The organism is Stenotrophomonas sp. YJH_SMC_73, assembly GCF_059370155.1.
Genome location: NZ_JCAFTJ010000005.1, coordinates 55,216 through 112,199 on the forward strand (window position 1 = coordinate 55,216; position 56,984 = coordinate 112,199).

A 56,984-nucleotide genomic window follows, 5' to 3' on the forward strand; every position below is an offset into this window, starting at 1 on the left:
TGGTCGACCACGCGCGAGGTTGTGCGCGTTGTTGCGGGTGCCATCGAAGAACAGGCCGATCCGCAGCAAGCCGACATCTTCGTCCGTGTCCTGCGATGGTGCCATGTGCATTCCCCGTCGTGGCTGCGTCACGGTAGCGCGAAAGCGGTGTATTGGCGAAGTGTAGTGACGCTTTTGACCTGACTGAACGCAGATGCGGTCGATCACAAATCCTGACTTTCATTCCACTCGCCTATTGAATTCACACGAGCCGCGCAGGCCATATGGCCAAACCCGGCAAACCGGGTCGTGCTGCATCAACGCTGTTCACATCATTCAAGGAGCGACGCAATGTTGTCCAGATCGATTGGCAAAGCGGCAGGTGGCCTGGTGTTGGGTTTGTCGGTGGCGGCGGCCGCGCATGCGGCACCGTTGTTCGAGCCGGTGACGGTCATCAGCCGCGCATCGGCAAACAGTGAGCCCGCGCTGGGCAAGCTGCTGGCCACCCCGTCCACCGCGACGGTACAGGAAGTGCGCGTTGATGCAGCCGCGACTGCACAGCCGCAGCTGGAATTCGAACTGCTCGGCCAGCGCGTGCAGGCCGTGCGCAGCAAGGTTGAAGCGCTGCCCGATGGCGGCAGCATCTGGTATGGCCAGTTCCGTTCGCCCTCGGACAAGCTGACCGCGGCCACCTCCAACGGCCAGGACGACCCCGGCAATTCGCTGATCCTGGTGCGCTCGGGCGATACCATCACCGGCTCGATCCGCAAGGATGGAAAGCTGTACCGCCTGCGCCCGCTGGGCAACCGCCACGTGCTTGTGGAAGTGGACGAGTCGCGGATGCCGGCCGACCATCCGGCCGATTACAACCAGCTGCCGAAGATCCCGATGGGCAACAACGATCGCCTCGGCATCGCGCAGGCGTCGTCCGGCACGCCGGCCACCATCCGCGTGCTGGTGGTGGCGACCAATGCCGCCGTCGCCGCCTATGGCGGCAACATGCAGTCACTGGTGCAGCTGGCCGTGGCCGAATCGAACCAGGGCTATGTCAACAGCAACGTCGGCATCACCATGGAACTGGCCCGCTACGAAACCACCAGTTACACCGAATCGGGCAGCTTCGATACCGACCTGGCGCGTTTCCGTGGCACCAGCGATGGCTACATGGACAGCATCCACACCAGCCGGAATACCTACACGGCTGATGTGGGCGTGCTGCTGATCAACAACACCGCCTACTGCGGCCTGGCCTCGGGCATCGGCTCGACGGCGTCGACCGCGTTCGCGGCCGTGTACTGGGATTGCGCGACCGGCTATTACTCGTTCGCGCACGAGATCGGCCATCTGCAGAGTGCGCGGCATGACATCGCCACCGACTCGAGCACCTCGCCCTATGCCTATGGCCACGGCTACCGCTACGAGCCGGCCACCGGCACCGGCTGGCGCACGATCATGGCCTACAACTGCACCCGCAGCTGCCCGCGCCTGAACTACTGGTCCAACCCCAACATCAGCTACAACGGCATCCCGATGGGCAACGCCAGCACCGCCGACAACCAGCGCGTGCTGGTCAACACCAAGGCCACCATCGCGGCCTTCCGCTGACACTGTCCAGGCGCCGACCAAGGCCGGCGTCTACCCGGGCGCATGCACCCTGCTCTGGTAGATGCCAACCTTGGTTGGCACCTTGCGATCCGTTATTCGCGCGCGAGCGTATCCAGCGTCCAGCCGCTGGCATCCACGCGCAGCACCGAACCCTGTTCGTACCAGTCACCCAGCACGATGCGGGTGCGCTCGCGACCACCGGCCTGCAGCGTGTGGATCGCCGGCCGATGGGTATGGCCATGGATCATGGTGTCCACGCCATGGCGCACGAAGGTGGCATCGACTTCGGCAGGGGCCACGTCGGTCACCGACTCGAACTGCGCACGATCGTCCTGCTTCATCTCGGACTGGCGCGCCTGGCTGGCTTCGCGCGCCTTCTGCGCGAACGCGATGCGTGCGGCCAGCGGCTGCGACAGGAACTGCGCCTGAAATACCGGGTCGCGCGTCTGTGCACGGAACTGCTGGTAGGGAATGTCATCGGTGCACAGCAGGTCACCGTGCTGCAGCAGCACCGCGCGGCCGTACAGTTCGATCATGCACGGGTCGGGCAGGATGCGCAGGCCGGCACGGCGCGCGTAGTCCTCACCGAGCAGGAAGTCGCGGTTGCCGCGGATGAAGTACACCGGCACGCCGCTGTCGGACAGCACCTTCAACGCATCGGCCACCGCATCGGCGGCGGGCGAGGGCGTGTCGTCGCCGATCCAGGCCTCGAACAGGTCGCCGAGGATGTACAGCGCATCGGCGCCGGGCGCCTGCTCGCGCAGGAAGCGCAGGAACAGGTCGGTGATCTCCGGACGGCTGGGGTCCAGGTGCAGGTCGGAAATGAACAGCGTGGTCATGCCCGCATTCTAGGCCATCAATGATGATGGTGGCGCCGCCGGTATTGTGGGGGTCAGATCTCTTTTCCGAAGGAAAAGGATCTGACCCCGGGGCTATACCGGCAGCGGCAGCCAGGTCAGGCTGGCCGAAGCCAGCACGATGGCGATGGCGGTGGCTGCCAGCACATCGGAAGGATAGTGCAGGCCCAGGACCACCCGCGACAGTGCAACGCCACAGGTGAACGGCACCAGCAGCGGCGCCAGCCACGGGTAGTAGGCCAGTGCCACGATGGTGAACGACACCGCATGCAGGGTGTGTCCGGAGGGGAAACTGAACTCGTCCAGCGGCGCCACCCAGGCGCGGATGCGCAGGTCGGCCGCGTAGGGCCGCGGGCGCCGGGTCCAGCGCTTGAGGACCTTGTACAGCAGCAGCGCGGCCAGGCCCGTGGCGGCCATGTGCACCGAGGCGCGCAGGCCGTCGAAGCCGTCCAGCACCACCAGCGCGGCCATCAGTACGTACCAGAACACGCCATCGCCGAGCCGGCTGATGACCGCGAACAGGCGACGCACGCGGCGCCGCCGGCAGTAGTGGTTTGCGCGCCGGCACCAGCGTGCTTCGCGCCCGGCCAGCAGCTCAAGCGGCGTAGTGCGCATGGCCGTTCCTCCGCGACTGTGCCAGTTCGGCCAGCAGTGCATCGAACTCGGCCACCACCTGTTGTGGATGCAGGCGCTTCATCGCGCGTGCGGCATTGCCGCCCAGTTCGCGGCGCTGCGCGTCATCGGCGGCCAGTCGCACGGCGGCCTCGATGAACTGATCGTCGCTGTCCACGGCTGCGCCGTTCTCGCCATTGCGCAGGTACTCGCGCGCGGCGCCGTAGTCGAAGGCCACGGTGGCCACACCGCTGGCCATGCTTTCCAGGGTCACGTTGCCGAACGTCTCGCTGCGGCTGGGGAACAGGAACAGATCGCCGCTGGCGAAGTGCCGGGCCAGCGCATCGCCGCGCTGGATGCCACAGAAGATGAAGTCGGGGTTTTCATGTGCCAGCTTCTCGCGGGCCGGGCCATCTCCGACCCACACGAAGCGTGCCTTGGGCCGGATCTGCTGCAGCCGGCGGAATGCCTTCACTGCCAGGCCGAGGTTCTTTTCAGCAGCGATGCGGCCGACATAGATCGCCACCAGGCCGTTGCCATCCACGCCCCATTCCTCGCGCAGCGCGGGATCGCGCCGTCCCGGATCGAACTGCTGGCTGTCCACCGCGCGGGCCAGCAGGCGCACGCGCTCGAAGCCCTGTTCGCCGAGGAACTGCTGCAGCTCGCGGGTCGGCACCAGGGTGGCATCGGCCTGGTTGTGGAAACGGCGCATCCAGCGCATGGCTGCGGCCTGCAGCCACGCCACGCCGTAGTCGGGCAGGTACTCGTCGAAGCGGGTGTGGAAGCCGCTGGCGACCGGAATGCCGAGGCGGCGCGCAGTGCGCAGTGCCGACCAGCCGAGCGGACCTTCGGTGGCGATGTAGACCGCATCCGGGCGTTGTTTCTGCCAATGGCGGCCCAGCCGGATCGGCGCCGGCAGTCCGAAACGCAGGCCGGGGTAGCGGGGCAGGGCGGCGCCGGGAACCAGCAAGGTGCCGGGTGCCGAATCCAGCGCTTCGCTGGACTGGCGGGGGCGGACCAGGTCGATCTCGTGCCCGGCTGCGCGCAGACCTTGTTCCAGCCCCTGCACGGTGAGGGCGACGCCGTTCACTTCCGGTGGATAGGTCTCGGTGACGATGGCATAGCGCATGGCGGGCCTCCGGGTTTCCGGCATGCTCGGGCCTGGCGATGTAGCCGACATGACCGCTTTGCGACCATCAGATGACGGTGGCGCCGGCCAGCGCCTGGGCGCGGCGGCCAATAAAAAACCACGGCCCCGAAGGGCCGTGGTTGTCGTGCTTCACGTGACAGCGCGATGGATCAGAAGCGCTGCTGGTACTTCATGTAGACGAAGCGGCCGATATCGTAGCCACCGTAGTACGAGAAGGCCGAGTTCGGCTTGGTGTACATGATCGGGCCGGTCTTCTCGAACACGTTGTTGGCACCGACCGAGACGGTGGCATCCCACGGCAGCGAGTAGCGGAACTGCACGTCGTGGAAGGTGACCGAACCACGCTCGTTGTAGTTGCGGGCACCCTTGTACCACGGGGCGTACACGCCCGGATCGGAGCACTCGTCCGGATAGGCGCGGATGTCCACGCACTGCTCCTTCACGCCGGAGTAGTAACGCGCGGTCCAGCTGACGCCGAAGTTGCCCAGGTCCCAGCCCAGCACCAGGTTCGAACGGACGCGGAAGTTGCTGCCGATGCCGTTGGAGACGGTCGGCACCACCGTGCTGTCGTTGGTCGAGCGGAACTCGCTCTTGCTGACATAGGTGGTGGCCCAGCCGGCGTTGAACTTGCCGACGCTGGTATCCAGGCGGTAGTTCAGGTCCAGGTCGTAGCCTTCGGTTTCCATGAAGCCGGCATTGCGGCTGCCGAACTGCAGGGTATCGACGATGCCGGCGGTCGGGCCGGTCGACTTGTCACGGGTGAAGCGCTGGCAACGTGCGTCGATGCCCTGCTCGTAGCAGTCGATCAGGATCTGGGTCGGGCTGTCGGCAACGATGGTGTTGTCGATGCGGATCTTCCACCAGTCCAGCGAGGCGTTGAAGTTCTTGATGAAGCTCGGACTCCAGACCAGGCCCAGCGTCTTGCTGGTCGAGGTTTCCGGGGTCAGGTCCGGGTTGGAGCCGGACACGAACGGCACCGGCGTCGCGTCGACCGAGGTGGCGACCGGCTGGTTGCCCTGGCGCAACTGGCGGAACGTCGCGGCGTTGGCAATGTCACGGGCGCAGCGGGCACGCACCTCGGCGCTGGTGCGCGAGGAGCCGAACTGCACGTCGCACGGATCGCTGAACTGGGCGAAGGTCTGCGAGCCGCCACCGTACAGATCGCTGATGGTCGGGGCGCGGAAGCCTTCAGCCCAGGTACCACGGACCAGCAGCTGGTCGAACGGCTTCCACTTGAAGCCGAACTTGCTGTTGAGCGTGTTGCCGAAGGTGTCGTAGTCCGAGAAGCGGGTGGCGCCGTTGAAGGTCAGTTCCTTGGCACCCGGCAGGTCCGCCAGCACCGGCACGTTGATTTCCAGGTACGCCTCGTTGACCTTGTAGCCGCCACCGGTCGGGCCTGCGGCCAGGTTGGTGGTGGCGCCGGCCTGCGCCAGCGGATCCGGACGGTACTCACCGGTCTCCTTGCGGCTTTCCACACCGAACGCGAAGCCCAGGTCGCCGGCCGGCAGGGTCACGATGGAACCGGCGATGTTGGCGAAGAAGTTCTTGCTGGTGGTCTTGCCGGTGGTGACTTCCGGCGGGAACAGCCAGGCCTGCAGGTCGGCGTTGCCATCGATGCCGTTCGGATCGATCGTGCCGTACGGCACCAGCGGGTTCCACGGCTTGCACACGTCATAGGAGATCGGCGCGGCAGCGGTGCCGCACTGGACCTTGCCGGTGGCCGCATTGTAGAACGACGGGCCGACGCCGCCGGCGACGCGCGCCTTGTGCAGGTTGCCGGTGGCAATGGTTTCCAGCTCGTTGCGGTTGTACTGGTAGCCCGCTTCCCAATCGAAGTAGCGGCTGCCGATCTCGAACGAACCGTCGAACGACGCCACTGCGCGGTAGGTCTTCAGCTCGCTGGTGGTCACGCGCGGCACTTCCCAGGTGCGGCGGTTCCAGGCCACGGCGGTCGGGGTGGCGTAGCCGTGCTGGCGGCCGAACGGGTTGAAGTAGCTGTCGATCGACATCGAGCCCACGCCAGCGGTGCTGGACTGCAGCGGGTAGCCGGCGATCTGGCGCACGGCCTTGCGCTTGTTGTAGCCCAGCTCGGTGCGGAAGTTGACGTTGTCGGTGATCTTGAAGCGGCCGTCGAAGTACACCGAATCGCGCTTGAGCGGGAAGTTCAGGTGCATCTGCTCGTTGGCGTTGCTGACGTCGCCGGTGAACGCCGACGGATCGGTGATGTGGTAGTTGGCCGGGTTGGTCGGGTCAGCACCGCGGTTGAGCGAGTAGTTGCAGCCGCTGGCAGTGGTGCAGCCCGGGCGACCCTTCAGGCCGGTGAACTGGCCCCACTGGCTGATGGTGGTCCAGTTGGTCAGGTTGTCGGCATGGCGGTCGGTCAGGCCGTACGCGCTGAAGCCACGGTCCTTGGCCCACACCGCCTTCTCTTCGGCATGTTCGGCCGCGACGGTCAGCGAGATGCGGTCATTGCTCCAGCCCGCCACCACGTCGAAGCGGTCACGCGCGCCGTCGCCCTGGCTGAACTGGCCGTGGTAGACGTTGGCGGTCACACCGGTGACATTGGAACGGGTGATGATGTTCACCACGCCGGACATGGCATCGGAACCGTAGATGGCCGACGCGCCGTCCTTCAGCACTTCGATGCGCTCCACCGCCGAGACCGGAATCGTGGAGATGTCCTGGTAACCGGAGGTGCTGATGCCCAGGCGCTTGCCGTTGATCAGCACCAGCGTGCGCTGGGTGCCCAGGTTGCGCATGTCGATATACGAACCACCCGCGTTCTCACCGGCGGTCAGCGCGTTGGCGCGGCTGATCGCCGGGCTGCCCATCGCAGTGACGTTCTGCAGGATGTCGGCTACCGAGCTGAAGCCCTGCTGCTCGATGGCCGTACGGGTGATCGCGAACACCGGCTGGGCGGTTTCCACGTCCACCTGGCGGATGCGCGAGCCGGTGATCTCGATGCGGTCGAGGTTGGTGGGAGTGGCGCTGCTGCCGTCCTGGGCAAACGCGGGCACGGCGGCCAGCGCTGCGGTGGTAGCCAGGGCGTAGCGGATGGCCTGCCCCAGTGCGGTGGTGCGTGAAGTCATGGCGAGCTCTCTCTCTCAGGTCGTGCAAAGGACGCCAAAGTGGGCGTCGAAGGAGCCAGCAGGGTCGATGACCGAGCCGGTGACCCGATAGTAGTCTCGTTAGTTAATGCTCTGTAAAGGGTTCGTATCCATTTATGTCACAGCGGACCGCCGCCCTTCACAAAACGTGAACAAAAGCAGGCGCTTACGTGATGGTCGGGACGCCCCGTACCCCGCCGCTGTGTTGCGAAGCAGCACAAAAAACCGCCAGACTGCGCAAAGTGGGGGTGCGAAGTGCGTCACTCCTGCTGTCCTGTGGACAACAGGCGACGGCGTATTCAGGCTACGAACGGACGGAACTGGATGCCCAGCCCGGCGATCCCGTCGGTCTCGCCGATCAGGTCGGCGCGCAGCAGCGGACGGGCATCGATGAATGCCTGCGGCACGATCAGCGACAGCCGGTTGTCGTCGGCGGTCAGTTCCAGCGCCGGCAGCGGGTCGTCCTCATGCGCGCGGTTGAGCAGCACCGCCAGCCGCAGCAGGGCCGCCAACCGGCGCGCGGTCAGCAGCAGTCGCTCGGGCAGGGCGTCGAAGGCGGTCTTGGCCACGCTGCGGCGATGGCTGCGCACCAGCGCGGCCAGCATCTGCTGTTCCTGGCGGGAGAATCCGGCGATGTCCGAGTGCTCCAGCACGTAGCTGCCATGCACGTGGTAGCCGCTGTGGGCAATCATCAGGCCCAGTTCGTGCAGGCGTGCGGCCCAGCCGAGCATGCGCGCATCATCGGCATCGAGCTTCCAGCGTTCCTGCACCTGCTCCAGCAGTGACAGAGCGGTGTCCTGCACGCGGTCGGCCTGTACCGTATCGATACCGTAGCGCTGGCTGAGCGCGGCCACCGATTCATCGCGCAGGTCGTTCTCGCCGGCACGGCCGACGATGTCGTAGAGGATGCCCTCGCGCATCGCGGCCTTGCTGACCAGCAGCTTCTGCAGGCCAAGTGCCTGGAACGCCGCTTCCAGCACCAGGATGCCGCCGGCGATGATCGGGCGGCGGTCGCTGGACAGGCCCGGCAACTGGATGTCGTCGATCTTCTTGGCCTTCAGCAGCTCATCGCGCAGTTGCGGCAGGGCCTCGGCGGTGATCGCGCCCTTGCTCAGCTTCATCGTCGCGCAGATCTCGCTGATCGCCTTGTGCGTGCCCGAAGAACCCAGCGCCTCCTGCCAGCCCAGCGCGCGGTACTTACTGGCGAAGGGCTGGAACTCGCGGCCGATCTCGGCCAGCGCGTCCTTCCAGCGCTTCTTGCTGAGCTTGCCGCCGGGGAAGAAGCGCCGGGTGCTGGCGATGCAACCGGCCTGCAGGCTTTCGCGCTCCAGGGTCTGCATGCCCATGCCGATGATGAATTCAGTGGAGCCGCCACCGATGTCGATCACCAGCCGGCGCTGGCCGGGCTTGGGGGGTTGCGCGTGGGCCACGCCCAGATAGATCAGGCGGGCTTCTTCGCGGCCGCTGACCACTTCGATGGCGTGTCCCAGTGCAGTTTCGGCCGGGACCAGGAACGACTGGGGAGAACGCAGCTGGCGCACCGTGTTGGTGGCCAGCGCGCGCACCCGATGCGGCGGCACATTGCGGATGCGCTGGCCGAAACGGGCCAGGCATTCCAGCGCGCGCTGCCGTGCGGCGGAAGACAGTCCGCCTTTGCCATCCAGCCCGTCGGCCATGCGCACCGTCTCGCGCAGGCGGTCGATCACCCGCAGCTGGCCGAGCGTGTAGCGCGCGATGACCATGTGGAAACTGTTGGAGCCAAGGTCGATGGCGGCCAGCAGGTCGCCATCCTGCAATGCGGGCGGAGTCGTGGAGGTATGCGGCATGGGCGAATGTTAGCCGAAGCGGCGGTGTGCTCGTCACCGCGCGGCCTTCACATTCTGGAAGGAGGCGTGCAGCAGGATTGCAAGGGGTCAGATCCCTCTCCCGCAGGAAAGGGATCTGACCCCGGGCGACCGCTGATCGAATCCCGACCAGCGGTCGGGATCCACCGGGGCAGGACTACAGCCCCTGCATCAATGCCATCTGCGCAGAATGCGGGGCTTCGTCGTGCGCCGGCGCACGCTTGTGGTAGAGGCCGTCGGCGTCCAGTTCCCAGGCGTTGAGGTTGTCGTCCAGGTAGTTCTGCAGGACCTCGCGGTACACCCGCTTGGCCAGTTCCGGATCGAGGATCGGGAAGCAGGTCTCGACCCGGCGCAGCAGGTTGCGTTCCAGCCAGTCGGCGCTGGCGCAGTACATCTCCGGCGCGCCGTCGTTGCCGAACCAGTAGACGCGGCTGTGCTCCAGGAAGCGGCCGACGATCGAGCGCACGCGGATGTTGTCCGAGACACCCGGAACGCCCGGACGCAGGGTGCAGGCGCCACGGATGATCAGGTCGATCTGCACGCCGGCCTGCGACGCGGCGTACAGCGCGCGCACCACCTGCGGTTCGTTCAACGCGTTCATCTTGGCGATGATCCGCGCTGGGCGGCCGGCGGCGGCGATGCGCGTCTCGCGCTCGATACGGCCGAGGATGCCGGTGTGCAGGGTGAAGGGCGACTGCAGCAGGCGCTTGAGCTTCATCTTCGAGGCCAGCCCGGACAGCTGCTGGAACAACAGGTGCACGTCATTGCCGATGTCCGGATCGGCGGTGATCAGGCTGATGTCGGTGTACGCGCGGGCAGTGCCGCTGTGGTAGTTGCCGGTGCCCAGGTGCACGTAGCGGCGCAGCTTGCGGCCTTCGCGGCGCACGATCAGCAGCATCTTGGCGTGGGTCTTGTAGCCGACCACGCCGTACACCACCTGCACCCCGGCCTCCTGCAGGCGATCGGCCAGGCCCAGGTTGGCCTCTTCGTCGAAGCGCGCACGCAGTTCGACCACTACAGTCACATCCTTGCCGTTGCGCGCGGCCTGGATCAGTGCGTCGACGATCAGCGAATCCTTGCCGGTGCGGTACAGCGTCTGCTTGATCGCCAGCACGTTGGGATCGATCGCCGCCTGCCGGATCAGGTCCAGCACCGCGGTGAAGGCATCGAACGGGTGGTGCAGCAGCAGGTCCTGGCGCGCCGTGGTCTCGAAGATGCCGTCGCTGTCGCGCAGCGTGCGCGGGGTCATCGGCGGGTACTTCAGGTCTGGCTGCGCGATCAGGTCGTACAGCTGAATGATGCGGTTGAGGTTGACCGGGCCGTCGATGCGGTACACCGCGTTCTCGGTCAGGCCGAAATTCTGCAGCAGCGTGCGCACGATCTCGCGCGGCATGTCGTGGGCGATCTCCAGGCGCACCGCCGGCCGGTAGCCGCGGTCGACCAGTTCGTCGCGCAGCGCCAGCGCCAGGTTCTCCACTTCCTCCTCGTCCACCACCAGCTCGGAGTTGCGGGTGACACGGAACTGGTAGGCACCCTGGACTTCCATGCCCGGGAACAGCTCATCGACGAAGGTCGACAGCACCGAGGACAGGAACACGAAGTTCTGCGATCCGCCGAGCTTCTCCGGCAGCTGGATGATGCGCGGCAGCGAGCGCGGCGCACGCACGATCGCCAGGTGGCCGGCGCGGCCGAACGCATCGGTGCCCTTCAGCACCACCACGATGTTCAGCGACTTGTTGAGGATCTTCGGGAACGGGTGCACCGGGTCCAGGCCCAGCGGCGACAGCACCGGCATGATCTCGTTGCGGAAGTAGGCGCGCAGCCAGCGCCTCTGGCGGTCGGTCCAGGAATGGCGACCGAGCACGCCGATGCCGGCCTCCATCAGCGCCGGGCGCAGCGTCTCGTTCCAGCAGCGGTACTGCTGGTCCACCAGCTCCGCAGCGCGGTCATGGATGGCGTTGAGGATGGCCTGCGGGCTCATGCCGTCCGGCGCCGGCGGCAGGCCGAATTCCTGCGCGTGGCGCACGGCGGCGGCACGGATCTCGAAGAACTCGTCGAGGTTGGTGCAGGAAATGCACATGAAGCGCAGGCGCTCCAGCAGCGGCACCTGCGGGTCCATGGCCTGCGCCAGCACGCGGAAGTTGAAATCCAGCTGCGACAGCTCGCGGTTGATGTACAGCGACGGGTCGCGCAACGGATCGTTGTCCGGGCTCACGGGGAGGGGGAGGGATCCGAGGCTGCTCATGGCGTCATTCTTCGATGGAGGTCAGGGGGGCGGACTCGCGCGGGCGCACGTGGTCGGCATCGAAATGGCAGGAGAACACCGAGCCCTTGCCGACTTCGCTTTCAATCTCCAGCCGTGCGTGGTGCAGGCCGAGGATGTGCTTGACGATGGACAGGCCCAGCCCGGTGCCGCCGCTCTCGCGCGAGCGGCTGCTGGACACACGGTAGAAACGTTCGGTCAGGCGCGGCAGGTGGGTGGCGGGAATGCCGTAGCCGGAATCGCGCACCGCCAGCACGGCGCCGTCGCCTTCGCGGCGGAACTCCACCGCAATGCGGCCCCCGGCCGGGGTATAGCGCACCGCGTTGGTGACCAGGTTGGAGAAGGCACTGTGCAGTTCCTTGTTCGAACCCTGCAGGTCGACACCGGCCAGATCATCGATGCTGATCTGGTGGCGGCCCTGGCTGTGCGCCTCGGCCTCGCGGCGCAGGGTCGCCAGCATCGGCTGCATGGCCACGGTCTCTTCCTCGCTGTGCTCCTGCGATTCCAGCCGCGACAGGGTCAGCAGGTCTTCCACCAGCTGGGCCATGCGCTGGCTCTGCTTGCGCATTTCTTCCAGCATCGGGCCGGTGCCGGGGAAGTCCTCCGGATCCATCATGTCCAGGTAGCCGTGGACCACGGTGAGCGGCGTGCGCAGCTCGTGTGAAACATTGGCCACGAAGTCGCGGCGCACCTGTTCCAGGCGCAGCAACTTGCTGACGTCGCGGGCGATCAGCAGCCAGTAATCCGACGAATAGGGAATCAGGCGCAGGTTCAGGCGGATCGCCGGATCGACCGGCGAGGGCACGTCCAGGATCGGTTCGGCATTGCGGCCACCGGCCAGCCAGTGGGCCAGCGGCATCGGTTGCAAGCGTTCGACCAGGGCCTCGCCAAGGTCGCCGGGATGGTGCAGGCCGAGCAGGGCGGTGGCCGCTTCGTTGAACCACTGCACGCGCTGGCTGTTGCGGTCCAGCACCACCACTGCGTCGGGCAATGCGGCGGCGGCGGCGCGGTAGCTGCGCAGCATGTCCAGCAGGCGGCGCTTGCGCACGCGCATTTCCACCTGGTTGCGATACAGCAGGCGGTCCAGTTCGTTCCAGACGCCGGTGCCTTCTTCGGCGGTGTCCCAGCGCTGGCGCGCGGTCAGCCGCCGCAGCACGCTGCGCAGTCGCCAGTAATGCCAGGCCAGGGTAGCCAGCGCGCCCAGTGCGATGCACAACCACAGATGGCCCGTGAACCACCCCACCAGTCCGGCGAACAGCAGTACCGCGGCAACGGTGGCCAGGGTCTTCAACCAGGCAGAGCGGATGTGGCGGGGCATTGCGGTCTCGTCGTTGAGGTGCGGCGGTTCACTGGAGTGAACCAAGGGTTATAGCAGAGTTGCCGGCACCGGCACCCGCAGGTGCGCGGTGCCGGCACGACGAGACTCAGGTGGCAGTGGAGAACCGGTAGCCGGCGCCGCGCACGGTCTGCACCATGTTCTCGGCGTTGAACGGTTCCAGCGTCTTGCGCAGGCGGCGGATATGCACGTCGATGGTGCGCTCCTCCACGTACACGCTGCCACCCCATACATGGTCCAGCAGCTGCGCGCGGGTGTAGACGCGCTCCGGATGGGTCATGAAGAAGTGCAGCAGGCGGTATTCGGTCGGGCCGATCGGCACCGGCTGGTCGTTGGCGAACACGCGATGGGCGGCGCCGTCGATGCGGATCGGGCCGACTGCCACGCTGCCGTCCTCGTCGTCCTCGCGGGCACGGCGCATCACCGCACGGGTGCGCGCCAGCAGTTCGCGCGCCGAGAACGGCTTGACCACGTAGTCGTCGACGCCGGCTTCCAGGCCACCGACGCGGTCGTTCTCTTCGCCGCGGGCGGTCAGCATGATGATCGGCACTTCGCGGGTCAGCGTTTCCTTGCGCCAGCGACGGGCCAGGTCCAGGCCGCTGGTGCCGGGCAGCATCCAGTCCAGCAGGATCAGGTCCGGAACGCGGTCGGCGATCGCGGTCTGGGCCTCCCGGGCATCGCCGGCGTGGACCGGTTCGTAATCGCCCTTGCGAAGGGCGAAGGCGACCATTTCACGGATCGCGGGCTCGTCATCGACGATCAGGATGCGTTTCTGCACGAGGACACCGTAGGGCTCGGTTACTGGAGTGGTGTCAGTAGACTACGGTTTGATGACATGTTTGTGACTGCCCGGCCGGAACCGGCCTGGATTGCCATCGGCCGGTCATGCAGCGCTCAGCGCCGGTCCAGGTCCGGGTCCTGCACGCCCTGGCGACGCAGCTCCAGCACGGTCGGGGTGATCGCTTCGATGCGGGCATCGATCCGCGCGCGGCCAATGTAATCCAGCGCCGGGTTGCGCTTGAGCGCCTGCAGCTGCAGCAGCGCCTGTTCCGGCCGACCGCTGAGGAAGGCCGCCTCGGCATAGGCCTCGCTGGCACGCACGCTGTCGCCGGCCAGCTCGCTGGCGCGGGCAAAGCGCTGCTGGAAGACCGGATCGTTACCGCTTTGCGACAACAGGGGGCGCAGCATCGCCTGCGCGCGCTGGCCGGCCTCGCGGTTGCCCTGTTCGTTCAGGATCTCGGCATAGGTCAGCGCCACCGGGCGGCTGTTGGGGTGTTCGCGCAGCAGCTGCTCGAAGCGGCTGTTGGCCTGGGCCGCCTGGCCTGCCCGCGATTCCGCTTCGCCCAGGCCCAGCGCCAGCCACAGGTTGCCGGGATGGGTCTGGAGCAGGCCGGCCAGGGTCTGCCGGGCCTGGCCGGCGCCGGCACGGCCACCGCGCATGACCGCCAGCGCCTGGCCATAGCGCTGCGCATCGTTGAGACCGTCCTTCTGCCGCTTGGCCAGGTCGGCATACTCGCGTTCCAGCTCGGGGGTGGAATCCGCGCTGAGCACGCGCAGGCGCTCACGTGCCCAGTCGAAGTCGCCGCTGGCGCCACGGTTGAGCTGGCCGATCGGGAGGCGCAGCACACTGCTGGGCAGCAGCGGGTTGTTGCCGCGCAGCAGCGGCTCGCCCAGGCTGGGATCGGCCGGGTCCACCCGCTCCTTGCGCTCGCCGGTGGGGGTGCTGGTGGTCAGCAGCACCGTATCCTTCTTCATCTGCTCGGCGCGGGCCTTGGCTTCGCTGATGCGGGTGATGTTGACCGGGTGGGTGCGCAGGAACTCGGGCACGCTGTAGCCCCCTTCGTTGCCACGCATGGCCGCCGACATCCGTTCGAAGAAGCCGGCCATGGCATCCACGTCGTAGCCGCTGCGTGACAGGGTGCGGATGCCGAGGCGGTCGGCCTCGGACTCGTTGGAGCGGGTGTAGTTGATCTGCCGTTGCTGCATCAGGCCCATGCCCGAGCTGATCGCGGCCATCGTCGCGTTGCCGGACGACGTGCTGTTGCTGGCCTGGGCGGCCACCACCGCTGCCAGCATGCCCAGCAGGATCGGGATCTGGTCACGCTGGGCGCGCTCGACGCCGCGCAGCACATGCTGCTGGGTGACGTGGGCGATTTCGTGGGACAGCACCGCAGCGACCTCGTCCTCGCGCTCGGCGGTCAGCACCAGGCCGGCATTGACCCCGATGTAGCCGCCCAGCGTGGCGAACGCGTTGATCTGGCGGTCGTTCATCACGAAGAAGGTGTACGGCTGCCGCGGCTGGTCACTGTTGGAGCCGAGCCGGGTGCCCATGGTCTGCAGCCAGTCGTTGACCAGCGGATCTTCCAGCAGGTAGCCGTAGTTGCGCAGCTCGCGCAGCATCATCGCGCCGTACTCGGCCTGGCGGGCCGGGGTCAGCAGCTCGCCGGCCGAGGAGCCGATGTCGGGCAGCTTCTCCTGGGCCTGGGCCAGCGGCATGGCCAGGGCCAGGGTGACGGCGGTAGTCAGCAGCAGGGCTCGCAAGCAGGAGTTCCTCGGGCGGGGCGCGCCAAGCGTGGCAGGGCGGGGGGCAACCATTCGTTAATCCACAGTGTTGCGGCCGTGGCGTGGAAATTCCAGCGCACCGGTACCATATGTAGACCGTCGATCCATCGTGGAGTTTCCCGTGACAGCCCAGACCGCCGGCGGTGCCCCCGCCATCACCATCTATTCCACCGCCGTCTGCCCGTACTGCGTGGCCGCCAAGAACTTCCTGAAGAGCAAGGGCCAGCAGTGGACCGAGGTCCGCATCGACCTGGACCCGGCCGAGCGCGAGAAGATGATGGCGCTGACCCGCCGCACCAGCGTGCCGCAGATCTTCGTCGGCGACGTCCATGTCGGCGGCTACGACGACATGATGGCCCTGCACCGTGAAGGCAAGCTCGAGCCGCTGCTGGCCGGGCAGGGCCAGGCATGAGCGCGGCCGACGACGGCAGCAAGGACCGCATCGCCGAGTTCACCGAGTTCCGCAAGCGCATGAACGAGCGGATCCTGGGTGAGCCGAACCAGGTGGTGCGCCGCTTCTTCGCGCTGGACACGCAGACCTACCAGGCCGGCGCGCTGGACGTGAAGACCAAGGAGCTGCTGGGCCTGGTGGCCTCGATGGTGCTGCGCTGCGACGACTGCATCAGCTATCACGTGGCCCAGTGCAAGGACGCCGGCGTGACCCGCGAGGAGTTCTTCGAGACCTTCTCGGTCGGCCTGGTGGTGGGCGGATCGATCGTGATCCCGCACCTGCGCCGCGCGGTCGACTTCCTCGACCAGCTTGAAGGTGGCGCCGCCGCCCCGGCAGCGCACGAGCACTGAGGGGCGTGCCGGCCGCTGGCCGGTATTCCCTGAATCCGGCATGGCCGGGGTTGCCGGCCAGCGGCCGGCACTACCGCACCCGCGAGGGGCCTTCCCACGATCCAACAGCCCAGGAGCCCCCTTGTTGTTCAAGGGGGCGCGCCGACAGGCGCGGGGATAAGGCGGAATGCGCGGGCAATTCTGCCTGGGCCGGGCACTGGGACCATGGTCTATTTGGGACCTCGGCCCCGGCTCAGGCATAATTGCCGGTGAAACTTCCTTTGCGCCGGCGTTTCCGGGCACGTCCGGACGGCGTTTTTCCCCCTGTTCGGAACATCGATCAATGACGCAGAAAATTACGGTCATCCGCGGCGACGGCATTGGCCCGGAAATCATGGACGCCACCCTGTTCGTGCTCGACCAGCTCAAGACTGGCCTGGAGTACGAAGACGCCGACGCCGGCCTGGTGGCCCTGGAAAAGCACGGCGACCTGATGCCGGCAGTGACCCTGGAATCGATCGCGCGCAACAAGGTCGCGCTGAAGAGCCCGCTGACCACCCCGGTCGGTGGTGGCTTCACCTCGATCAACGTCAGCCTGCGCCGCCACTTCGACCTGTACGCCAACGTGCGTCCGGCCCACACCTTCCCGAACACCAAGTCGCGTTTCGACAACGTCGACCTGATCACCGTCCGTGAGAACACCGAAGGTGCCTACCTGGCCGAAGGCCAGGAAGTGTCGGCCGACGGCGAAACCGCCTTCTCCGGCACCCGCATCACCCGCAAGGGCTCCGAGCGCATCGTGCGCTACGCCTTCGAGCTGGCCAAGAGCACTGGTCGCAAGAAGGTCACTGCCGTGCACAAGGCCAACATCATCAAGTCGACCTCGGGCCTGTTCCTGAACGTCGCCCGTGAAGTCGCCGCACAGTACCCGGAGATCGAGTTCCAGGAAATGATCGTCGACAACTGCTGCATGCAGCTGGTGATGCGTCCGGAACAGTTCGATGTGATCGTCACCACCAACCTGTTCGGCGACATCATCTCCGACCTGTGCGCCGGTCTCGTCGGCGGCCTGGGCCTGGCCCCGGGTGCCAACATCGGCAAGGACGCGGCGATCTTCGAAGCCGTGCACGGCACCGCGCCGGACATCGCCGGCCAGGGCAAGGCCAATCCGTGCGCGCTGCTGCTGGCAGCCGCGCAGATGCTGGACCATGTCGGCCAGCCGGAAAACGCCGAGCGCCTGCGCAAGGCCATCGTGGCGACCATGGAAGCCAAGGATTCGCTGACCGGCGACCTGGGCGGCACCGGCACCACCATGAGCTTTGCCCAGGCCATCGCCAGCCGCCTGTAAGCGGCCGGCCGACCTCGGTTGGATCCACAGCGGGGCGCCTTCGGGCGCCCCGTTGCGTTGTGGGCCGGCCCGGTAGATCCACGCCGTGCGTGGAATGACGGGGCCTTGGTCCGCAGCCACCCATGGGGTGGCTCTACATGGAAATTGTCTGTGCGTACATTGCACGGATCATGTGCCGCTACGCGGCTGGTTCGTGCGTCATGCGCTCCGCATCCTGTGCCCACTTCCCAACGCACTGGAGCTCGAACATGAACCTCACCGCCTTCGGCCTGGCCAGCCTGATCGGCATGGCCACCACCGCCCCGGTCGCCGCCGCCGAGCCGGCCCATCCCACCATCCGCCACATGGCTGGCGCGCCGGTCGCGACCTCGCTGGATGCGGCAAAGACCGCCGTGCTGGTCATCGACTTCCAGAATGAGTACTTCGATGCCACGGCCGCACCGGGCTTTGCCGGTGGCCGCATGGTCATTCCCGATGGCGTGGCCGCGCTGCGGCAGGCGAAGCGGGTGGTCGAATTCGCCGATGCTCATGGCATCCGCGTGATCCATGTGCAGCACGTGCTGCCGGCGGGTGCGCCGCTGTTCGCACAGGGCAGCGTCAATGCTGCCTTCCATCGCGACCTGCAGCCGCGCCAGGGCGAGACCGTGGTGCAGAAGGACAATGTCAGCGTGTTCGCCGGCGCGTCCTCCACCGTGCTCGACCCGCTGCTGAAGAACGCCGGCATCGACACCCTGATCGTCATCGGCCTGCAGACCCATGCCTGCGTGGCTGGTGCCGCGCGCGACGCGGCGGCCGCACCCCGTGGTTACCGGGTGATCGTCTCGTCCGATGCCAGCGCCAGCCGTGACCTGGACCTGGCTGGCGGCCGGCGCATCGGCCATCGCACGCTGCATGAAGCCGCTCTGGCCCAGATCGAGGACGCCTTCGGCGATGTCATGACGACTGACGCGATCCTGGCACTGCCGGTGCGCAAGGCCGGCGACGGCGCTTGATAAGCTGGCGGGGCCCGCATGCCGCGGGCTCTGCCACGTGGAGCTGCCCGCCGATGGATCACTTCGCTGCCCTGCGTGCACTGCGCGCCATCGTCGATGCGGGCAGCTTCACCGCGGCAGCCGAGCGCCTCGGTACCACCCACTCGGCGATGTCGCGGCAACTGCGGCAGCTGGAAGAACACCTGCAGGTGCGCCTGCTCGATCGCAACAGCCGCCGGCTGTCGTTGACCGAGGCCGGGCGCGACTACTACCGTGAGGCGGCAACGCTGCTGGACCGCCTGCAGGAAGCCGACGACCGTGCCCGTGCCGGGCAGGCGCAGCCCAGTGGAAGCGTGCGGATCAGCGTGCCGCAGGTGGTGGCCAGCCAGGAGCTGCCGCACTGGCTGCCGTCATTCCTGCAGCGTTACCCCCAGGTCACGCTGGACCTGTCGGCCGATGACCAGCTGGTCGATGTGGTCGGTGGTGGTTTCGACCTGGCCCTGCGCATCGCGGCTTCACTGCCGGACAGCCAGCTGGTCGCGCGCGAGCTGGCCAGCTGCCCGCGCATCCTGGTCGCCGCACCGGCCTACCTGGTACACCACGGACTGCCGCGGCAGGCAGCGGACCTGGCTCATCACACGCTGCTGGGTTTCAGTCCCACGCCAGCACTGCCGCCCTGGCAGTTGCAGGGGCCGCGCGGCGCAACCGCGAGCATCGAAGCCGGGCAGCGCCTGCGCGTGGATGCCACGCCCGCACTGTACGCCGCCGCGCTGGCCGGCATGGGCATCAGCCTGTTCACCGCCTTCACCGTGCAGGAGGATCTGCGCGCCGGTCGTTTGATCCGCGTGCTGCCGGCCTGGCATGCGGGCCAGCGACGCTACTTCGCGCTGTACCCGCATGCACGTGCACTGGCGCCCAAGGTGCGTGCGCTGGTCGAGCATCTCGCGGCGCACTACGCTGCACAGGTGAGCGCGGCAGGGTAGTCGCGCGGTTGCAGCCGGGGTGATGATGGAGTCGGTGTATCTGCTGGTCGCGCTTGGCGCGATCGTCGCCGGATTCGTACAGGGCCTGTCCGGTTTCGCCTTCGGGATGGTAGCGATGTCGTTCTGGGCATGGGGGCTGGAGCCGCGACTGGCCGCTGCGCTGTCGGTGTTCGGCGCGCTGGTCGGTCAGCTGGTGGCCGTGTTCACCGTGCGGCGTGGCTTCAACCTGCGCCTGCTGCTGCCGTTCGTGCTGGGCGGCCTGGCGGGCATTCCGCTCGGCGTGATGGTACTGCCACACCTGGACATGGACTGGTTCAAGGCGCTGCTGGGCGGCTTCCTTGCGCTGTGGTGCCCGGTGATGCTGATGGCGCGATCATTGCCGCCGATCCGCGTGGGTGGTCGCATCGGTGACGCGATCGCCGGCATGGCAGGTGGGGTGCTCAGCGGCATCGGCGGTTTCGCCGGACCGGTGCCGACGCTGTGGAGCACGCTGCGTGGCTTCGGCAAGGACGAGCAGCGCGCGGTCATCCAGAACTTCAACCTGGCGATGCTGGCAGTGACCATGGCCACCTATGTCGGCAGCGGCCTGGTGAGCCGGCAGATGCTGCCGTACTTCGCCATCGTGGCGCCGGCGATGCTGGTGCCGACCCTGCTGGGTGCGCGCGTCTACATCGGCATCAGCGAGGCGCGCTTCCGGCAGATCGTACTGAGCCTGTTGACCGCGTCGGGCATCGCATTGCTGGCGTCGTCGATGCCGGTGCTGCTGGCGCGGCCGTAACCGGTTGAACGTCAGGTCGGGCGGAACATGCGGAAGCGCTGTCCGGCGCCGATGCGGAAGTAGTCGGCAGGCCCGCCGCCGCGCAGGATCGGGGCCGCCGCAGCGGTGTCGTAGATGCCATCGACCAGCAGCCGTTCATCGATATGCACCGTCACCACTTCGCCCAGCACCAGCCAGCCGTTGGTGTCCTGGCCGGCGGCATCGCGCAGGCGGACGATCTGCGTGCAGCGGCATTCCATGCTTACCGGGCTCTGTGCCACGCGGGGCGGTGTGACCTGCGTTGAGGCCAGTGGCGTCAGGCCGGCAAGGACGAACTCGTCGACATCCGGCGCGACCGCACGGCAGCTTTCGTTCATCGCCTCGGCCAGGTCGAAGGTGGCCAGGTTCCACACGAATTCACCGGTGGCTTCAATGTTGCGCAGCGAGTCTTTGCGGCCCTGGCTGGAGAAGCCGATGATCGGCGGGGTGTAGTTGAAGGCGTTGAAGAAGCTGTAGGGCGCCAGGTTCAACGTGCCCTGTGCGTCGCGGCTGGAAATCCAGCCGATCGGGCGCGGGCCGATGATGGCGTTGAACGGGTCATGCGGCAGACGGTGGCCCTCTGCCGGGCGGTAGCTGTGGAAGGTGTCGGGCATGGGGGCAGGGGACGTGTGGGCTTGCTCGACTCTACAAAAAAGCCGCGACCCTTGCGGATCGCGGCTTGTCTCTCTCGGCGTGGCTGGACTCAGCGCTGCTGGATCTTCGACAGCAGGCGCAGGAACTCCACATACAGCCAGACCAGGGTCACCATCAGGCCGAATGCGCCATACCACTCCATGTACTTCGGCGCGCGCTGGGCCACGCCGGTTACGATGAAGTCGAAATCCAGCACCAGGTTCAGCGCCGCCACGACCACAACGAACAGGCTGAAGGCGATGCCCAACCAGCTGGAGTCGTGGATCACCGGCACGTTGATGTTGAAGAAGCCCAGCACGAACGAGGCCAGGTAGAGCAGGGCGATGCCGCCGGTGGCGGCGACCACGCCCAACTTGAAGTTCTCGGTGGCCTTGATCACGCCGCTGCGGTACGCGAACAGCAGCGCAAACAGGGTGCCGAAGGTCAGCAGCACGGCCTGGAACACGATGCCCGGGAACTTGGCGTTGAACAGGGCCGAGATGGCGCCGAGGAACACGCCTTCCACCAGCGCATACATCGGCGCGGTGACCGGCGACCATTCCTTCTTGAAGATGGTGATCAGCGCCAGCACCAGGCCGCCGATGGCGCCGCCCATGGCATACAACCTGGCTCCGGCCATGACCTGGCCGTAGTCGTCGATGGTCTGGTTCCAGGCGAAAGCGGCCGTCAGCACGGTCAACAGCAGCAGGAAACCGGTCTTGTTGACGGTGCCGTTGAGGGTCATTGCCTGGTCGGGGCTGGTCACCACCGAACCGCTGGCGAGGTCGAGGAAGGTCGACTCGGAAAGAGCCGGGTTGCCGCTGCGCATGCGTGTTCTCCGTGCGAATGAGGGTCAGGACGGCCATCCGGCCGATGGGCGTGAGCATAGCCGATGACTGCTTTCGGCGTTGTGGCAGGCCGTGGAACTGCGCATCCTTCGTTGACAGTTCCCAACGCGCTTGGCGACAATGACCAACTCCCCGGGCCTGACCCGAGGGGATTGCAAGACCGGGGTATAGCGCAGTCTGGTAGCGCGCCTGCTTTGGGAGCAGGATGTCGGGGGTTCGAATCCCTCTACCCCGACCAATCCCACGTCACGTCGGATTGGACACCGTTCCGGTTCGGGCGCCCGTAGCTCAACTGGATAGAGCACCGGCCTTCTAAGCCGGCGGTTACAGGTTCGATTCCTGTCGGGCGCGCCATTGGCGGGACAGCGGGATCGCATCGGCGGATGTGAAGAAGTGCTTGCAAAAGCGTAAAGACTCCACCAGAATATCGGACTCGCTTCGGCGGACCGGAACTTCGGTGACAGTCTCCAGGCAAGGTTTCAAGGTTCCAGTGCTGGCGGTATCGGCGGTGGAGCGAAAGTTTCAGTGGTGGCTGTAGCTCAGTTGGTTAGAGTACCGGATTGTGATTCCGGTGGTCGGGGGTTCGAATCCCCTCAGCCACCCCACTGATTCAACCGCATCGGCGCAGCCGAAACGGTATTGCAATAAACAGAAAGCACGTTACAATGTGCGTCTGAGTTTCACGGGCCGTTAGCTCAGTTGGTAGAGCAGTTGACTCTTAATCAATAGGTCCAAGGTTCGAATCCTTGACGGCCCACCAAGACGGAAGCCACCTGGTACGCCAGGTGGCTTTTTTCTTATAGGTGTGACCCTTTCGTTTCAATGGGCCACACGTTGCAGGGCCCCGCCTGGCGTGGATCTGCAACGCATCGGGATCGCAGTGCTGGTTTCAACGATGTTGAAGAAAGTGCTTGCACCCACCGAGCGGATCGGGTCATAATTCGCGCCCCGATTTCGGGCTGTTAGCTCAGTTGGTAGAGCAGTTGACTCTTAATCAATAGGTCCAAGGTTCGAATCCTTGACAGCCCACCAGACGAAAGCCACTTGGTCATCCAGGTGGCTTTTTTCTTGCCCGCACGCCGGTTGCGCTTCATCCACGCATGGCGTGGATCCACTGAAGCAGTGCTGAAATCAGGGGCATACGCGTCATCAGTGCTTTCAATGCTGTGCACTGCTTCTCACCGCATGGCGCCCTGCATCGCACCCAATAGATCTTCCGCGCCGATGGCGCATGCAGGAAGGAAGATGTTGATGGCTGAGATCACTCGATTGCACGGCACGGTGTGGGTTCCCTTCGCGTTGATGGCACTGGCGGCCTGCACGCCGGGCAATGATCCCGCGCAGGCTGTCGAGCGTGATGCGGGCGCAGAGCGCATTCCGGCGCGCCAGATCGACGACGCCATGCAGTTGCGGCCGGCCCGGCCCGCGGAGGGGGAGGTCCTGCCCGGCGCGGTGGACGTACAGCGCAATGCGGACGGTTCGGTGGATGTGCGCAGGGCTGCGCCGGCGTCGGTGGCCCTGCGTCGCACCGACGATGGGGGCGTGGAGGTCCGGAAGGTGGATGCGGCCGTCGACCCGGGCTCAGGCGCCGCGCCGGCCCGCACGGTACCGCAGCAGTAGGCTGCGGCCAGCCCGGCTGGTCGCGCACCCGCCGGGCTGGCCGCGATGCAGCGATGGCGCGGAGCGTAGTGGATTCAGCTTTGTGCAGGCCTTCCGATTCCAGTCGCCGCCTGCGACAATGAACACCTGCGCCGGCCACGCGAAAGTGGCGGAATTGGTAGACGCCCTGGATTTAGGTTCCAGTGCCGCAAGGCGTGGGGGTTCGAGTCCCCCCTTTCGCACCAGTGCCGGCCTGTCCCCGCCCTGATCGGGCCATCGGCGCCCCCTTGACCGGCACGCGCTGGCAGTGCAGGCCGAATTGGGCGAAACTAAAGGGCTGCGGCAAGCAGGCGCGTCCCAGACGTCGTGTCCTAACAACCGTTTCATCCCAATCATCGAGCCGGGGGCCTGGGCCACCGGTGGCAGGAGTCAACATGCAAGCTTCGATCGAATCCACCGGCAACCTGGAACGCCGCCTGAGCTTCTCGCTGCCGGAAGAGCGTCTGCAGAGCCACATCGCCGGCCGCCTGGGCGAAATCGCCCGTACCACCCGCATCAAGGGGTTCCGTCCGGGCAAGGTGCCGGCCAAGGTGATCGAGCAGCGATTCGGCGCGCAGGTCCGTGGCGAGGCGCTGGACGGCCTGCTGCGCGAGACCTTCGACGCGGCCGTGCGCGAGCACGACCTGCGCGTCGTCGGCAGCCCGCGCATCGACAAGGGCGACGAGGGTGAGTTCTCCTTCGTGGCCACCGTGGAAGTGGTGCCGGACTTCGGCGACATCGACGTCAGCAAGCTGACCGTCGTGCGCCACACCGCCGAGATCACCGACGCCGACATCGACCAGATGATCGAGAACCTGCAGAACCAGCGTCGCACCTGGGCCCCGGTCAGCCGTGGCGCGCAGGACGGCGACCTGGTCGCGGTGGAAACCTGGTCGCAGGCCGGCGAAGAGCGCCTGCCGGCCGAGGGCACCGAGAAGGGTTCGATCGTGCTCGGCCAGGGCATGATGTTCGACACCATCGAAAAGGGCCTGGTCGGCCTGGCCAAGGGCGAAGAGAAGACCCTGGACGTCGAGTTCCCGGCTGACTGGCGCGTGCCGGTGCTGGCCGGCAAGACCGTGCAGGTCACCGTCAAGGTTGCCGAAGTGTCCGAGCCGGTCGTGCCGGCGGTCGACGAAGCCTTCATCAAGAGCTTCGGCGTGAAGGGTGGCGACGTCGAGCAGTTCCGCGGCGACATCCGCGCCAACCTGGAGCGTGAGCTGAAGGGCGCGCTGATGAACCGCCTGCGCCGCGAAGTGGGCGAGCAGCTGATCGCGGCCTACTCGTCGGTGGAAATGCCGCCGCGCCTGGTCGAGAACGAAGCCCGCGCCATGCTGGCCCAGCAGGTCGAGCAGCTGCGCCGCAACGGCCAGAACGTCGGCGAGATCCCGGCCGATGCCCACGAAGGCTTCAAGGACGCCGCCGCCAAGCGCGTGCTGGTCGGCCTGCTGGTCGGTGAAGTGGCCCGCATCAACGACCTGCGCCTGGAAGCCAAGCGCCTGAACGAAACGATGCGTCTGATCGCCTCGACCTACGAAGAGCCGGAGCAGGTCATTGAGATGTACCGTAACGACCCCCAGCTGATGTCTGGCCTGCAGAACCGTGTGATGGAAGAGCAGGTGATCGACTGGATCGCCGAGCGTGCCCAGCACACCGAAGAGAAGCTGTCGTTCCAGGACGCGATCCGCCAGTAAGCCGGCGGATCACCGGATGCCCCGCGCCTTTGCCGGCGCGGGGTTGTTGCCCCCCAAGATAGGTACCTCACGTAATGGACAACCGAACCAAAGCCCTGAACCTGGTTCCGATGGTGGTCGAGCAGACCAGCCGCGGCGAGCGTGCCTACGACATCTATTCGCGCCTGTTGAAGGAGCGCCTGATCTTCCTCGTGGGCCCGATCGACGATCACATGGCCAACGTGGTGGTGGCGCAGTTGCTGTTCCTGGAATCGGAGAACCCGGAAAAGGACATCAACATCTACATCAACTCGCCGGGTGGCGTGGTCACCGCCGGCATGGCGATCTACGACACCATGCAGTACATCAAGCCGAATGTGAGCACCACCTGCATCGGCCAGGCCGCCTCGATGGGCGCCCTGCTGCTGGCCGCGGGCGAAGCCGGCAAGCGCTATGCGCTGCCGAACTCGCGCGTGATGATCCACCAGCCGCTGGGCGGCTACCAGGGCCAGGCCACCGACATCGACATCCACGCGCGTGAGATCCTGACCCTGCGTTCGCGCCTGAACGAGATCCTGGCCAAGCACACCGGCCAGTCGCTGGAGACGATCGCCCGCGACACCGAGCGCGACAACTTCAAGAGCGCCTTCGAGGCGCAGGCCTACGGTCTGGTCGACCAGGTCCTGGAGCGTCGTCCGGATGAGTCGATCCAGGCCGGTTGACCGGCCTTCACGGGGCCAGGGAGGCCCCGTTCCTGCAGGGTCGGGCGGGACTGGTGTCCCCTCGGCCCTGTGCTATTCTCGAATCGAACCCCCGTTCAGCGGGTGGGGTAACTGGGTAAGCGAAGCATGAGCGAAGACCGCCAAGGTCGTTCCACGGACACCGGCAAGATCCTCTACTGCTCTTTCTGCGGCAAGAGCCAGCATGAAGTGCGCAAGCTGATTGCGGGTCCGAGCGTATTCATCTGCGATGAGTGCGTGGAGCTGTGCAACGACATCATCCGTGAGGAACTTGAGGAAAAGGCGCAGTCGGCGCGCAGTTCGCTGCCCAAGCCGCGCGAGATCCTCGAGGTCCTGGACCAGTACGTGATCGGCCAGAACCGCGCCAAGCGCACCTTGGCCGTGGCCGTGTACAACCACTACAAGCGCATCGAGAGCCGGCAGAAGAACGACGACGTCGAACTGGCGAAGTCGAACATCCTGCTGGTCGGCCCGACCGGTTCGGGCAAGACGCTGCTGGCCGAAACCCTGGCCCGCCTGCTCAACGTGCCGTTCACCATGGCCGACGCCACCACGCTGACCGAAGCCGGTTACGTGGGCGAGGACGTGGAGAACATCATCCAGAAGCTGCTGCAGAAGTGCGACTACGACGTCGAGAAGGCACAGCAGGGCATCGTCTACATCGATGAAATCGACAAGATCTCGCGCAAGAGCGAGAACCCGTCGATCACCCGCGATGTGTCCGGCGAAGGCGTGCAGCAGGCCCTGCTGAAGCTGATCGAAGGCACCGTGGCCAGCGTTCCGCCGCAGGGCGGGCGCAAGCATCCGCAGCAGGAATTCCTGCAGGTGGACACCAAGAACATCCTGTTCATCTGCGGCGGCGCGTTCGCCGGGCTGGACAAGGTGATCCAGGCCCGTTCCACCGACGTCGGCAGCATCGGCTTCGGCGCCAAGGTGAAGAGCAGCGAGCGCAAGCAGGAAGTGGGCAAGGTGCTGGCCGAAGTCGAGCCGGAAGACCTGATCAAGTTCGGCCTGATTCCGGAGTTCGTCGGCCGCCTGCCGGTGGTGGCGACCCTGGAGGAGCTGGACGAGCCGGCCCTGATCAAGATCCTGACCGAGCCGAAGAACGCCATCACCAAGCAGTTCAAGAAGCTGTTCGAGATGGAGAACGTCGAGCTGGAGTTCCGTCCGGACGCGTTGTCGGCCATCGCCAGGAAGGCGCTCAAGCGCAAAACCGGTGCCCGTGGCCTGCGCACCATCGTCGAATCGGTCCTGCTGGACACCATGTACGACCTGCCGTCGCAGGAAAACGTCAGCAAGGTGGTGGTGGACGAATCGGTGATCGAGCACAAGTCCGAGCCGTACCTGATCTACCAGACCCCGGCGGTCCCTGAACAGAAGGCCGCAGGCGCCGAGTGATCCTTCCAGGTTGTTGATTGGAAAGGATTTTCAAGGAATGCCTTGCATCTGAAAGCCGATGGCCCCATAACGGGGCCATCGGCTTTTTTTGTCTCCGGAAGATGCCCTCCCGGAGGCGGTTTTCCCCCTTCCCTGGAGCCCCCATGGCCCGTTCCCCAAGTGAAACCCTCGACCTGCCGGTCCTGCCGCTGCGCGACGTAGTGGTGTTCCCGCACATGGTCATTCCGCTGTTCGTCGGCCGTGACAAGTCCATGCACGCGCTCGAACAGGCAATGGAGGCGGACAAGCGCATCCTGCTGCTGGCGCAGAAGTCGGCCGAAACCGACGACCCGCATGCGGCCGACCTCTACCAGGTCGGTACGCTGGCGCAGGTGCTGCAGCTGCTGAAGCTGCCCGACGGCACCATCAAGGTGCTGGTCGAAGGCCTGTCGCGCGTGCAGGTCACCCACGTTGACGAGCGCAACGGCTCGCTGCACGGCCAGGCCGTGGAGATCGACGCCAGCGACGAGCGCGAAGCGCGCGAGGTCGAGGCGATCGCCCGCTCGCTGATGTCGCTGTTCGAGCAGTACGTGAAGACCAACCGCAAGCTGCCGCCGGAACTGCTGCAGACGCTGTCGGGCATCGATGAGCCGGCGCGCCTGGCCGACACCATCGCCGCGCACATCAGCGTGCGCCTGGCCGACAAGCAGCGCCTGCTGGAAACGCTGGCCGTCGGTGACCGCCTGGAGATGCTGGTCGGCCTGGTCGACGGCGAGATCGACGTGCAGCAGATGGAGAAGCGCATCCGCGGCCGCGTGAAGTCGCAGATGGAGAAGAGCCAGCGCGAGTACTACCTCAACGAACAGATGAAGGCCATCCAGAAGGAACTGGGTGACCTGGACGATGCGCCTGGCGAGCTGGAAGAGCTGGCGCGCAAGATCGCCGAGGCCGGCATGCCGAAGGCCGTTGAGGCCAAGGCGCGCAACGAGCTGAACAAGCTCAAGCAGATGTCGCCGATGTCGGCCGAAGCGGCGGTCGTGCGCAACTACCTGGAGTGGTTGCTGGGCGTGCCGTGGAAGAAGCGCAGCAAGGTTCGCAAGGACCTGAAGGTGGCGCAGGACACCCTCGATGCCGATCACTACGGGCTGGAGAAGGTCAAGGAACGCATCCTTGAATACCTGGCGGTGCAGTCGCGCGTGAAGCAGATGAAGGGCCCGATCCTGTGCCTGGTCGGGCCGCCGGGCGTGGGCAAGACCTCGCTGGGACAGTCCATCGCCAAGGCCACCAACCGCAAGTTCGTGCGCATGTCGCTGGGCGGCGTGCGTGACGAGGCCGAGATCCGTGGCCACCGTCGCACCTACGTCGGTTCGATGCCGGGCCGCATCGTGCAGAACCTCAACAAGGTCGGCAGCAAGAACCCGCTGTTCGTGCTCGACGAGATCGACAAGATGTCGATGGACTTCCGCGGCGATCCGTCCTCGGCGTTGCTGGAAGTGCTCGACCCTGAGCAGAACAACGCGTTCAACGACCACTACCTGGAAGTGGACCTGGACCTGTCTGAAGTGATGTTCGTGGCCACCTCGAACTCGCTCAACATTCCCGGCCCGCTGCTGGACCGCATGGAAGTGATCCGCATCCCCGGCTACACCGAGGATGAGAAGCTCAACATCGCCACCCGTTACCTGGTGCCCAAGCAGGTCAAGGCCAACGGCCTGCAGCCGGAAGAGCTGGAGATCGGCAGTGACGCCATCCAGGACATCGTGCGCTACTACACGCGCGAGTCGGGCGTGCGCAACCTGGAACGCGAGATCGCCAAGATCTGCCGCAAGGTGGTGAAGGAGATCGCGCTGGCCGGCCCGCAGCCGGTGAAGGCGAAGAAGGGCGCGAAGAAGAAGGCGCTGGTGAGCGTGTCCAGCAAGAACCTGGACAAGTACCTGGGCGTGCGTCGCTTCGACTTCGGCCGTGCCGAGGAAGAGAACGAGATCGGCCTGGTCACCGGCCTGGCCTGGACCGAGGTGGGTGGCGATCTGCTGCAGATCGAATCGACGCTGGTGCCGGGCAAGGGCCAGCTGATCCTGACCGGCCAGCTCGGCAACGTGATGAAGGAATCGGCTTCAGCGGCGCTGTCGGTGGTGCGTTCGCGCGCCGTCGGCTTCGGCATCGACAGCGACTTCCTGCAGAAGCACGACGTGCACCTGCATGTGCCCGATGGCGCTACGCCGAAGGACGGCCCGAGTGCCGGCGCGGCGATGGTCACCTCGCTGGTATCGATGCTGACCAAGGTGCCGGTGCGTGCCGACGTGGCGATGACCGGCGAGATCACCCTGCGTGGTCGCGTCACGGCCATCGGTGGACTGAAGGAGAAGCTGCTGGCCGCACTGCGTGGCGGAATCCGCACGGTCATCATTCCCGAGGAGAACCGCAAGGACCTGGCGGACATCCCGGCCAACGTCACCCGCGATCTGGAGATCGTGCCGGTGAAGTACATCGAAGAAGTCCTGGACCTGGCGCTGGAGCGTCCGTTGGCACCGAAGAAGGCGCGCAAGAGTGCGCAACGTGTCACGGTGCGCAGCAAGGCCAAACCGAGTGGAAACGCGCGCGTCAAGCATTGACGCGCGCTGTCCAATGGCCCGAAACCCGCGTCGTTGCTGGCTTTCCAGCTTGCGTGGGGGTAGGGCCACTGGTATAAAAGCAGCACTCGCGAATGAGTGATCGCAGTCTGGCGATCGCTGAATTCGGCGAACCGTTTCCACATGGCGGCCGCATGCAGAGCGCGTGCGGTTGCTTCCCTGTCGAATAAGCGGAACCCACCGCCAAAGGAGTTGTAGAGAATGAACAAGACCGAATTGATCGATGCCGTTGCTGAAGCTGCAGACCTGACCAAGGCCGAGTCCAGCCGCGCTGTCGATGCCGTCGTTGCTGCCGTCACCAAGGCGCTGAAGGACGGCGATGCGGTCACCCTGGTTGGCTTCGGTACCTTCCAGGTCCGCGACCGTGCTGCCCGCACCGGCCGCAACCCGAAGACCGGCGACACCATCAAGATCGCTGCTTCGAAGAATCCGTCGTTCAAGGCTGGTAAGGCCCTGAAGGATGCTGTAAACTAAGCGGCTCGCTGGGGTGCTTAGCTCAGCGGTAGAGCGTCTCCTTTACACGGAGAGGGTCGGGGGTTCGAAACCCTCAGCACCCACCACAGCACCGCGGTAAAAGTTTGAGTGTGGAGCGGTAGTTCAGCTGGTTAGAATGCTGGCCTGTCACGCCGGAGGTCGCGGGTTCGAGTCCCGTCCGCTCCGCCATTCAACGAGGCCTCCGGCCAAAAGCTGGAGGCTTTGTTTTCTCCCGGTCCAGGCCGGCTGAAAGCAAAAAAGGTAACAACGCGGAGCGGTAGTTCAGCTGGTTAGAATGCTGGCCTGTCACGCCGGAGGTCGCGGGTTCGAGTCCCGTCCGCTCCGCCATTACATCGAGGCTCCCGGCCTGAAGCTGGGGGCTTGTCTTCTCACCGACAGGTTCGGAAGGAAGGCGAAAAGGTTTTTGCAAGAACGGAGCGGTAGTTCAGCTGGTTAGAATGCTGGCCTGTCACGCCGGAGGTCGCGGGTTCGAGTCCCGTCCGCTCCGCCATTGCAGAATTCTTAAGTCCCTGTGAAAAAACTTTGAAAAAAGTGTTCATCGGGCTGGGTTTCCAGACAGTCTTCGGATATACTGGGCGCCTGCAAAGTTCAAGCGCGGAGCGGTAGTTCAGCTGGTTAGAATGCTGGCCTGTCACGCCGGAGGTCGCGGGTTCGAGTCCCGTCCGCTCCGCCAACTTCAAAAGCCCTCGGCGCAAGCCGGGGGCTTTTTCTTTGCGCCATGGTGGAAATGGCCGACACGCGGATGGCGCATGCCTGCCGATGTGGGCGCAGGCCGCGCTGGCGCTGCTTTTGGTCCCTGCGGCGAAGCGGGTTACACTGCCGGGCTCGCCAATAAGGCCTTGTGATTCCTCACCATGCTGCAGAAACTCCGCGACAAGACCTCAGGCTGGATCGTCACTGTGATCCTGGGGCTGCTGATGATTCCGTTCCTGTTCGTGATCGACAACAGCTACCTCGGTGGCGTTGGCGCACAGAACGTGGCCAAGGTTTCCGCGCCGCCGACCTGGTGGCGTTCGGCGCCGTCGTGGTGGCCGGTGCGCATGCTGTGGCAGCACCACGAGATCAGCTCGCAGGATTTCCGCACGCGTTTCGAGCAGGAGCGCATGCGTGAGCGCCAGCAGCAGGGCGACAACTTCGACCCGCGCGCGTTCGAGAGCACCGAGAACAAGATGGCCGTGCTCGATCAGCTGATCGACGAGCAGGTCGTGCGCCTGGTCGGTGAGCAGGCAGGCGTGGTGATCGGCGACGGCGCGGTGCGCGAGTACATCGCTACCATGCCCGCATTCCTCGATTCGAACGGCAAGTTCAACGAGAACAACTATCGCCTGGCCCTGGCCGGCGGCAACCCGCCGCGTACGCCGACCCAGTTCCAGGAGCTGGTGCGCGAGAGCCTGCAGCAGTCGGTGATTCCGTCGGGCCTGCAGAGCTCCGGCTTCGTCACCCAGGCAGAGACCGAGCGCCTGTTGAAGCTGCTGGGCGAAACCCGCGACGTCGAGCTGGCCGCGTTGCCGCCCGTACCGGCCGATACCGCGCCGGTCACCGATGAGCAGATCAAGCAGTGGTACGACAGCCACGGCAAGGATTTCCGCCAGGCCGAGAGCGTGTCGCTGGAGTACGTCGAGATCAACGGCGCGAACCTGCCGGCACCGGCGGCGGCCGATGAAGCCACCCTGCGCAAGCGCTATGAAGACGAGAAGGCGAAGTTCACCTCGCCGGAGCAGCGCCAGGCCTCGCACATCCTGATCACCGGTGACGGTGCAGAAGCGAAGGCGAACAAGATCGCTGCCGAAGCCAAGGCCGCTGGTGCCGATTTCGGCGCGCTGGCCAAGGCCAATTCGGAAGATCCGGGCTCCAAGGACCAGGGCGGGGACCTGGGTTGGGTCGAGCGCGGTGCGATGGTGAAGCCGTTCGAGGACGCGCTGTTTGCGGCCAAGACCGGTGATGTGATCGGCCCGGTGAAGACCGAGTTCGGTTACCACATCATCAAGGTGGCCGCTGTGCGCGGTGGCCAGGGCAAGTCGTTCGAGGAAGTGCGTGACACGCTGGCCGCCGAACAGCTGAAGGCCGACGGTGAGCGTGGCTTCAACGAGCTGGCCGGTCGCCTGGTCGATGCCATCAACAAGAGCCCGAGCGACCTGGCCGCTGCCGCCAAGGAGGTGAACCTGCCGCTGCAGACGCTGGGCCCGATCACCCGCGCGACCGCCAGTGGCATTGCCGCTGACCCGGCCGTGCTGCGTGCGGCGTTCTCCGACGTGCTGGTGCAGGACGGCACCGCCAGTGACCCGATCGCCCTGGGGGGCGCGACCAACCACAGCGTGGTCATCCGCGTGGCTGCGCACACCCCGGAACAGGCCCTGCCGCTGGACAAGGCTCGTGACCAGGTGATCGCCGCGATCCGCGCTGACCGCCAGCGCCAGGCCAGCGACAAGGCGGCCGATGCGATCCTGGCCAAGCTGAAGGCGGGTGCCACCCTGCAGTCGCTGGCCGCCAGCGAGAAGCTTCAGCTGAGCCCGATGCCGGGCCTGCCGCGCAGCCAGCCGGTGCCGACCCCGGAAATCAACCGCGCGATCTTCAGTGCGCCGGTGCCGGCCGAAGGCAAGCCGAGCTATGGCAAGGTCGACGTCAATGGCCACGCGCTGCTGTTCGCGGTGAACAAGGTCAATCCGGGCGACATCAAGGAAGTGACTGCAGAGCAGCAGAAGCAGCTGAAGGAACAGCTGAGCCAGATCGATGGCATGGCCGCGGCCAAGGCCTACATCGAGGCGATGCGCAAGAAGTTCGTGATCCAGACCACCGAGGCGAACCTGTAAGCCTTGCGGCTGCATCCATGAGAAAGGCCCGGCACTGCCGGGCCTTTTTTTGTGCGGGCGCTGCTGGAAATCGAATTGTAGAGCCGAGCCCGTGCTCGGCTGGTCATGAACCCCGACAAGTCGCAGGCAAGAAAAAAGCCGAGCATGGGCTCGGCTCTACAGGAGGGCCCTGGCCTACGCGTCAGTCTTCGACGCGCAGCACGGCGCCCGGCTTCAGCACGCTGCTGCCGCTCAGGCCGTTCAGCGACAACAGGGCCTTGACCGGCATGCCGTAGCGGCGGGCGATGGTCCAGGCCGACTCGCCATCACGCACGGTGTGGCGGCGGCTGCGCGGACGATCAGCGATCGCGGCGACGGTCTTGGCCACCTGCGGCGTCGGTGCTGCGGTGGCGACCGGCGCAGCGCTGGCGACCAAGGCGGATGCGGTGTCCGCCACCGTCGCATTGGCAGCCGAGACAGGAGCCAGCACGCGGGTGGTACCCGACGAGGCGCGGCCACCGCCCGCCAGGGCGGGGTTGAGGCGGGCGATCCTGGCCGGGTCCAGGGCGCGCTGTGCGGCCCACTGCTGGACGCTGGTGCCGGCGGGCAGGGTGTGGTCCTTCAGCACCGGCACGGTGCGGTCCAGCGAGGCCATCACGCCCGGCTGGTCTTCCACGTCTTCCAGCACGCAGGCCAGGGCATGCAGCTTCTCGACGTAGGCATGGGTGACCGGCGACAGGCCGGGCAGCGCCGACGGCTTGGCGTTCTGCGCGTTCATGCCGGCCTTGCGCATGGACTGCAACACGCGGTACTCACCGGCGTTGTAGGCCATGGTGGCCAGGCGCCAGTCGCCGCCGAACATGCCGTGCAGGGTCTTCAGGTAGCGCACTGCGGCCTGGGTGGAATCGACCGCCGACAGGCGGCCGTCGTAGCCGTTGGCCATGGGCACGCGGTGGTTGCGCGCGGTGGTGGCGATGAACTGCCACAGGCCGGTCGGGCCGCTGCCATTGCGGGCATTGGGCCGGTAGCCGCTTTCCACGAACGGGATCAGTGCGAATTCGGTAGGCAGGTTGGCCTTGCGCAGCTCTTCAACCACGTAGCCGAACAGCACCAGCGCATCGTCATCCTGGTTGGCCAGGCGCGACGGGGCGTGGGCGAACTGCTTCTGCCAGCGCGGGCTGGTGGCCTCGGCATTGCAGGTGGGCTCGGCCAGGCCGTCGCGGAAGCTGGAGAAGATCTCCTGGCCATTGCGGACCGACGCGGCCGGCAACGCGGCCGGATCCAGCGGCAGGGCCGCCGCGGCGGCCAGGTTCTGGCCGATGCCCGCGCCCAGCGACTGGGCACCGGCGGTTCCGGCCAGCCCCAGGACCAGGCCCAGGGCCAGCGGCAGACTTCGGCGCATCATGCGCGGAAGCCGTCTTTCCAGTGCCGGAGACCGGCCATGACGTCGACGTCGTCAACGACGTCGCGGCCCAGGTGCGCCGACACTGCCGCGCGGATCGGCGCCGTGTGCACACGCAGGAACGGATTGCAGTCGAATTCGTTGGCCAGGGTTACCGGCAGGGTGGAACGGTCATCGCGGCGCATGGCCAAAGCCTCCTCTTGGCGCTGCCACAGGGCAGCGTTGGCGGGGTCGACATGCCGCGCGAAGACGGCATTTGACACGGTGTACTCGTGGGCGCAACAAAGCAGCAGTTGCGCGGGCAAGGTACCCAGCTTGCGCATCGATGCCAGCAGCTGGGACGGCGTACCTTCGAACAGGCGTCCACAGCCCAGGCTGAACAACGAATCTCCGCTGAAAAGATGTTCAGCAGTGTGAAACGCGATGTGGCTGCGGGTATGCCCGGGCACGGATAGTACGTGGAACGTCCGGCCCAGTGCCTGAACGCGTTCACCTTCGCCGACCCGCTCGGTCGCTGCAGGGATGCGCTCCTCGACGGGCGCGATGACCCGTACACCGGGAAAACGTGCCTGCAACGCGGGCACGCCACCGATGTGGTCATCGTGGTGATGGGTGAGCAGGATCGTGTCCACGCGCAGGCCCTGATCGGCCAGCGCAAGCACCGGCGCGGCATCGCCGGGATCGACGACCACGGCGGCGCCAGCGTCGTCGATCAACGTCCAGATGTAGTTGTCCGCAAATGCGGGCAGGGCAGTCAGTCGCATAGAATTGGACCATGCCCGCGCTGCAGAGCACCCGTCAAGCGAGCCAGGCCCCGTGGTTCGACACTGAACCGGCGGGCTCCTTGCGCGTGCTGGAGCGGCAGTTGCTGCTGCCGCAGCTGTCCGTCCTGCCGACGCAGCCTTGGCTGTGGATCGCACCGAGTGCGGCCTGGCTGGAGGATGCGCAGCTGGGCGGGCGCGGGCTGCGGCTGTTCCGGCAGGGCCAGGGCTATGCCGGCGACACCCGCTGTGCGCTGCCGCTGCCGCTGGCCAGCGAGAGCGTCAACGCGGTCGTGCTGCAGCATGTGACCGCGGGCGATGCGGAGCGACTGCTGGACGAGTGCGAGCGCGTGCTGATGCCGGGCGGCCACCTGTGGCTGAGCAGCCTCAACCCGTTCAGCCCTTACCGCACGCATTGGCGCCAGCACGGACTGGTGGTGCGCACGCCACAGCGGATCCGCCTGCTGCTCGGCCGCCACGGGCTGGAGTGCGACGATATGCGTTACCTCGGCCCGCTCTGGCGCGGTGCAGGCAGTCGCCGCACGGGCGGTTGGGCGCCGCTGCGCGCGGCCTGCCTGTTCCATGCTGAAAAGCGCACGCTGGCCCTGCCCGGGCCGAAACCGTTGCCGGTGCGTTGGCTCGGCACCGTTGCCACCTGATCTGGAGTTGTATTGAAAACCATCGAAATCCACACCGACGGTTCCTGCCTTGGCAATCCCGGCCCCGGCGGCTGGGCTGCGCTGCTGCGCTACAAGGGCCACGAGCGTGAACTGAGCGGCGGCGAAGCGCACACCACCAACAACCGGATGGAGCTGATGGCGGCCATTTCCGGGTTGGAGACGCTCACCGAGCCCTGCAACATCGTGCTCTATACCGATTCGCAGTACGTGCGGCAGGGCCTGACGCAGTGGCTGCCCGGCTGGATCCGCAAGAACTGGAAGACCGCCGGTGGCGACCCGGTGAAGAACCGCGAGCTGTGGGAGCGCCTGCATGCCGCGACGCTGCGGCACCAGATCGACTGGCGCTGGGTAAAGGGCCACTCCGGTGACCCGGACAACGAGCGGGTGGATACGCTGGCGCGCAACGCGGCCATCCAGATCCGCGACGCCAGCCCGGTAAACTGAGCCCATGCGTCAGATCATCCTCGATACCGAAACCACCGGCCTGGAATGGAAGAAGGGCAACCGCATCGTCGAAATCGGCTGCGTGGAGCTGTTCAAGCGCCGCCCGACCGGCAACAACTACCACCAGTACATCAAGCCGGACTGCGAGTTCGAACAGGGCGCGCAGGAAGTCACCGGCCTGACCCTGGAGTTCCTGGCTGACAAGCCGGACTTCGCGCAGATCGCCGATGAGTTCCTGGCCTTCATCGATGGCGCCGAGCTGATCATCCACAACGCGGCGTTCGACCTGGGCTTCCTCGACAACGAGCTGTCGCTGCTGGGCCCGCAGTACGGGAAGATCACCGATCGCTGCACGGTGATCGATACCCTGGTGATGGCGCGCGAGCGCTTCCCGGGCCAGCGCAATTCGCTGGATGCGCTGTGCAAGCGACTGGGCGTTGACAACTCGCACCGTGCGCTGCACGGCGGCCTGCTCGATGCGCAGATCCTGGGTGACGTGTACATCGCGCTGACCTCGGGGCAGGAAGAGATCGGATTCGGCCTGGGGGATGACGATGGCGGTGGCGCCGGTGCGGCGCTGCAGGCCTTCGATACCAGCAAGCTGCTGCCGCGCCCGCGCGTAGTGGCCACGCCGTCGGAGCTGGAAGCGCATGCCGCGCGGCTGGAGCGGCTGCGCAAGAAGGCCGGCCACGCACTGTGGGATGGGCCGAAGGTGGAAGAGCCCGCCAGCGCGTAATGCCTGGAAGAGGTAGTGCCGGCCGCTGGCCGGCATCTGCGTGAACACGTTTCCCGGTGAGCCGGCCAGCGGCCGGCACTACCGCCTCCACGCATGGCGTGGATCTACGGGTTAATGGCAGCGCACGAGGATCACGCTGATGTTGTCGCGGCCACCGCCGTCGAGCGCGGCGGCGACCAGCGTGTCCACGCATTCCTGTGCGCTTGCATCCTCGAAGGCGAGGGTGCGGGCGATGCCGCGGTCGTCCACTTCCTCGGTCAGGCCGTCACTGCACAGCAGCAGCTGCATGCCAGGGCGCAACTCGCCGCTGGTGGTGGCCACGTTCAGATGTGCCGGATCGGTGACGCCCAGCGCCTGGGTGACCACGTTGCGATGTGGATGCGCGCGTGCCTGTTCGGCCGTCAGGTTGCCCTGCGCGACCAGTTCCTGCACCACGCTGTGATCCTGGCTGAGCTGTGCCAGCTGGCCGTCGCGCCAGAGGTAGGCACGGCTGTCGCCGACCCATGCCACTTCATAGCGATTGCCCTGCACGCGTGCGGCGACCACGGTGGTACCCATCGGCAGGGTGTCGTTGCGCCGCCGCGAGGCGCGGATGATCTCTTCGTCGGCGGTGCGGATGGCCTGGGCCAGCGGCGCGCCACGGCGGATCTCGCGCACGATGGTTTCGCGCGCCAGCGCGCTGGCCACCTCGCCGCAGGCGTGGCCGCCCATGCCATCGGCCACCAGCCACAGGGCCAGCTCGCTGTCACCGTAGTAGGTGTCTTCGTTGAGCTCGCGGCGCAGGCCGGGGTGGGTGAGGTGTCCGAATTCGATCATGGTGTGCAGGGGCGGGGTATTGCTGGGGAGACAGGCATCATCGGGGGGCTGCGGGCATCCGGCAAGGCATGCATCCAGGAAATTTTCACTTCATTGACCGGAATGACTTGTCGTCGGCCTGACTTCCTCGTATGATGCGCGTCCCCGGTCCGCCGGGGACCACCCGGAGAGGTGGCAGAGTGGTTGAATGTACCTGACTCGAAATCAGGCAGGCGTTTATAGCGCCTCGGGGGTTCGAATCCCCCCCTCTCCGCCAGATAAAGAAAAAGGGCTGCCGAAAGGCAGCCCTTTTTCTTTATCTGGCGCGGGACGCGACGCGCTCTGCGCGTCGCCCCACACGTTGCTGCGCAACGCGTGGGCCCCTCCCTTTGCCGGCCTCTCCCCGCCCCTGTCGGGGCAGCCCCTCAACAGAGGGGCTTGGTCCTCCAGATGCATCACTGAGATCCGCGCGGTGCGTGGATGCTGTTCCTGCTGGCAGGCTCATCCACGCATGACGTGGATCTACCGGGGATATCCGTGCGGACGCTGCGGGTTACCATGTACGCATCACCTGCTGGAGCTTTTCCCCATGACCGCTGAAATCCTCGTTCCCGTTTCTTTCGGCGAGCTGCTGGACAAGATTTCGATCCTGCAGATCAAGTCCGAGCGCATCAGCGACGAGGGCAAGCTGGCCAACGTGCGCAGGGAGCTGTCGGCGCTGGAGCAGACCTGGATGGCACACCCGGCGGCCGTGAAGGACATCGCCAGGCTGCGTGCCGAGCTGAAGGTGGTCAACGAGCAGCTGTGGGAAATCGAGGACGACATCCGGCTGAAGGAGAAGGCGCAGGCGTTCGACCAGGGCTTCATCGACCTGGCGCGCAGCGTGTACCTGCGCAATGACGAACGCGCGCGCATCAAGAAGGCGATCAACCTGGCGCTGGGCTCGGCGTACGTGGAGGAGAAGTCCTATCAGGATTACGCGCAGCGCGTGTAATCCCGGGCGGCCTGCCGCTCACCCCAGGTGGTCGGCGACGTAGCGTTCGAAGGCAGCGATACCGTCTTCCACGGTGATCAGTTCCATCACATCGTCGAACTCGATCTTGGTGCCCCACTTCAGATCGGTGGCCTGCTTGGCGAGGTACTTGCGTGCCGCATCGTCGTAGCGGTCCACGCAATAGCGACGATCCGAGTACGGGCCGCTGCGGTTCGGATTGCTGGCCGCATGCAGGCCCAGCACCTTGGCGCCCATCGCGTTGGCGATGTGCATCGGGCCGGAATCGGGCGTCATCACCAGGTTGGCGCGGGCCAGCAGGGCGGGCAGCTGCTTCAGCGTGTCCTTGCCTACCAGGTCCAGCGCCGGCGTGTGCAGCTGTGCCTGGATGGCGTCGGCCATGCTGCGCTCAAGTTCGCTGCGGCCGCCGCACAGCACCACCTGCCAGCCGCGCGTGACCGCGTGGTTGGCCACGGCGGCGTAGCGGTCGGCGTACCAGTTGCGGCGCACGTGGCTGGAGCACGGCGAGATCATCAGCACCGGGCGACCATCGTCGTGCCACTGCGCGGCGGCCCACTCATATGCCGACTGCGGCACGGCCAGGTCCCAGCTGACCTCGGTCTGGCGCAGGCCCAGCGGTTCGCAGAAGCTGCCGATGGCATCGAGCACATGGATGCCGGGACGGTCGGGAATGCGTTCGTTGATGAAAAGCCCATGCAGGTCCTTCGAGCGGCTGCGGTCGTAGCCGATGCGGCGCTCGGCCGGAATGAAGGCCGACAGCAGGTTGGCGCGGAACGCGACCTGCATCTGCAGCAGCGCTTCGAAGCGCCCCGGCGGCAGCTGCCTGCGCAGTTCCTTGACCCCGGCCATGCCGCTCTTCTTGTCGTAGGCATGGAAGGTGACGCCGGGCAGGCCGTCGAGCAGCTTGTGGCCGACCTTGTCGATGATCCAGTGGATCGGCGTGTCCGGGCGCGCGGCCTGCAGGGTACGCACCAGGGGCACCACGTGGGTGACATCGCCAAGTGCGGACAGGCGCAGGAGGCACAAGGAGGAGGACGCTGATGCCATGTGTTGTTAGACTCAATGAAATGGTCGCATTCGACGCCAATGAAGCGCTGACGCCATGCCGCGAGGGTCGCGGCATCGGGGCCATTCTGTTCGACCGCGAGCGGCTGCGGCAAGCCGAGATCGGCCTGTTCTCGCCCCAGCACTGGGGCAGCAGGGCCCGGCCGGTGGGCGAGGGCGGCCGCGGCAGCGCCTGGTTCGTCGATGCGCCGTTCGGTGCCAGCGTGCTGCGCCACTATCTGCGCGGCGGCATGGCGGCCCGTATCAGCCATGACCAGTACCTCTGGCGCGGCTCGGACCGGACCCGCAGCTTCGCCGAATTCCGCCTGATGCGCGCCCTGCGCGAGAAAAAGCTGCCGGTGCCACGGCCGATCGCCGCGTTCTACATGCGCGAGGGCCTGCGCTACCGGGCGGCGATCCTGATGGAGCGGATCGAGGGCGTGCGCTCGCTGGCCGACCGCGCACTGGTGGCCGGCCGGGGGGCTCCCTGGGAGGAGACCGGGCGCCTGATTGCCCGTTTCCATCGTGCCGGCCTGGACCATGCCGATCTCAACGCGCACAACATCCTGTTCGATGGCAGCGGCCATGGCTGGCTGATCGATTTCGACCGCGGCGTGATCCGCATCCCGGCGACCGCCTGGCGCGAGCGCAACCTCAAGCGCCTGCTGCGCTCGCTGATCAAGCTGCGCGGCGAGCGCAGCGTGGAAGACGTGCAGAAGGACTACGCGCGGCTGCGCCGTGCCTATGACATGGCCTGGAACCGGGGCACCTGATGGACTGGGCGTTGCGTTTCCTCGGCGTCGGCAATGCGTCGGCGGTCGAGCTGGGGTCGCCGATGTCGGTGATCGAGCGCGATGGGCGCCCATGGCTGACCATCGATTGTGGTGGCGAAGGCCTGACCGCGTTCAAGGCGCACTACGGGCAGATGCCGCAGGCGCTGTTCGTCACCCATGTGCACCTGGACCACGTGGCCGGCTTCGAGCGCCTGTTCGTGGATACCTTCTTCAATGCGCACCGGCGCGGCAAGGTGCGCCTGTACGTGCCCGCCACGGTGGTGCCGCTGCTGCACAAGCGCATCGGGGATTACCCGAACGTGCTGGCCGAGGGCGGTGCGAACTTCTGGGATGCCTTCCAGCTGATCGTGGTGGGCGAGGCGTTCTGGCACGAGGGCGTGCGCCTGGAAGTGTTTCCGGTGCGCCACCACTGGCCGGAGACGGCCTATGGCCTGCGCCTGCAGGGCGCGCTGACCTGGAGCGGCGATACCCGGCCGATTCCGGAGATGCTGGCACGCTTTGCCAGTGACAACGAACTGATCGCTCACGATTGCGGCCTGCACGGCAATCCCTCGCATACCGGCGTGGACGATCTGGAGCGTGAGTACAGCGCCGAACTGCAGGCGCGGATGATGCTGTACCACTACGCCAGCGCGGCCGATGGTCTGGCGCTGGCTGCGCGTGGGCACCGCGTGGCGCAGCCGGGGCAGTGCGTGCCGCTGGCGAGCCCGACCGCCCCGCACGTGCTGGTCCAGGACCCGCCGTGAGCGGTACCGGCCAGCCCGCAGATGCGGCGTTGGCTGCCGGGCTGGAGGCGCTGGAGCGTGCACTGCATGCGCCGCAGGTGCGTGCCGACCGCGAGCAACTGGCCGCATTGCTGGATGAGGATTTCAGCGAGATCGGCAGCTCCGGCCAGTGCTACGACCGTGCGGCCGCGCTGGTGGAGATTCCGCTGGAGCGTGCCCAGGTGCAGATCGAATCGGAGCAGTACGCCGTCTGGCTGCTGTCGCAGGACCTGGCCCAGGTGCGCTACCGCAGCCGCCATCACCTTGATGGGCAGCTGCAGCACTGGGTGCTGCGCAGTTCGCTGTGGCGCCGGCACGGGGACAGATGGCGCATGGTGTTCCACCAGGGCACGCCCGAGGCAGGGTAGCGCGGCGCCATGCCGGGCCAAGAATGCGAAGCCGGGGTCAGATCCCTCTGCCATGCAAAGGGATCTGAGCCCAGTGTGGAAAAGGCGGTGGCCCCGCCGGCTGACCTCGGCGCCCGCGTCGATCGATACCGTTGCTGCCTTCCGGCCCTGGCGGGGTTTTCGACCTAGCGTCGCGAGGGGCCGACGGGGCCACCATAGAGACGTTGGCCGCCCGGTGGGCGGCCAGTTCACGGATCAGGGGAAACAGCGCGCGGCGCGCCGGAGACCACAGCCGGACTGCACATCGGGCTGGCCGATGGCAGACGCGCATTCTAGCGCAGACGGGCCCATCGACGCCAGCTTCATGCACTGAATCGGCTGTAACCCGCTCCCGGCGGCAGCGGCCGGTACCCACCCCCGTTGCTAGAATGCCGGCCAGGAGGAACGACCTCCCCCACATCGGGAACCAATGACCAGGACGGCCTGGCCCTACCAAGAGGAGGGCCGTCATGGCCTGGATCTATCTGTTGTTTGCCGGCCTGCTGGAAATTGTCTGGGCCGTGTCCATGAAGCAGTCCGAAGGCTTCACCCGGCTCACCCCCACCGTGGTCACCATCATCGGCATGATCGCCAGCTTCTGGTTGCTGGCGGTGGCCATGCGCAGCCTGCCGCTGGGAACCGCCTATACGATCTGGACCGGCATCGGCGCGGTCGGGGCGTTCGTGGTTGGCATTGTGTTCCTGGGCGAGCAGGTCAGCCCGATGCGGATCGGTGCGGCGGTGTTGATCGTTTCCGGCCTGGTGCTGATGAAACTCTCCAGCAGCTGAATTTATTTACTCATGGCGGGGAATGGATTCTCCGCCACATGCAGCAATATGCATTTTCGGCAAAACCATTTTGTCCGCCCCTGTTATTTGACGCACGTCATAAAAATAGCGCGCGTGATTCACATGCCGCTGGCACCGTCGGTCGCACAGTGCCGCCATTCGTCGGGCGAAATCGGGGAGTTTTCGGCTTGACGGACGCGCTGGCGCACCTGTCCCCGGGTGCGATCGCGTGAAGATGTGAAGATTTTCAGGAGTTAATGCCTTCAGGCCTTGTTCCCGTTCGGGGAGCCGGGGTGGGCCGCATTGTCTCCAAAAAACCTGCCAGCTGTGCCATCCGGTCTTTTCATGGAGATTTACCGATGAACCGCATTTACCGTCTGGTTTTCAATCGTGCCCTTGGGGTAATGCAGGTTGCTTCGGAGGTCGCCCAGAACCCCGGCGGAAGCGCGGTCAGCGCAGGGCGGGTGCCGCGATTGCGGGCGCACCAGCTGGCGGCGGCTTTGGCCGCCACACTGGCCAGCGGATCGGCATTCGCAGCGTGCACGGGCACCACAACCGTAAACTGCGACAGCACCACCAGCATCAACAACTACTCCAACGCGACCAACGGCCTCACGCTGAACATCGACGCGGGTGCATTGCTGCGTACGCCGCCGATCGTAGGTGGCGGCAACGCAGCAACGCTGACCGGCGACAACGTGACGGTCAACAACAATGGCATGATCGATCCGAGCTCGATCATCCTCGCCTCGCCCGGCCTGGTCATCGGCAATGGTTCTGCCAACAACAGCGCGATCGTCGTCAACAACAACGCCAGCGGACAGATCAAGGGTGTCGTCAACATCGCAACGCTGCTGGGCTTCGGTGGACAGGCGCTGGTGGCACAGAATGTCAACGGCACCACCACCATCAACAACGCCGGCCTGATCAGCACGTCGCTGATCGGTGCAGGCAGCGTTTCCGACGCGACCACGGTGGTGACCTATGGTGGTGCAGCCGCCAATGTGGCCAACACAGGCACCATCGACGGACGCGTCGGCCTGGGTGCTTCTGGCGGTAACACGTTCCTCAATGCGGGGGCGGTCAGTGGCAGCGTTCACCTGGGTGATTCAACCGGCGGCAACACCTTCACCGCAGTGTCGGGTTCCAGCGTTGTGAGCGGCGGCGGCAGCGCTCTTGCCGGCGTGATTACCGGTGTCACCGGGGTAAAGGTTGCGGCTGCGGGATCGGTCGACGCCGGTACCGGCAGTGGTGCGGCCAACAACACGCTGGTGTTGCAGAACGTCGTCAGCGGTCCGGGGTCCGGCACCGGCGGAGCGGTGACCACGCTGGGCTGGAACCAGTACCTCAACTTCCAGAAGCTCACCGTCAACAGCGGCACCTGGAACCTGCAGGGTGCGTGGGCGGGTGCAGGTACGACCACGCTCAATGATGGCCTGGTCAATTTCAACAATGCCGGTTCCTTCGGCACAGGGCTGTTCACCGCCAACGGCGGTGCCATCGCCTCTGCCACGGCCGGTCTGAACCTGGCCAACGCTTTCAGCCTTGGTGGCAATCTGTCCCTGGCAGGGACCAATGCGTTCAGCCTGGGGGGCTTGCTGTCCGGTACTGGCGGGCTGACGGTCAACAACACCGGCATCGTTACTCTCGGCGGCGCAAACCTGTTCTCCGGCGGCGTCAACCTCAATGCCGGCGGCCTGGTGCTGGGCAATGCCGGTGCACTGGGCAGCGGCAACCTGACCGTGGGTGGCAGCGCTTCACTGGATACGACGGCGGGCTTCACCCTGGGCAACAATCTGGTGATCAATGGCGGGGGCTCGCTGAACCTGCTGGGCAGCAATGCGTTGTCATTGAACGGTTCGATCTCCGGTGCCGGCAACCTGACCAAGAGCGGCGCCGGCACCCTCACCTTGAACGGCGCCAATGCGCTGACCGGCAGTTTCAACCTGGCCGGAGGCGCGTTGGCGCTGGGCGCGGGCGGCAGCCTGTCACCCACCGGCGCGATCACGGTCGGCGTCGGTACCACCCTGGACCTGTCGGCGGCCGCCAACCAGACCATCGGTTCGCTGGCGGGCCTCGGCGGTTCGGTCAACCTGGGCAGCCACACGCTCACCCTCGCGGGGCTGGGCGATACCAGCTACAGCGGTACGTTCGCCGCAGGCACGGGTGGCCTGGTCAAGCTGGGCACCGGCGTGCAGACCTTGTCGGGCGTGAACAACCTCAGCGGCGGCGTGGCACTCAACGGCGGCGGCCTGCTGCTGGGCAATGCTGCTGCGCTGGGTAGCGGTGCGCTCAGTGTCGGCGGCAACGTGACGCTCGATGGAACCACGGGGGCGCTTGCACTGGCCAACGCGGTCAACCTCGGTTCGGGTGCCAGCCTCAATCTGCTCGGCAACCAGGCGTTGACGTTCAACGGCGTGATCGGTGGCGCCGGTGGCCTGGTCAAGAGCGGTGCGTCGTCGCTGACGCTCAATGGCGCCAACACCTTCGGCGGCGGCGTGGCGTTCAATGCCGGCAGCCTGGTGCTGGGCAACGCTGGAGCACTGGGAACCGGTGCGCTGAATGTTGGTGGCGTGGTGTCGCTCGACACCAGCGCGGCGCTTGCGGTCGGCAATGGCATCACGCTGGGCGCGGGTGGCTCGCTCAATGTGCTGGGCTCGAACGCATTGACGCTGGGCGGCGCCATCGGTGGCACCGGCAGCCTGGTCAAGAACGGTGCAGCCACGCTTACGCTGGGTGGCGCAAATACCTTCACCGGCGGCCTGGCGATCAATGCCGGCAAGGTTGCGGTGGGCAGCGGCGGAAGCCTGGCCGCCGGCGGTGCGGTCAGCCTGGCCGGCGTTGGCGCGGACCTGGACATCTCGCTCGGCGGCAACCAGACCATCGGCGCGCTGTCCGGTATTGCCGGCAGCACGGTGACGCTGGGCAGCAGCACGCTCACCTTCGGTGATGCCACCAACCAGACGTTCGCCGGCGTGATCGGCGGCACCGGTGGCCTGATCAAGCAGGGCACCGGCGTGCAGACGCTGAGCGGCGCCAACACCTTCAGTGGCGGCGTGAATCTGACGGCGGGTGGCCTGCTGCTGGGCGACAGCAGTGCGATCGGCAGCGGGGCGTTGACGGTCAGCGGCAACGGTTCGCTGGATGCCACGACAGCGCTGAACCTGGGCAATGCGATCAACCTCGGCGCGGCCCTGACCCTGCCGGGCAGCCAGAACCTGGCCCTGGCCGGCAACATCACGGGCACCGGCAGCCTGGTCAAGAACGGCGCGGCGACACTGACCTTGAACGGTACCAACACCTTCAGTGGTGGACTGAGCGCGAACGCTGGCGCCCTGCTGCTGGGCAACAGCGGCGCACTCGGCACCGGGACGCTGGGCATCGGTGGCAACGTCTCGCTCGACGGCAGTGCGCCGCTGAACCTGGGCAACAACGTGGCACTGGGTGCAGGCGCCGCGTTGTCGCTGCCGGGTTCGCAGTCGATCACGCTGGGTGGGGTGGTGTCCGGTGCGGGCAGGCTGGTGAAGAACGGTGCCACCACCTTGACTCTCAATGGCGCCAACAGCTTCGGTGGCGGGCTGACCGTCAACGGCGGCGGCCTGCTGCTGGGCAATGCCGGCGCGCTGGGCACCGGTGCATTGTCGGTGGGGGCCAATACCACGCTGGACAGTTCGGTGGCGCTGGACCTGGCCAACAGCGTCAACCTCGGCGCCGGTGCGGTGCTGGATCTGCTGGGCAGCCAGAACGTGTCGCTGGGGGGCGTCATCAGCGGCACCGGCGGGCTGGTCAAGAACGGTGCGGCGACACTGGCGTTGAACGGCGCCAATACGTTCAGCGGGGGCGTCGGGCTCAACGCGGGCGTACTGCAGCTTGGCAACGCACAGGCGCTGGGTACCGGCCAGCTGGACGTGGGCGGCAACGCTTCGCTGGATGCCACTGCGGCGCTTTCGGTGGGCAACACCCTCGGCCTCGCCGCCGGCGCCAACCTCACCGTGCTGGGCAGCAATGACCTGACGCTGACCGGTCCGGTGTTCGGCGCCGGCGGGCTGATCAAGGATGGCGCGGCGCGCCTCACGCTGTCTGGCGCCAACACGTTCGGGGGTGGCACCACCGTCAACGCCGGCACGCTGGCGCTGGGGGCCGGTGGCAGCCTTGCCGCGGCCGGTGCGGTGGATCTTGCCGGCGCCGGTGCGACGCTGGACATCTCCGCAGCCGGTGCCGCGCAGACCATTGGCGCACTCAACGGCGTCGCAGGCAGCCAGCTGGCGCTGGGCGCGCAGTCGCTGACCTTTGGCGGCGCCGGCAACGGCAGCTTTGCCGGCGTGATCGGTGGCACTGGCGGCCTGGTCAAGACGGGTACCGGCGTGCAGACGCTGTCCGGTGCCAACACCTTCAGTGGCGGTGTTGCACTCAACGCGGGTGGCCTGATCCTCGGCAATGCCAGCGCGCTCGGCACCGGTGCGCTGGGCATCGGTGGCACTACCACGCTGGACAGCGGGGTGGCGTTGAACCTGGCCAATGCAGTGAACTTCGGTGCGGGCACGCAGCTGACGCTGGGCGGCAGCAACGATGTCACGCTCGGTGGCGTGGTGGCCGGCAATGGCAGCCTGGTCAAGAACGGTGCGGGCCTGCTGACCCTCAACAACACCAACACCTTCGCTGGCGGCCTGACCCTGAACGGTGGTGGCCTGGTCGTCGGTGCGGATGGTGCGCTTGGTACCGGCGCGCTGGCGGTGAATACCAGCACCACGCTGGATGCGGGCGCGGCAGTGACGCTCGGCAATGCGGTCACGCTGGGCTCGGGCGTTGCACTGACGGTGCCGGGCAGCAATGCGCTGACGCTGTCGGGCGTGGTCGGCGGCAATGGCAGCCTGATCAAGAACGGCGCTACCACGCTGACGCTGTCCGGTGCCAACACCTACACCGGCGGTACCACCATCAATGCCGGCACGCTGGCGCTGGGCACGGGCGGCAGCCTGGCCGCGGCGGGTGACGTCACGTTGGGCGCGGGCGCCGGCTTCGATATCTCCGGTGCCGGCAGCAGCCAGACCATCGGCGCACTCAATGGTCTGGGCGGCAGCACGCTGGCGCTGGGCGGAAACTCATTGACGTTCGGTACGGCCGGCAACGCCGCGTTCGACGGCGTGATCAGTGGCGGCGGGGGGCTGATCAAGGTGGGCGCGGGCGTACAGACGCTGTCCGGTGCCAACACCTTTGGCGGCGGCGTGACCCTCAATGCAGGCGGGCTGGTACTCGGCAATGACGCGGCGCTGGGCACCGGTGCATTGACGGTCGGCGGTGCTGCCACGCTGGATACCACCGGCCTGGCAACGCTGGCCAACAACATCGCGCTCAACGCCGGGCTGACCGTGCTCGGGACCAACGCACTGACGCTCAACGGCGTCCTTTCCGGTGCCGGCAGCCTGACCAAGAACGGCAGCGCGACGCTGACCTTGAATGGCATCAACAGCTATACCGGTGGCACCAACATCAACGCCGGCACGCTGGCGCTGGGGGCCGGTGCCAGCCTGGCGGCGAGCGGTACCGTGAACCTCGCCACAGGTGCCACGCTGGATCTGTCTGCCGGCAGCGGCACGCAGGTGTTCGGAACCCTGGTCGGCAACGGTACGGTGAACCTCGGCGCCAACTCGATCGAAGTCGGCGGCGCCACCAATGGCACCTTCAGTGGCTCGATCGCAGGCACGGGTGGCCTGACCAAGGTCGGTACGGGCATCGAGACGCTGACCGGTGCCAACACCTACACCGGCGGCACCTTCATCACTGCCGGTACGCTGGCGATTGGTCCGGGCGGCAGCCTTGCAGCCACCGGCGCGGTGACGCTGAGCGCTGCAGGCACCGGCTTCGATATCTCCACCGCAGGGGCCAACCAGACCATCGGCTCGTTGAAAGGGGTGGCGGGCTCGACGGTGAGCCTGGGTGCACAGACGCTGACACTCGGTGGTGTGGGCAACAGCCTCTTCGATGGCGCGATTTCCGGCACCGGTGGCCTGGTCAAGAATGGCGCCGGCGTCCTCACACTGGGAGGCGCCAATCTGTTCAGTGGTGGCGTCGCACTCAACGGCGGTGGCCTGGTGGTCGGCAACAACGCTGCGCTCGGCAGCGGTGCGCTGGCAGTGGGCGGCAACGCGACGCTGGACGCATCGACAGGCGTCAACCTGGCCAACAACATCGGGCTCGCAGCGGGCGCGAACCTCGACCTCCTTGGCAGCCAGGCGCTGACACTGGGCGGTGTGATTTCCGGTACCGGCGGCCTGGTCAAGGACGGTGCGGCCACCGTGACCCTGAGCGGTGCCAACACCTACACCGGTGGTACCACCATCAACAACGGCACGCTGGCGATCGGCGCGGGTGGCAGCCTCGCCGCGACCGGCGCGGTGAACCTGGCCGGTGCCGGCACGTTCGACATTTCGGCGGGCAACCAGGCCATCGGCTCGCTGGCCGGCGTCGCCGGCAGCACGGTGGCGCTGGGTGGCAGCACGCTGACCCTGGGCGGCACCGTGGACAGCACCTTCAGCGGTGCGATCAGTGGCAACGGCGGCCTGGTCAAGAACGGTGCAGGCGTGCAGACGCTCAACGGCGGCAGCACCTTCAGCGGCGGCGTAACGCTCAACGCCGGCGGCCTGGTGGTCGGCAACAATGCTGCGCTGGGCACCGGTGCGGTGACGGTCGCGGGCGCTGCGACGCTCGATTCGAACACAGCGGTCACCCTCGCCAACAACTTCACCCTCAACAACGCGTTGACCGTCCTCGGCAGCAACAACCTCACCCTCAACGGCAACCTGAGCGGCACCGGCAGCCTGACCAAGGAGGGAGCCGCAACGCTGACCCTGAACGGCACCAACACCTACACCGGTGGCACCAACATCAACGCCGGTACATTGGCACTGGGCGCTGGCGCGAGCCTGCACGCCAGTGGCATCGTCAACCTGGCCTCGGGTGCGACCTTCGATCTGTCGGCGGGCAGCGGCACGCAGCAGTTCGGCACACTGGTCGGCAACGGTACGGTGAACCTGGGGGCCAACACGCTGACGATCGGTGATGCCAGCAATGGCACGTTCAGTGGTTCGTTGGCCGGCTCGGGTGGCCTGATCAAGGAAGGCTCGGGGACCCAGACGCTGACCGGCACCAACACCTTCACCGGGGGTACCACCATCAACGCCGGCACGCTGGCGATCGGCGCCGGTGGCAGCCTGGCGGCGACCGGTGCGGTGAACCTGGCCAATGCCGGTACCACCTTCGACATCAGCGCGGGTGGTGCGCAGGCGATCGGTTCGCTGGCAGGCGTGGCGGGTTCGACCGTTGCGCTGGGCGGCAGCACGCTGACCCTCAATGGCGTGGGCAATACCACGTTCGCCGGCACCATCGGAGGGGCCGGTGGCCTGGTAAAGAACGGCGCAGGCATCCAGGGCTTGACTGGCGTCAACGTCTTCATGGGCGGCGTGACCCTCAATGCCGGTGGCCTGCTGCTGGGCAACGACGGTTCGCTGGGCACCGGCGCGCTGACCGTGGGCGGCAACGCCAGCCTGGACGGCACCAGCGCGCTGACCCTGGCCAACACCGTGCAGCTGGCCAATGGCACGCTGACCCTGGCGGGCAGCAACGCGCTGACCTTGAATGGCCCGATCAGCGGCGCTGGCGGCCTGCTGAAAGATGGCGCGGCAACCGTCACCCTGGGCGGCGCCAGCACCTACACCGGTACCACCACCATCAACAGCGGCACGCTGGCGGTGGCGGCCGGTGGCAGCCTGTCCGGTGCCAGCACGGTGAACCTGTCCGGTGCCGGCACGTTGGACATCAGTGCCGGTGGCAGCCAGAGCATCGGTGGCCTGGCCGGCGTGACCGGATCCAGCGTGGTGCTGGGCGGTGCGACCCTGACCACCGGCGGCAACAACGGCAGCACCACCTTCGGCGGTGTGCTCAGTGGCACTGGTGGCCTGGTGCAGAGCGGCACCGGCACGCTGACCTTGAGCGGCGACAACGTCTATACCGGCGGCACCACCATCAATGGTAGCAGCACGCTGCAGATCGGCAACGGCGGCAGCACCGGCTCGGTGCTGGGCGACATCACCAACAATGGCAGCCTGGTCTACAACCTGGGCACGACGGCAACCGTGGGCGCGGTGGTCAGTGGCAGCGGCGGCCTGACCCAGGCCGGTAGTGGCACGCTGGTGCTGACCGGCAACAACACCTACACCGGCGGTACCACCATCAATGCCGGCGGCACGCTGCAGGTGGGCAATGGCGGTGCGACCGGCGCGATCGTCGGTGACATCACCAACAACGGTGCGCTGGTGTCCAACGTGGCCGGCAACACCTTGCTGGGCGGCACCATCAGCGGCACCGGTGGCCTGACCCAGGCCGGTGCCGGTACGCTGACCCTGACCGGCAACAACACCTATACCGGCGGTACCACCATCAATGCCGGCGGCACGCTGCAGGTGGGCAATGGCGGTGCCACCGGTGCGATCACCGGCAATGTCGCCAACAACGGCAGCCTGGTCTTCGACGTCGCGGGCAACACCACCGTCGGCGGCGCGATCAGTGGCAGTGGTGGCCTGACCCAGGCCGGCAGCGGGGTGCTGACCCTGGTCGGCAACAACACCTACAGCGGCGGTACCACCATCAATGCCGGCGGCACGCTGCAGGTGGGCAATGGCGGTACAACCGGCGCCATCGCCGGCGACATCACCAACAACGGTGCGTTGATTTCCAACGTGGCCGGCAACACCGCGCTGGGCGGCACCATCAGTGGCAGTGGCGGCCTGACCCAGGCCGGCAGCGGTACGCTGCTGCTGACCGGCACCAACACCTACACCGGCGGTACCACCATCAATGCCGGTGGCACGCTGCAGCTGGGCAATGGCGGTGCGACCGGTTCGATCGTCGGTGACGTCACCAACAATGGCACGCTGCTGTCCAACGTGGCCGGCAACACCACGCTGGGCGGCACCATCAGCGGCAGTGGCGGCCTGACCCAGGCCGGCAGCGGCACGCTGACCCTGACCGGCAACAACACCTATACCGGCCCGACCACCATCAACGCCGGTGGCACGCTGCAGGTTGGCAATGGCGGCGCGACCGGTGCGATCGGCGGCAGTGTCGTCAACAACGGCAGCCTGGTGTTCAACGTGGGTGGCAACAGCACCGTCGGCGGCGCCATCAGCGGCAGCGGCGGCCTGACCCAGGCCGGCACCGGCACCGTGGTCCTGGCCGGCAACAACACCTATACCGGCGGCACCACCATCAACACCGGCGGCACGCTGCAGGTCGGCAACGGTGGCGCGAGCGGTGCGATCACCGGCAACGTCAGCAACAACGGCAGCCTGGTGTTCAACGTGGGCGGCAACACCACCGTCGGCGGCACCATCAGCGGCAGCGGCGGCCTGACCCAGGCCGGCACCGGCACCGTGATCCTGACCGGCAACAACACCTATACCGGTGGCACCACCATCAACGCCGGTGGCACGGTGCAGGTCGGCAACGGTGGGGCCAGCGGCGCGATCACCGGCAACATCACCAACAACGGTGGCCTGGTGATCAACACCGGTGGCACCACCACGCTGGGCGGCAGCATCAGCGGCGGCGGCAGCATCGTGCAGGCCGGCCCCGGTGGCCTGAACCTCGGCGGCAACAGTGGTGGCTTCAACGGTACCGGCCAGGTCACCGGCGGCGGCCTGAATGTCACCGGCACCATCGGCGGCCAGTGGACCATCGGCAGCGGTACCACGCTGTCCGGCACCGGCACCATTGGTGGCACCGGCGGTGGCGTGACGGTGTCCAGTGGTGGCGTGCTGTCGCCGGGTAATGGCCCGGGCAACGGCAGCGGCACAGGCAATGGCACCGGCACGATCACCGTGGGTGGCAACCTGACCCTGTCGCCGGGCAGCACGCTGGGCATCGATCTGGGTGCCAGCGGCAGCGATACGGTACAGGTGGGCGGCAGCGCCAACGTGGGTGGCAGCACCGTAAAGGTGAACACCATCTCGCCGAGCACCAGCTACCAGCAGGGCCAGCAGTACACGGTGATCAACGCGGGCGGTGGGGTGAGCGGGCAGTTCGCCTCGGCGAACTCGCCGTCGGCCTTCCTGACCATCACCCCGGTCTACACCGCCAACACCGCCAACCTGCAGATCGACGTGGCGCAGACGGCGGCGTTCACCACCGTGGCCAACACGCGCAACCAGTACAACACCGCTGCGGCGCTGGACAGCCTGCCGCAGAGTGGCGCGGCGCTGGGCCTGTACAACACGGTGCTGCTGTATGACGCCAGCACTGCGCGCAGCGCATTCGACCAGCTCTCCGGCGAAGTGCACGCGGCCAGCCGCGCGGTGCTGCTGTACGACAACTATCTGGAAGAGGGCATCCGCCAACGCCTGGGCAGTGAGCTGCCGACCGTGCGTGGTGAGCGTGCCTCGGCCTGGCTGGCTGGTAGCGGCAAGGTGTTCAAGCAGGATGGCGATGGCAATGGCGATGAGATCCGTTCCAACCGCAATGCGGTGATGGCGGGTGTGGACTGGCAGCTGGGTGAACACGTGGTGCTGGGTGCGGCGGCCGGCAACGAACGGCTGGATACGCGCCTGTACGATCGCAGTTCGCGCGCCCGCCTGCGCGGCAACACGTTCGGCCTGTATGCACAGGGACAGTGGAACAACGGCTTTGCGGTCGGTGGCAGCGTGTCGCGCGGTGACTACCGCACGCGCACCACGCGTGAAGTGCCTCTGCTGGGCCAGACCCTGTACAGCCGCCAGGATTCGGACGTTACCATCGCCCAGGTCGAAGGCAGCTGGACCTGGACCCATGGCAGGACCCAACTGCAGCCGTACGTGCAGTTCACCCGGCACTGGGTCGACAGTGATCGTGCGCTGGAGCAGGGTGGCAGTGCCGCACTGGTGCTGGAAGGCGGCAAGGACACGCTCAACGTCAGCACGGTGGGCGTGCGGGGCCGCTGGGACGTGGGTAGCGGCGCGCGCTTCCCGGCGCAGCTGACCGTCGGCCTGGGCTGGCAGCATGCATCGGGTGACACCGATGTGGCCAGCCGCAACCGCTTCGCGGTCGGTGGCGATGCCTTCGATGTCTACAGCGCGGTGATGGCACGCAATGCGCTGGTCAGCCAGCTCGGCGTGGCGGTCGGCCTGGGTCGCAACAGCCAGCTGTCGATGTTCGTGCAGGGCCAGCACGGTGATGGCCGCCGCGATGTCGGCGGGCAGATCAACCTGCGGGTAGGCTTCTAAGGGGGGCGGGCCAGCGGTGGATCCACGCGCTGCGTGGATCTACCGGCGCGGAGAGAGTGAGACCTCCCGCGCCACGGTGTCGGCACTGCAACCACCTCGCTCAGTTCGCCGCATCCTGCGTGCGTCGACGCAATCCGGCGGGCGGGTCGAACAGGCTCGACGGCACCTCATCGAAAGTGACCTCGGTAACCCGCAGGCCGCGTTCGGTACGCTGGTTGCCGGTGCGTCCGCGGTAACCCAGCAGCAGGCCCGTGCGGGTATCGATCCACAACGTGCCGGAGGTGGTGCCATCAGGGCCCTGCGCATTGTCATAGCGCCAGCCGGCAGCGAGGCGACCCAGGATGAACTCGCCGGGTGCGGGAGAGCAGCGCCCTCCGATCGTGTGGCATGGGGCGGCAGGATCGTACCAGTAGGGACCACTGGCGTCGGCGACCGGCAGCGTGTAGTTGCCGCGCTCGCTCACCAGCCATGCCCGGCCGCGCTGGCCCTGGGTGGTCAGCCATGCATCGGGCGCATTGTCGCCGCGGAAATCAATACGGATGGCAGGCCCGCGCAAACGGATCTCGACCTCGACCTCACCACCAGGCGAGCTTGGACCGAGTGGGCCCAGGCCATAAGCGCGTGCCAGCAATCGCGCCTGTGGAGGTTCGTTGTCAGCAGCGTCCGTGGATTGCGCGGCGACGGCCCAGGTTGCTGCCATCAACAGGCTGGCCAGCAGCACCTGCATGTCAGCGCGCCAGGTTGTTGCTGTCATGCACGGGGCTCTGCATGCGGACGATCGCGTAGGACTCGATCGGCATGCGGCGATGGCCGGTGATCGGGTCCTCGATCAGCATCGAGGCCGGGCGGAAGCTGTCGCCTTCGCTGACCAGGTCTGAAAGACCGGCAATCACCCGGTCGGCAAAGGGAACGATCAGGGGCATCGGATAGGTGACCTTGATCTTGAGGATGTTGGCGTCCTGCACGCTGACGCGGCTGCTGCCGACACGTGCATCGCGGAAGGCAAGATTGTCGTTCGGCAGCGCATAGCGCCCATCGAACTGGCGCTCGCGGAACTCGTTGTACGCCGCGCGGCTGGGTGAAATGACCTCGATCTTCGGTGACAGCAACGGGTTCTTCCACAGCAGGGCGACCTTGGCGCGGGCGGCGACGGCACCGGCGGCATCCGGCGAGGTCGCGTACAGGGGAGCCATCGCCATTTCCAGTGCGCTGCGCATCTCGGAATGATTGACGCCACTGACCGCGCCGGCACGCGCGGCCTGCAGCGTGGCGAAATCCAGCAGCGACTTGGCGCGATAGATCAGGACGAACTGGAAGATGACCAGGATGAGGAAGACGAAGGCCGGAACCACGATGCAGAATTCAATCAGCGATTGGCCCCGCTGCTGGCGGATGGATGTGCGGATGTGCTTCATTGCAACGCCCTCGTGGATGGCGGTGCCGCAGGCGGAGAAGGGCACCATTGGAACGTCTCGCCCAGCACCGGGGCAATATGCCTGAGGCTGTCCACCGGCATTTCCAGCGTCGAGTAGGCGCCGCGGCACCAGGCGCCGCGCCATGGGCGCACGGCCTCGCGCCAGCCAACGGCGCGCTGATCGCGGTCCAGGAACAACAGGTCGAGTGGATACCCCATGGCCAGGGTGTGCACGCTCGAGCAGGGGGTTATCAGCAGGCCTTGCCCAGGCTGGAGTGGCGCGCGCAACAGCAGGCCGCGCAGCCGCTGGTGCCAGCGATCGGCATGCCAGACGCAGCTGAGCAACTGCTGGTGGTTGCGGATCAGGGCGCCGGTTCTCATGTGCGGGGACTCACAGGATGCCCTGCTGCTTCATCTGCAGGAAGATGAAGTAGGCCAGGACGACGAAGATCAGCGGGAAGAAGAACAGCACCAGCGGCAGCATCATCTTCACCGGTGCTTCCAGGGCCAGCTTCTCGGCGCGAAGGAAGCGCTCTTCGCGGCGCTGCATGGCCTGCGAGCGCAGTGTGTCACTCAGGCTGGCACCCACCCGGTCCGCCTGGATCAAGGCGCTGGTGAAGCTGGTCAACTGGGAGATGTCGGCGCGATCGGACATGCGCCGCAGCGCTTCGGCACGCGGAAGGCCGGCGCGCAGATCACGCAACATGCGCGAGAACTCCTGTGACAGCGGACCGTGTGGACCCTTGTCGACGGACTGTTCGATCGCACCGGTGATGTTCAGGCCCGCTTCGACGGCCATGGTGATGAAGTCGAGGAAGATAGGCAGGTCGCGGATCACATGCTTGGAGCGCGCTTTCCGCCGTTCGCCCAGCCACAGCGTGGGATACATCCACCCGAACGGTGCGCCGAATGCCAGGGCCATCAGCACGGAGCCGACTCCGAACCGGCCCAGCAGGATGATGGTGAGCAACAGGAAGGTACTGGCCACGGCGGCGGAGACGATCCGTGCGCCATACAGTTCTTCCGGTGACAGCACGAAGTCCTGGCCGGCCGACTGCAGGCTGCGATGCGCGCGCTCCAGCTGTGCCGAGGACAGGCGCGGCCCGGCCAGGCGCGTAGCGACCGTAATCAGCGGCCACAGGATGCGCAGCAGCAGCGGCAGCGGATCCTGGTAGTTGCGCTGGTCCACCTCGACCGACTGCACCAGTCCGCGCAGCGCGAATGCAAGCAGCCCAACAGCGGCAGCGGCAAGCAGTGCGACCAGGATGAGCAGGGCGTTCATATATCGATCGTCATGATTTTGCGGCACATGCGGTAGCCGAGGTATTCCAGTACCCCGATCAGGGCCATGACGCACCAGCCGATGAAGGTGTGGAACATGGGGTTCATCGTTTCTGGATAGAACAGCACGAGGAAGCCGACAAGGCCGGCTGGCAGCATCGCCATGACGATGCCCTGCAGGCGCCCCTGCGCGGTAAGTGCCTTGACCTTGCCTTCCATGATGAGCTTGCGCCGCAGCGTTTCGGCGAGCGTGGAGAGGCTCTCGGCGAGATTGCCACCAACCTCGCGCGAAATGCTGACGGCGGCCACGAACAGCTTCACGTCGGCAATGGGCACGCGGGCGGCGAAGTTGTCCAGCGCCTCCTCCGTGCGCACGCCCATGTGCTGCTCGCGCAGTACCAGTGCCAGCTCCTGGGCC

Annotated in this window: 44 protein-coding genes, 12 tRNA genes and 1 other RNA gene (2 of these 57 only partly in view); 35 read left to right on the plus strand and 22 right to left on the minus strand. The window is 66.5% G+C overall.

What is annotated here, in order from left to right; genetic code table 11:
* Positions 1–105: the 5' end (the start) of a T6SS phospholipase effector Tle1-like catalytic domain-containing protein gene (locus AC5P8R_RS09540; protein ID WP_046429116.1), read on the minus strand. 1,353 nt of this gene lie to the left of the window's left edge; the window shows 105 of its 1,458 coding nt (coding positions 1–105); its start codon is at positions 103–105; its stop codon lies off the left edge, out of view.
* A 225-nt stretch (positions 106–330) separates the two neighbouring features.
* On the opposite strand from AC5P8R_RS09540, the gene AC5P8R_RS09545 reads away from it, so the two are divergent.
* The gene (locus AC5P8R_RS09545; RefSeq protein ID WP_014646083.1) at positions 331–1,584 is read left to right on the plus strand and encodes a M12 family metallo-peptidase; all 1,254 of its coding nucleotides are present in this window, start codon (positions 331–333) and stop codon (positions 1,582–1,584) included.
* A gap of 92 nt (positions 1,585–1,676) precedes the next feature.
* On the opposite strand, the gene lpxH is transcribed toward AC5P8R_RS09545, so the two are convergent.
* From lpxH to AC5P8R_RS09590, 9 genes are all read right to left on the minus strand, one after another.
* Positions 1,677–2,423: a UDP-2,3-diacylglucosamine diphosphatase gene (gene lpxH, locus AC5P8R_RS09550; protein WP_049407506.1), complete on the minus strand. Its 747-nt coding sequence runs from the start codon at positions 2,421–2,423 to the stop codon at positions 1,677–1,679.
* Positions 2,424–2,516: 93 nt separating this feature from the next.
* The gene (locus AC5P8R_RS09555; protein ID WP_032955935.1) at positions 2,517–3,056 is read right to left on the minus strand and encodes a phosphatase PAP2 family protein; all 540 of its coding nucleotides are present in this window, start codon (positions 3,054–3,056) and stop codon (positions 2,517–2,519) included.
* Positions 3,037–4,182 carry a glycosyltransferase family 4 protein gene (locus AC5P8R_RS09560; protein ID WP_049407510.1) on the minus strand — a complete coding sequence of 382 codons (1,146 nt, stop codon included), beginning with the start codon at positions 4,180–4,182 and terminating at the stop codon, positions 3,037–3,039. The genes AC5P8R_RS09555 and AC5P8R_RS09560 overlap by 20 nt, the downstream gene beginning before the upstream one ends.
* A gap of 170 nt (positions 4,183–4,352) precedes the next feature.
* Entirely contained in the window at positions 4,353–7,292 is a 2,940-nt protein-coding gene (locus AC5P8R_RS09565) for a TonB-dependent receptor domain-containing protein (protein WP_075076709.1), read from the minus strand.
* A gap of 317 nt (positions 7,293–7,609) precedes the next feature.
* Positions 7,610–9,136 carry an exopolyphosphatase gene (ppx, locus tag AC5P8R_RS09570; protein ID WP_495223318.1) on the minus strand — a complete coding sequence of 509 codons (1,527 nt, stop codon included), beginning with the start codon at positions 9,134–9,136 and terminating at the stop codon, positions 7,610–7,612.
* Between the two features lie 175 nt (positions 9,137–9,311).
* The gene (ppk1, locus tag AC5P8R_RS09575) at positions 9,312–11,399 is read right to left on the minus strand and encodes a polyphosphate kinase 1 (RefSeq protein ID WP_046429123.1); all 2,088 of its coding nucleotides are present in this window, start codon (positions 11,397–11,399) and stop codon (positions 9,312–9,314) included.
* Positions 11,400–11,403: 4 nt separating this feature from the next.
* Positions 11,404–12,735 (minus strand): phosphate regulon sensor histidine kinase PhoR, encoded by a 1,332-nt coding sequence (phoR, locus tag AC5P8R_RS09580; protein ID WP_046429124.1) that lies wholly within the window; start codon positions 12,733–12,735, stop codon positions 11,404–11,406.
* Positions 12,736–12,841: 106 nt separating this feature from the next.
* Positions 12,842–13,531 carry a phosphate regulon transcriptional regulator PhoB gene (phoB, locus tag AC5P8R_RS09585; protein WP_495223319.1) on the minus strand — a complete coding sequence of 230 codons (690 nt, stop codon included), beginning with the start codon at positions 13,529–13,531 and terminating at the stop codon, positions 12,842–12,844.
* A gap of 116 nt (positions 13,532–13,647) precedes the next feature.
* Positions 13,648–15,294: a M48 family metalloprotease gene (locus AC5P8R_RS09590; RefSeq protein ID WP_495223320.1), complete on the minus strand. Its 1,647-nt coding sequence runs from the start codon at positions 15,292–15,294 to the stop codon at positions 13,648–13,650.
* A 142-nt stretch (positions 15,295–15,436) separates the two neighbouring features.
* Here AC5P8R_RS09590 and grxC point away from each other — a divergent pair, with 142 nt between their 5' ends.
* From grxC to AC5P8R_RS09620, 6 genes are all read left to right on the plus strand, one after another.
* Entirely contained in the window at positions 15,437–15,727 is a 291-nt protein-coding gene (gene grxC / locus AC5P8R_RS09595; protein WP_004154541.1) for a glutaredoxin 3, read from the plus strand.
* Entirely contained in the window at positions 15,724–16,116 is a 393-nt protein-coding gene (locus AC5P8R_RS09600) for a carboxymuconolactone decarboxylase family protein (RefSeq protein WP_004154542.1), read from the plus strand. The genes grxC and AC5P8R_RS09600 overlap by 4 nt, the downstream gene beginning before the upstream one ends.
* Positions 16,117–16,438: 322 nt before the next feature.
* Entirely contained in the window at positions 16,439–17,443 is a 1,005-nt protein-coding gene (locus AC5P8R_RS09605) for an isocitrate dehydrogenase (protein ID WP_014036138.1), read from the plus strand.
* 248 nt (positions 17,444–17,691) lie between these two features.
* Positions 17,692–18,435, plus strand: a complete 744-nt coding sequence (locus AC5P8R_RS09610) for a cysteine hydrolase family protein (protein ID WP_495223321.1) — start codon at positions 17,692–17,694, stop codon at positions 18,433–18,435.
* Positions 18,436–18,488: 53 nt separating this feature from the next.
* Complete coding sequence (locus AC5P8R_RS09615; RefSeq protein ID WP_495223322.1) at positions 18,489–19,397, plus strand: LysR family transcriptional regulator; 909 nt, start codon at positions 18,489–18,491, stop codon at positions 19,395–19,397.
* A gap of 25 nt (positions 19,398–19,422) precedes the next feature.
* Entirely contained in the window at positions 19,423–20,175 is a 753-nt protein-coding gene (locus tag AC5P8R_RS09620) for a sulfite exporter TauE/SafE family protein (protein ID WP_049440305.1), read from the plus strand.
* Between the two features lie 11 nt (positions 20,176–20,186).
* Here the strand turns inward: AC5P8R_RS09620 and AC5P8R_RS09625 are convergent, their stop codons facing one another.
* On the minus strand, positions 20,187–20,807 hold the full coding sequence (locus AC5P8R_RS09625) for a flavin reductase family protein (protein ID WP_014646094.1): 621 nt from the start codon (positions 20,805–20,807) through the stop codon (positions 20,187–20,189).
* 89 nt (positions 20,808–20,896) lie between these two features.
* Positions 20,897–21,655: a Bax inhibitor-1/YccA family protein gene (locus tag AC5P8R_RS09630; protein ID WP_495223323.1), complete on the minus strand. Its 759-nt coding sequence runs from the start codon at positions 21,653–21,655 to the stop codon at positions 20,897–20,899.
* A gap of 180 nt (positions 21,656–21,835) precedes the next feature.
* Between AC5P8R_RS09630 and AC5P8R_RS09635 the strand changes: the two genes are divergently transcribed.
* The 18 genes from AC5P8R_RS09635 to AC5P8R_RS09720 all read left to right on the plus strand — a co-directional run bounded on the left by AC5P8R_RS09635 (position 21,836) and on the right by AC5P8R_RS09720 (position 33,034).
* Positions 21,836–21,912: transfer RNA gene (locus AC5P8R_RS09635), tRNA-Pro, on the plus strand.
* A 39-nt stretch (positions 21,913–21,951) separates the two neighbouring features.
* Positions 21,952–22,028 (plus strand) — tRNA-Arg (locus AC5P8R_RS09640).
* Between the two features lie 174 nt (positions 22,029–22,202).
* Positions 22,203–22,279: transfer RNA gene (locus tag AC5P8R_RS09645), tRNA-His, on the plus strand.
* Positions 22,280–22,358: 79 nt separating this feature from the next.
* Positions 22,359–22,434 (plus strand) — tRNA-Lys (locus AC5P8R_RS09650).
* A gap of 196 nt (positions 22,435–22,630) precedes the next feature.
* Positions 22,631–22,706, plus strand: a tRNA-Lys gene (locus AC5P8R_RS09655).
* 219 nt (positions 22,707–22,925) lie between these two features.
* Positions 22,926–23,294: a hypothetical protein gene (locus tag AC5P8R_RS09660; RefSeq protein ID WP_014646096.1), complete on the plus strand. Its 369-nt coding sequence runs from the start codon at positions 22,926–22,928 to the stop codon at positions 23,292–23,294.
* A 139-nt stretch (positions 23,295–23,433) separates the two neighbouring features.
* A tRNA-Leu gene (locus tag AC5P8R_RS09665) sits at positions 23,434–23,518 on the plus strand.
* A gap of 189 nt (positions 23,519–23,707) precedes the next feature.
* A complete protein-coding gene (gene tig / locus AC5P8R_RS09670) occupies positions 23,708–25,003 on the plus strand; it encodes a trigger factor (RefSeq protein ID WP_069118486.1) in 1,296 nt (431 codons plus the stop codon).
* A gap of 74 nt (positions 25,004–25,077) precedes the next feature.
* Entirely contained in the window at positions 25,078–25,704 is a 627-nt protein-coding gene (gene clpP, locus AC5P8R_RS09675) for an ATP-dependent Clp endopeptidase proteolytic subunit ClpP (protein WP_019659528.1), read from the plus strand.
* A gap of 126 nt (positions 25,705–25,830) precedes the next feature.
* Positions 25,831–27,120 (plus strand): ATP-dependent Clp protease ATP-binding subunit ClpX, encoded by a 1,290-nt coding sequence (gene clpX, locus AC5P8R_RS09680; protein WP_014646099.1) that lies wholly within the window; start codon positions 25,831–25,833, stop codon positions 27,118–27,120.
* A 143-nt stretch (positions 27,121–27,263) separates the two neighbouring features.
* Positions 27,264–29,711 (plus strand): endopeptidase La, encoded by a 2,448-nt coding sequence (gene lon / locus AC5P8R_RS09685; RefSeq protein WP_014646100.1) that lies wholly within the window; start codon positions 27,264–27,266, stop codon positions 29,709–29,711.
* Between the two features lie 219 nt (positions 29,712–29,930).
* Positions 29,931–30,203 carry an HU family DNA-binding protein gene (locus AC5P8R_RS09690; protein ID WP_004146343.1) on the plus strand — a complete coding sequence of 91 codons (273 nt, stop codon included), beginning with the start codon at positions 29,931–29,933 and terminating at the stop codon, positions 30,201–30,203.
* Between the two features lie 11 nt (positions 30,204–30,214).
* A tRNA-Val gene (locus tag AC5P8R_RS09695) sits at positions 30,215–30,289 on the plus strand.
* Positions 30,290–30,315: 26 nt separating this feature from the next.
* Positions 30,316–30,392, plus strand: a tRNA-Asp gene (locus AC5P8R_RS09700).
* An 82-nt stretch (positions 30,393–30,474) separates the two neighbouring features.
* Positions 30,475–30,551 (plus strand) — tRNA-Asp (locus tag AC5P8R_RS09705).
* An 86-nt stretch (positions 30,552–30,637) separates the two neighbouring features.
* A tRNA-Asp gene (locus AC5P8R_RS09710) sits at positions 30,638–30,714 on the plus strand.
* Positions 30,715–30,820: 106 nt separating this feature from the next.
* Positions 30,821–30,897 (plus strand) — tRNA-Asp (locus AC5P8R_RS09715).
* Between the two features lie 181 nt (positions 30,898–31,078).
* Positions 31,079–33,034, plus strand: a complete 1,956-nt coding sequence (locus AC5P8R_RS09720; RefSeq protein ID WP_495223324.1) for a peptidyl-prolyl cis-trans isomerase — start codon at positions 31,079–31,081, stop codon at positions 33,032–33,034.
* Positions 33,035–33,215: 181 nt separating this feature from the next.
* On the opposite strand, the gene AC5P8R_RS09725 is transcribed toward AC5P8R_RS09720, so the two are convergent.
* Entirely contained in the window at positions 33,216–34,418 is a 1,203-nt protein-coding gene (locus AC5P8R_RS09725; RefSeq protein ID WP_046429131.1) for a lytic transglycosylase domain-containing protein, read from the minus strand.
* On the minus strand, positions 34,415–35,179 hold the full coding sequence (gene gloB, locus AC5P8R_RS09730; protein ID WP_014646155.1) for a hydroxyacylglutathione hydrolase: 765 nt from the start codon (positions 35,177–35,179) through the stop codon (positions 34,415–34,417). Before gloB ends, AC5P8R_RS09725 begins: the two co-directional genes overlap by 4 nt.
* Before the next feature lie 11 nt (positions 35,180–35,190).
* Here gloB and AC5P8R_RS09735 point away from each other — a divergent pair, with 11 nt between their 5' ends.
* The 3 genes from AC5P8R_RS09735 to dnaQ are packed head-to-tail and all read left to right on the plus strand — an operon-like array spanning position 35,191 to position 37,036.
* The gene (locus AC5P8R_RS09735) at positions 35,191–35,835 is read left to right on the plus strand and encodes a methyltransferase domain-containing protein (protein WP_041863105.1); all 645 of its coding nucleotides are present in this window, start codon (positions 35,191–35,193) and stop codon (positions 35,833–35,835) included.
* Between the two features lie 12 nt (positions 35,836–35,847).
* A complete protein-coding gene (rnhA, locus tag AC5P8R_RS09740; RefSeq protein WP_014646157.1) occupies positions 35,848–36,300 on the plus strand; it encodes a ribonuclease HI in 453 nt (150 codons plus the stop codon).
* 4 nt (positions 36,301–36,304) lie between these two features.
* Positions 36,305–37,036, plus strand: coding sequence for a DNA polymerase III subunit epsilon (dnaQ, locus tag AC5P8R_RS09745; protein WP_014036152.1), 732 nt, complete (start codon positions 36,305–36,307; stop codon positions 37,034–37,036).
* Between the two features lie 111 nt (positions 37,037–37,147).
* Here the strand turns inward: dnaQ and AC5P8R_RS09750 are convergent, their stop codons facing one another.
* Positions 37,148–37,852, minus strand: coding sequence for a PP2C family protein-serine/threonine phosphatase (locus AC5P8R_RS09750; protein ID WP_014036153.1), 705 nt, complete (start codon positions 37,850–37,852; stop codon positions 37,148–37,150).
* A 165-nt stretch (positions 37,853–38,017) separates the two neighbouring features.
* Between AC5P8R_RS09750 and AC5P8R_RS09755 the strand changes: the two genes are divergently transcribed.
* Together AC5P8R_RS09755 and AC5P8R_RS09760 are read left to right on the plus strand one after the other, a co-directional pair.
* Positions 38,018–38,108: transfer RNA gene (locus AC5P8R_RS09755), tRNA-Ser, on the plus strand.
* A 312-nt stretch (positions 38,109–38,420) separates the two neighbouring features.
* The gene (locus AC5P8R_RS09760) at positions 38,421–38,825 is read left to right on the plus strand and encodes a DUF6165 family protein (protein ID WP_014646159.1); all 405 of its coding nucleotides are present in this window, start codon (positions 38,421–38,423) and stop codon (positions 38,823–38,825) included.
* Positions 38,826–38,843: 18 nt separating this feature from the next.
* Here the strand turns inward: AC5P8R_RS09760 and AC5P8R_RS09765 are convergent, their stop codons facing one another.
* Positions 38,844–39,890 carry a glycosyltransferase family 9 protein gene (locus AC5P8R_RS09765; RefSeq protein ID WP_046429133.1) on the minus strand — a complete coding sequence of 349 codons (1,047 nt, stop codon included), beginning with the start codon at positions 39,888–39,890 and terminating at the stop codon, positions 38,844–38,846.
* A gap of 20 nt (positions 39,891–39,910) precedes the next feature.
* Here AC5P8R_RS09765 and AC5P8R_RS09770 point away from each other — a divergent pair, with 20 nt between their 5' ends.
* The 3 genes from AC5P8R_RS09770 to AC5P8R_RS09780 are packed head-to-tail and all read left to right on the plus strand — an operon-like array spanning position 39,911 to position 41,813.
* Positions 39,911–40,660, plus strand: a complete 750-nt coding sequence (locus tag AC5P8R_RS09770) for a 3-deoxy-D-manno-octulosonic acid kinase (protein WP_032958195.1) — start codon at positions 39,911–39,913, stop codon at positions 40,658–40,660.
* Entirely contained in the window at positions 40,660–41,427 is a 768-nt protein-coding gene (locus tag AC5P8R_RS09775; protein WP_014646162.1) for an MBL fold metallo-hydrolase, read from the plus strand. Before AC5P8R_RS09770 ends, AC5P8R_RS09775 begins: the two co-directional genes overlap by 1 nt.
* Entirely contained in the window at positions 41,424–41,813 is a 390-nt protein-coding gene (locus AC5P8R_RS09780; RefSeq protein ID WP_049440697.1) for a nuclear transport factor 2 family protein, read from the plus strand. Before AC5P8R_RS09775 ends, AC5P8R_RS09780 begins: the two co-directional genes overlap by 4 nt.
* A 90-nt stretch (positions 41,814–41,903) precedes the next feature.
* Here the strand turns inward: AC5P8R_RS09780 and ffs are convergent.
* Positions 41,904–42,000: signal recognition particle sRNA small type (ffs, locus tag AC5P8R_RS09785), an RNA gene on the minus strand.
* A gap of 301 nt (positions 42,001–42,301) precedes the next feature.
* On the opposite strand from ffs, the gene AC5P8R_RS09790 reads away from it, so the two are divergent.
* Together AC5P8R_RS09790 and AC5P8R_RS09795 are read left to right on the plus strand one after the other, a co-directional pair.
* Entirely contained in the window at positions 42,302–42,619 is a 318-nt protein-coding gene (locus AC5P8R_RS09790) for a DMT family transporter (RefSeq protein ID WP_005415486.1), read from the plus strand.
* Positions 42,620–42,978: 359 nt separating this feature from the next.
* Positions 42,979–53,871: an autotransporter-associated beta strand repeat-containing protein gene (locus AC5P8R_RS09795; RefSeq protein ID WP_495223325.1), complete on the plus strand. Its 10,893-nt coding sequence runs from the start codon at positions 42,979–42,981 to the stop codon at positions 53,869–53,871.
* Positions 53,872–53,971: 100 nt separating this feature from the next.
* Here AC5P8R_RS09795 and AC5P8R_RS09800 read toward each other — a convergent pair whose 3' ends face one another.
* The 5 genes in view from AC5P8R_RS09800 to AC5P8R_RS09820 are tightly spaced (at most 10 nt apart) and all read right to left on the minus strand, a layout consistent with a single transcriptional unit that may run on beyond the window.
* A complete protein-coding gene (locus AC5P8R_RS09800) occupies positions 53,972–54,598 on the minus strand; it encodes a hypothetical protein (protein WP_032958203.1) in 627 nt (208 codons plus the stop codon).
* A 1-nt stretch (position 54,599) separates the two neighbouring features.
* The gene (locus AC5P8R_RS09805; RefSeq protein ID WP_032958205.1) at positions 54,600–55,286 is read right to left on the minus strand and encodes a TadE/TadG family type IV pilus assembly protein; all 687 of its coding nucleotides are present in this window, start codon (positions 55,284–55,286) and stop codon (positions 54,600–54,602) included.
* Positions 55,283–55,666, minus strand: a complete 384-nt coding sequence (locus AC5P8R_RS09810; RefSeq protein WP_041863110.1) for a DUF192 domain-containing protein — start codon at positions 55,664–55,666, stop codon at positions 55,283–55,285. The genes AC5P8R_RS09805 and AC5P8R_RS09810 overlap by 4 nt, the downstream gene beginning before the upstream one ends.
* Before the next feature lie 10 nt (positions 55,667–55,676).
* Positions 55,677–56,567: a type II secretion system F family protein gene (locus AC5P8R_RS09815; protein WP_495223327.1), complete on the minus strand. Its 891-nt coding sequence runs from the start codon at positions 56,565–56,567 to the stop codon at positions 55,677–55,679.
* On the minus strand, positions 56,564–56,984 hold the 3' portion of the coding sequence (locus AC5P8R_RS09820; RefSeq protein WP_014646168.1) for a type II secretion system F family protein. Its footprint extends 434 nt past the window's final position; only the last 421 of its 855 coding nucleotides appear in the window; its start codon lies off the right edge, out of view; the stop codon is at positions 56,564–56,566. Before AC5P8R_RS09820 ends, AC5P8R_RS09815 begins: the two co-directional genes overlap by 4 nt.

What these genes read in the sequence shown, in the direction of transcription:
- AC5P8R_RS09545 (WP_014646083.1), top strand. Translation starts at nt 331, where the DNA reads ATGTTGTCCAGATCGATTGGCAAAGCGGCAGGTGGCCTGGTGTTGGGT.
- lpxH (WP_049407506.1), bottom strand. Translation starts at nt 2,423, where the DNA reads ATGACCACGCTGTTCATTTCCGACCTGCACCTGGACCCCAGCCGTCCG.
- AC5P8R_RS09555 (WP_032955935.1), bottom strand. Translation starts at nt 3,056, where the DNA reads ATGCGCACTACGCCGCTTGAGCTGCTGGCCGGGCGCGAAGCACGCTGG.
- AC5P8R_RS09560 (WP_049407510.1), bottom strand. Translation starts at nt 4,182, where the DNA reads ATGCGCTATGCCATCGTCACCGAGACCTATCCACCGGAAGTGAACGGC.
- AC5P8R_RS09565 (WP_075076709.1), bottom strand. Translation starts at nt 7,292, where the DNA reads ATGACTTCACGCACCACCGCACTGGGGCAGGCCATCCGCTACGCCCTG.
- ppx (WP_495223318.1), bottom strand. Translation starts at nt 9,136, where the DNA reads ATGCCGCATACCTCCACGACTCCGCCCGCATTGCAGGATGGCGACCTG.
- ppk1 (WP_046429123.1), bottom strand. Translation starts at nt 11,399, where the DNA reads ATGAGCAGCCTCGGATCCCTCCCCCTCCCCGTGAGCCCGGACAACGAT.
- phoR (WP_046429124.1), bottom strand. Translation starts at nt 12,735, where the DNA reads ATGCCCCGCCACATCCGCTCTGCCTGGTTGAAGACCCTGGCCACCGTT.
- AC5P8R_RS09600 (WP_004154542.1), top strand. Translation starts at nt 15,724, where the DNA reads ATGAGCGCGGCCGACGACGGCAGCAAGGACCGCATCGCCGAGTTCACC.
- AC5P8R_RS09605 (WP_014036138.1), top strand. Translation starts at nt 16,439, where the DNA reads ATGACGCAGAAAATTACGGTCATCCGCGGCGACGGCATTGGCCCGGAA.
- AC5P8R_RS09610 (WP_495223321.1), top strand. Translation starts at nt 17,692, where the DNA reads ATGAACCTCACCGCCTTCGGCCTGGCCAGCCTGATCGGCATGGCCACC.
- AC5P8R_RS09615 (WP_495223322.1), top strand. Translation starts at nt 18,489, where the DNA reads ATGGATCACTTCGCTGCCCTGCGTGCACTGCGCGCCATCGTCGATGCG.
- AC5P8R_RS09620 (WP_049440305.1), top strand. Translation starts at nt 19,423, where the DNA reads ATGGAGTCGGTGTATCTGCTGGTCGCGCTTGGCGCGATCGTCGCCGGA.
- AC5P8R_RS09625 (WP_014646094.1), bottom strand. Translation starts at nt 20,807, where the DNA reads ATGCCCGACACCTTCCACAGCTACCGCCCGGCAGAGGGCCACCGTCTG.
- AC5P8R_RS09630 (WP_495223323.1), bottom strand. Translation starts at nt 21,655, where the DNA reads ATGCGCAGCGGCAACCCGGCTCTTTCCGAGTCGACCTTCCTCGACCTC.
- AC5P8R_RS09660 (WP_014646096.1), top strand. Translation starts at nt 22,926, where the DNA reads ATGGCTGAGATCACTCGATTGCACGGCACGGTGTGGGTTCCCTTCGCG.
- tig (WP_069118486.1), top strand. Translation starts at nt 23,708, where the DNA reads ATGCAAGCTTCGATCGAATCCACCGGCAACCTGGAACGCCGCCTGAGC.
- clpP (WP_019659528.1), top strand. Translation starts at nt 25,078, where the DNA reads ATGGACAACCGAACCAAAGCCCTGAACCTGGTTCCGATGGTGGTCGAG.
- clpX (WP_014646099.1), top strand. Translation starts at nt 25,831, where the DNA reads ATGAGCGAAGACCGCCAAGGTCGTTCCACGGACACCGGCAAGATCCTC.
- lon (WP_014646100.1), top strand. Translation starts at nt 27,264, where the DNA reads ATGGCCCGTTCCCCAAGTGAAACCCTCGACCTGCCGGTCCTGCCGCTG.
- AC5P8R_RS09690 (WP_004146343.1), top strand. Translation starts at nt 29,931, where the DNA reads ATGAACAAGACCGAATTGATCGATGCCGTTGCTGAAGCTGCAGACCTG.
- AC5P8R_RS09720 (WP_495223324.1), top strand. Translation starts at nt 31,079, where the DNA reads ATGCTGCAGAAACTCCGCGACAAGACCTCAGGCTGGATCGTCACTGTG.
- AC5P8R_RS09725 (WP_046429131.1), bottom strand. Translation starts at nt 34,418, where the DNA reads ATGATGCGCCGAAGTCTGCCGCTGGCCCTGGGCCTGGTCCTGGGGCTG.
- gloB (WP_014646155.1), bottom strand. Translation starts at nt 35,179, where the DNA reads ATGCGACTGACTGCCCTGCCCGCATTTGCGGACAACTACATCTGGACG.
- AC5P8R_RS09735 (WP_041863105.1), top strand. Translation starts at nt 35,191, where the DNA reads ATGCCCGCGCTGCAGAGCACCCGTCAAGCGAGCCAGGCCCCGTGGTTC.
- dnaQ (WP_014036152.1), top strand. Translation starts at nt 36,305, where the DNA reads ATGCGTCAGATCATCCTCGATACCGAAACCACCGGCCTGGAATGGAAG.
- AC5P8R_RS09750 (WP_014036153.1), bottom strand. Translation starts at nt 37,852, where the DNA reads ATGATCGAATTCGGACACCTCACCCACCCCGGCCTGCGCCGCGAGCTC.
- AC5P8R_RS09760 (WP_014646159.1), top strand. Translation starts at nt 38,421, where the DNA reads ATGACCGCTGAAATCCTCGTTCCCGTTTCTTTCGGCGAGCTGCTGGAC.
- AC5P8R_RS09765 (WP_046429133.1), bottom strand. Translation starts at nt 39,890, where the DNA reads ATGGCATCAGCGTCCTCCTCCTTGTGCCTCCTGCGCCTGTCCGCACTT.
- AC5P8R_RS09770 (WP_032958195.1), top strand. Translation starts at nt 39,911, where the DNA reads ATGGTCGCATTCGACGCCAATGAAGCGCTGACGCCATGCCGCGAGGGT.
- AC5P8R_RS09775 (WP_014646162.1), top strand. Translation starts at nt 40,660, where the DNA reads ATGGACTGGGCGTTGCGTTTCCTCGGCGTCGGCAATGCGTCGGCGGTC.
- AC5P8R_RS09790 (WP_005415486.1), top strand. Translation starts at nt 42,302, where the DNA reads ATGGCCTGGATCTATCTGTTGTTTGCCGGCCTGCTGGAAATTGTCTGG.
- AC5P8R_RS09795 (WP_495223325.1), top strand. Translation starts at nt 42,979, where the DNA reads ATGAACCGCATTTACCGTCTGGTTTTCAATCGTGCCCTTGGGGTAATG.
- AC5P8R_RS09800 (WP_032958203.1), bottom strand. Translation starts at nt 54,598, where the DNA reads ATGCAGGTGCTGCTGGCCAGCCTGTTGATGGCAGCAACCTGGGCCGTC.
- AC5P8R_RS09805 (WP_032958205.1), bottom strand. Translation starts at nt 55,286, where the DNA reads ATGAAGCACATCCGCACATCCATCCGCCAGCAGCGGGGCCAATCGCTG.
- AC5P8R_RS09810 (WP_041863110.1), bottom strand. Translation starts at nt 55,666, where the DNA reads ATGAGAACCGGCGCCCTGATCCGCAACCACCAGCAGTTGCTCAGCTGC.
- AC5P8R_RS09815 (WP_495223327.1), bottom strand. Translation starts at nt 56,567, where the DNA reads ATGAACGCCCTGCTCATCCTGGTCGCACTGCTTGCCGCTGCCGCTGTT.